Raw genomic sequence first — 41,033 nt, forward strand, 5'->3', positions numbered from 1 at the left:
GAAAAATCAAACTTTATTGTTATAGAAGTGTAAAAATAAAGTTTGATTTTTTACTTTTAATAATAAAATAGACATAATAATAATATGATATATTGATATAAGATTTTTAAGGTATATAAAGGAGCGTAGTATGAAAAGAGAAACTGAGCAGATTATTCAGTAAACATTAGAAAATGTAGTAGGTTATATTGATCAATTACCTAATGGAGAGTTTATTCCTTCATCATGGCAACCACCAAAAGGATTTAAAAATGAAAGATTTAAGGTTAATGATATACCAGTTGAGCATTTAGTGCCTAAGGAAAAAGGGACAAACAATATTATATTTCAAATCCATGGAGGTGGATATATAGTAGCATTATGTGACCCATATAGAGATACAGCAGTAAAGTATTCTCAAATGGTTGGGGGAGCAGAAGTATTTAGTGTAGATTATCGTGTTGCACCAACAAATAGATATCCAGCAGCTCTTGAAGATGCAGTAACAGTTTATAAATGTATACTAGAGCAAGGATATGATAGTAATAACATAATAATAACAGGAGATTCAGCAGGAGGTAACTTAGCATTAGCTACAACATTATATTTAAAAGATCATAATATACCATTACCAAAAGCAGTTATTGCTATTTCACCTTGGAGTAATGCAGCAAATGATTTTCCATCAGTAAAAACAAATATTGAAAAGGATGTGATACTTGGAAGATATGGTCTTAAAATGAGTAATCAGATAGATAATCCTATTTATTTCTAAGGTGCCAATTATAAAGAACCCTATTTAGAAGAAAGCAAGGCTGCTTGGCAAGAAATGAGAGAATTCCTAGAGGAAATTTTCTAAGTTATATATTATTTTATAAGTTAAGTAGCTAAATTGAAAAAATAAAAAAGTGCTGAAAACTGGATTTATCATAAGGTTTTAGCACTTTTTTTACATATCTATATTACCACAAAATTACTAAAAATTCAAGACTGGCACTTATTTATAGTAAGGAGTAAGCTGTATTAGAGGTGATAGTAATGAGTGAAAATATTATTTTAACTATTCTAAATATAAAGAAAAAACAATTAATAATGAATATAAAAAAGTGTAATGAATTGACCATAAAATTTGGTGTTTCATTATCAGATGAGGCCATAGAAAGATTAATTAATAAAAGGTTTGAAGCATTAAAAAATACTGGGAGAATTGAATTTGATGAAGGTATTTTAAAAAAGTTAATTGAAGCATTTTGTGATTCACCATATATTATGCAAAATAATTATGAAGAAACTTTAGAAGAATTGTAGGATATTTTTTATTTTTTTAAAGGAGAAGCCATGGAGCAGATATCTGATGATGAACTTATTGAATTTATGAAAAGAGATTTTGATGGTAAATGTCAAGGCTCAATAGAGTATTTAAGTGGAACCAGTTTAGAAGAACTTTGCCGTGGTACAAGATATGGTCTTAATGGTTTAGAGTAAGGCTTAATAGGAGGGTGCTATGGATCATAATAATTTATATTATGTTAAGAATACTGCTTTAAATCTAGTTCCAAGAATAGAGGCGGCAGTTAGCAATAATGATTTGCAAAATATCTTTTTAAGCTTCAGATCACAGGAAGAAGAAATTAAGGATATTTTTATAGATAATAAAAGTATGGATGATGAAAAGCTTCGTCAGTTAATAGATGAAATAAGAACTTGCTCATTTATAAAAGATAAAATAAAGATAATTCATAATGAAGTCAATAGTTTAGCAGACTTAGTTGAAATTTTAAATAATTGCATATGGCAAGATGAAGTGGAAGAACTAATAAATAATATTAGTGAAGAAGAAATAATGCTATTAAAATACTATTTAGATAATAATGGAAATGATAATCCTTCAAATACTGGGTGGGAAAATAAGTTTAAAGAGTTATTAGATAAATGATAGCTCCTTTAATTAATGAAGAATAATATGCTTTTTAGTGGTAAATATAAATATTGAGATGAATTAAATGGCTGTAAAACAAAAAAACACTAAAAAGAAAATGGCACTATTAGGTCTTAAAAAGGATAAGGATGGAGATTACAGATATATCGATCCAGATGATACAACTTCAGAATTTGTTCCTGTAAGAAATAGAAATAAGAATAAAGAAAATAAATAACAATATAAATATGAAAAAGGATGTATGAAAAGTAACCTTCATACATCCTTTATGTATTTTTAATAATTAATATTTGTCAGCAAATTTAATTTTATCTAGAGGCTTTTCTGTAGCCCGCGGCAATTGCTTCCTCTTCACTATTAAAGTTAATAAGGTATACAGAATCAGACATATTTTCATAATCTCTTTGCCCAGGGCAGTGATATATCTTTGATTTAGAATTTCCTCTAATTATAGTTTCTTCAGTAGAAGAACTATCTGCTGTATTTGATGAAGATGAATTATCAGGAGATTTTCCACTAGGTACTTCTTCACCGGCAAGTGCACTAGACCCAGTGGCATAATCTATAGTTATTCCAGGTTGTACATTATAAACAAATACGTTGAATTCAATACCTTCTCCATTATCTTCTACAGATTTTGCTTCCATTTGCACTCCAGTTGCCACAAGGTTGTTTCCTTCAAAAACAGGAGTTACTCTATATAAAACATGGTTGTTTGTTTCTTTTATATAGTCAGCAACCATATTTTCGTAAGGTAGCATTAAATTAGCATTAAAATATCTAGTTCCAGTTATTAAATTACTTTTGTTGGCATTTTCTGCTGTTAACTGAAATCCAATTAAATGTGATCTATTGTAAAGATATTTACCTTCAACTATATCATATTTAATTGATTGCCATCCACTAGGTTTAACTGAACTTATAGACTCTCTTTCTTCTGTAGGCATTAGGTCAGTACCTATATTGGCATAGGCAACACCACATCTACCTAAGCTATCCAGTGGGCTATATTCTTCAAATGAAGTAGTAGTTAAATCAGAATCAGAAAAATTCGGAATATTATTATTTAATACTATATAGTCATTTCCAGAATAAGCAGGTATATTATTAATGTCAATATTGCTTTCATTAGAATTTTCAGTTGGATTGTTTAAAACAATATTATTCTTATTAGAGCTATCTGTAACTTGTTCAATAATATTAAGAGCTTGTCCAACAACGTTAGATACTGAAGTGGATGAGCAACTAATAAGTCCACTTAAACAAAGTAGTGATCCTATTATCATGATTATTGAGTTTTTAAAATTAAGTAGTTTTTTCATTAGCAGTTCTCCTATATATTTCTCTTGTAATCTTTTCATGAGATGAACCATTGAATTCTTCAAAATCAATTAATTTCCATGAATCATCATTTACATTAATATCAAAATGTAAATCTGCAGGGTAAATTCTATTCCATTTATAAATAATTAAAATATTGATTTTATCCTCATATAGTTTTAATAACTTATCTTCTACTAAAAAGAAACCATCATTGGATAAATTAAGAAAGTCTTCAGAAACCTTGATGTTTCCAGTGTCAATATCTTTAAAAAGTTTATAGGAATAATTATTCATAAATAAATTTTTATTGTGGATAAATTGCTTTATATTTAATCGAAGTATTTTATCCTGACTTTGCCTTCTTTTATTGAAGAGCATTCCATTTTTATCATCTAGACAGACAATAATATTCATAGTAAACCTCCTGATCTTTTTATTTCTGTTAATATTATAGCAAATATTATTATAGTAAATATAAGAAATTTATTTCCATAGAAATAAATGAAACTAGTACTTATAATAGTATTTATGGTATACTTCTTAATAGACATTAATGTCAATAAATTAAAGAAATAAGTATGAAGTATAGGAGTATTATAAAATTATGAATAAGCACAGGTTATTGGCAATATTACTTACACTAGGATGTATGATAAATTTAACTGGATGCAGTAGAGATATAGTAAAAGCAGCAAGTGGTGCAAATGTCCAAGAAATGGCTGTTGAAGCTGAAAATGTTAATAAAGGTAAGAAATCAGATGGTGAGAATGATAGAATTTCACAGGAGGAGCTGGCTGATATTATATCTGAAGATGATACTTTGGAAAAAATAGTAGATCCAGCTTATGAAGAGGTGGAAAGATATTTAGATGAAGAAAGTGCATATAAGGGGTTTCAAGGCGTGGCATTGGTAGCGCAAGGCAATGAAATTAAATTTGCTAAAGCTTATGGAAATGCAGATTATGATGATAATATAGTAAATAAAGTAAATACACGTTTTGCTATAGCCTCAAATACAAAACAATTTACAGCAGTAGCTATAATGCAACTGATGGAAGATGGGAAAATAAATCTTGATGATACCATTGATAAGTATTTTCCAAAGTTTAAATATGCAAATCAGATAACAGTAAGAGAGTTATTACAAATGAGATCAGGTCTTGTAGACTATTTAAATGCAGCAGAATTATATTTTAAAGATGAGGAGAGTTTAAAAATATTAAATGATTATAGAGAAAAGGCATATTTTGATGAATATGTATCAGATTCAAGATGGACAGCAGATATAATCCTAAATAATTTATATTTAAGTGAATTACAATTTGAACCTGGACAAGCATATGATTACTGTAATACAAATTACTATCTACTTGGTTTAATAATTGAACAAGCCTCTGGAGTTTCATATGAAGATTATATAAAAGAAAATATTTTTAAGCTGAGTGCAGAGGATACAGATGCAAAAGGTCATGGCAGTGTTGAATCAGGTGAAATTGTTGTAAATCCTAAATTTACGTTTGCAGCTGGTAATATATATACTAATGTATATGATTTACTTAGATGGGAGAGAATGCTACATACAGGAAAATTACTTTCACAAGAGTCTTATAATGAAATGATAACACCTTCAGAAGATAGTGGATATGGATTTGGTTTAATAATTAGTGATGGAATTATAAGACATAGTGGTGTTATTGATGGATTTAATTCTTACACAGAATATGACTCAGCAAAGGATATTACAATAATAATTTTAGAAAACTATGATCCATCAACATCAATTCTTGAAGCTAAATATGACGGTGCCATCATACGAGGATTAATAAAATAGAAATAGAAAGCAGTTTAGATTAATAATCTAAACTGCTTTCTTTATAAAAAATTTATTTTATCATAGTTAGTATTTCATCTTCTGACATTGAAGAATCACAACGAGTTTCCCATTCTCCATTTTTGCTGACAATAAATCCAGGAACTGTTACAATGTGATATTTTTCTCTAAATGAACTTATTTCATTATCGGAAAAATTATCACTATTTACATAGTGAATTGTAGTATTTAGCTTGTTATATAAGTTACCTAACTTTTTAGCAAACTTACGGCAATACGGACATGTTTCTCTACCTATATAAACGACAGTAAGTTTTTCTGATGATAATAATTTATCAGCTTCTGTTGAAGGTATTTGCTTAAATGATTTTACGTCTTCTTTATATGTATTTTCTCCAAACATAAATTTTCCTCCTTATTTTTTTAAAATAATTATATCAAAAAAAGATAATCTATCAACTTAAATTTAAGATTAATTAATAAAAATATAAGATTAATTGTAAAATATAGGTATGTTAATAAATATTATAGGTTAATTTATTGATAATAATAAATAGAATTATGGTAATAGTTTTAAAGATGCTAAAAAATTTTGACTAAAGTAAAAAAACATATATAATAAAAGAAGTGATTTTTTTGCGAAAATAGATATGAGGTGACTTAGTTTTTATGAAGGATAAAGATAAATTACAAGAAGAGATTTTAAAGGCTGATATGAAGAGCGTTGAGAAGATATGGAAAGAGTCAGATGGAGAACAGACATTAGCAGCATTATTAGAAAAAATGACTAAAGATGAGTTAGTTAAGGTTGCTAAAAAATATGATGTTAAAGGTATTACATCTTTAAAGAAGGCTGAAGTTGTTGAAAGAATAAGAGAAGTTATCATAAAGAATGTAGATTTAATGATTAATTCATTAGAAGAAACTTCAATAAAATTCTTACAAGAATTAATAAATTATGGTGGTGTTAAAAAGTATCAATGTGATTTATTAATAAATTCAAACTTTTTAAGAAATAGAGGTATTGTATTTACAGCATCTATAAATGGAGAATTATATGTTATCTTACCAGAAGAACTAAGAGTATTATTAAAAGAAAAGATAACAAAAGATGTTATGGCCGCTTCTAGAGAAAAGAGCGACTTAATCAAGGCTATTGCAGGAAGTACATATTATTATGGGGTAGTTTCATATTCAGCCATAAGAGAAATTTTAGAATCTACATTTAATACTGAAGTTACAGATGAAAAAATAAAAGAGTTAGTATTAATTGGAGAAGAATTAGGATATGACTATGTTATAGAAGAAGATGGATTATGTCATATAGATGTTGAAAATTCAAATAAAATTGTTAAGCTTCAAAAGAAAAACAAGAAGAATATTTGTAAATTTGATAAGAAGACTTTAATAAAAGCGGGTGTTCCAGATTTTATGGAAGAACATAAAAGTGGGAAAAATTTACAAAGAACTTTAGGTGAAATGTTTATAATAGATAAAGAAATTTTAAAAGATGAGATGGATTCATTTACTATAAGTATTAAAAATGAAATGCCTATGGAAAAATCTATAAATTTATTCTTAGATGCATATGAAATTGATAATGAAGAAGAAAAGAATATTTTTGCCTATGAATTAGAACATTTAGCTAAAAGTATAAAAAGATGGTCATTAAATGGATATTCTGAAAATGAAATAACAAAGCTTGAACAAAGAGTTGTTAATGAAGTGAAGATAGGAAGAAATGATCCTTGTTTATGCGGAAGTAAAAAGAAGTATAAAAAATGTTGTGGAAGATAATACATAATATAGTACGAATATAAATTTTTATAATATGGGGATGTCGCATTAAGAATAAATAATACAATATATTGTGTTGATTTTTAATTATCAAAACAATATATTGTATATAAAATTTTTAGTGTGACATCCCCATATTTTTATTTGAAAAAAATTAAAAAAAATAAGGCGTTTTATATATTTTTTATACTATTTAAAAATATATAATATGTATTTTTCTGTAAAAAGAATAAATTACTAAGATTTTATCAAATATTATCTTACTGTACAAGAAATAAAAAGTAGCCTCATATAATATATTGAAGTTTAGAGTAAGGCTAATATTCAGTAAGGAGTGGTTAAGGTGTTGAGAGTATTTGTTTTTGCTATAGGTTTTATTATGGTTGCTTTTGCAATAAGATTTTTTATTGATGAAATTATGCTGTATAAAAATGGCGTAAGAAAGGAAGCAACTTTAATATTGATGAAACCTTATAATCATGTTGATATAAATAAATATAGAAATAAAGTATATGATGTTGGGATAGAACCTATTTTAGAAGTAGACAATGGGAATAAAAAAGTGATAATTGAATATGATGATTATGATGAATTTAAATATTTAAAAGTTGGTGATAAGGTAAAAGTTATATATCCCAAGGAAAACATAGGCGAGATAAAGAGATACTCATTTTTTAAAATATTTAAAACTAGTATAGCATTATCTTTAATAGCAGTTTTTATCATTTTTGTAGGAACAAGTTTATTATAAAGGTGGAACTTATTCCACTTTTTCTTTTATAGGAATATTATTTAATTGATTTCGAAAGGAATTTTTATTATTATTAAATATAGGAGTGACATATTTTTATGGAGAGTGAACTTATGGATAAAAATGAATCAAAATTTGTTTTAAATAGATTGTTAGTACAGTTATATGGAGATATATTGAAAATAGAAGAAAAGTCTTTGCAAGAAGGAGAGTTCTCCGATTTATCAGTTACTGAAATACATATTATAGAGGCCATTGGTATTAAAGGATGTAGGACTATGAGTGAAATTGCTTATGATTTAAGCATTACAGTAGGAACACTGACTACAGCAATTAATAAATTGATTAAGAAAGAATATGTAGAAAGAAAACGTATTGAAGAGGATAGAAGAGTGGTTCTTGTTAATCTTACAGATAGAGGAAAACTTGCTTATGATAATCATGCCAAATTTCATGCTGATATGATAGATAGGCTGATTGAAGGATTTGAAAAAAAAGAGGAACTTGTCTTGATTTCTACTTTAAGCAAATTAACAAACTTCTTTGAAGAAAAATATCATTTAATAAAAAAATAATAATTATATTTAAGGAATTAATTTTAAAAAATAAAATTAATTCCTTTTTTTTAAATAAATAAAAGCTAAGTGAAATATATATATAAATATATATTTTATTAGGGGTGGTGAATAAATGAAGAATAAATTTAAGCTGCTATCTATATTAAGTGAGGTGATATTGTTAAGTATATTATGCGGCTGCTCAGATAATAAAAAAAATACAGGAAAAGATGATGAAATTTATCAAATAGGAATAAATCAAATTGTACAGCATTCTGCCTTGGATTCAGCAAGGGAAGGATTTATTGATGGACTAAGAGAGAAAGGATATGTTGATGGAGATAATATAAAAATTGACTATGAAAATGCTCAAGGTGATGTATCCATTGCTCAAACTATAAGCAAACAATTTGTAAATAATGGTGTTGATATGATTTTTGCAATTTCCACATCTTCAGCTCAATCTGCTTATAATGCAACAAAAGAAATACCTATAGTCTTTACAGCTGTAACTGATCCTGTAGCAGCAGGAATAGCTAATAGCTTTGAAAGTTCTGGTAATAATGTTACAGGGATGTCAGATATGGTTTCTATGACAGAGCAAATTGCTTTATTGCAAGATATTATACCAAGTATAGAAAAAATAGGGGTTATCTATAATACTTCAGAAGCAAATTCAATAGTTCAAGTTGATGAATTAAAAGCTGCCGCTAAAGAAAGAAACTTAGAAGTGAAGGAAATATCAATTACCACTATCAATGAGATAAATCAAAATCTATCAGCAAATATAAAAGATATTGATGCATTGTATATTCCTACTGATAATACTGTGGCATCAGCATATGAATTAGTAGGAAGTATATGTTTAAACAATAATATACCGATGTTATGTGCTGAAGAAGCAGGAGTAAGTAAGGGCGGCTTGTGTTCTATAGGAATAGATTATTATAAGTTAGGAAAAGAAGCTGGATATAAAGCGGTGAAGGTTATTGAAGGTATGGCTCCTTCTGAGATAAAGATTGAAAAATCATCAGATATGACTGTTACTATCAATTCTGATGTAGCAAAAAAAATTAATATAGAAATACCTAAAGAAATTGAAGAAAATGCTCAAATTGTAACTGGAGGAGTGAACTAAATGAATCTTATAATTAATGCCATTGAAGAAGGTCTGCTATTTTCTATTGTTTCAATGGGAGTATATATAACATATAAGATTCTTGATTTTCCGGATCTTTCGGTGGATGGCACCTATCCATTAGGGGCAGCCATAACAGCAGTTCTTCTTGTAAATGGAGTTAATCCTTGGCTGGCAATTATAATTTCATCAGCTGGAGGGGCCATTGCAGGTGGGATAACAGCCTTTTTACATGTAAAACTTAAGATAAGTAATTTGATGTCAGGTATTCTTGTGATGATAGCTCTTTATTCTGTGAATTTAAGGGTTATGGGAAAATCTAATATGCCGCTATTTAGCACAAATACCATATTTAAGAATGCTGATTTTCAACCTATCTTTATAATAATAATCATAGTAGTTATCTGTAAGATTATTATAGATACTTTTTTAAAGACTAAAAGAGGTTTCTTACTTATGGCAGTAGGTGATAATGAGCAAGTAGTATCATCTTTAGGAATAAATAAAAATAGTGTTAAGGTACTTGGATTAATGCTTAGTAATGGATTAGTGGGAATGGCTGGAGCCATTCAAGCCCAAAAGTATGGTTATGCAGATGTAAATATGGGGCAGGGAATTGTGGTAATGGGACTAGCAACAGTTGTGATAGGACTAACTATTTTTAGTAAGATTTCATTTATGAAATGCACAACTATATCTATTCTAGGAGCAATTATCTATAAAGTAGCTATTGCTATTGCTTTAAAAATAAATTTTAATCCTAATGATTTAAAATTAATAACAGCAATAATAGTTATAATTGCCTTAGCTTCTAATAATGGAATTTTTAAATTTAAAAATAAGAAAAATAAAGAGAGAAGGCGGGGAAAGTGCTGAAAATTAAAGATGTATATAAGGTTTTTAATGTAAATACCATTAATGAAAATAGAGTATTTGATGGATTTTCTCTTCAAGTAGAAAAAGGGGAGTATGTATCAATAATTGGGTCTAATGGTGCTGGCAAGTCTACATTACTAAATTTAATAACTGGAAATTTACCAGTGGATAGTGGAAGTATAATGATTGATGGCGAAGAAGTTGTAAAGAAAGAGGAGTATTATAGATGTCGTTATATAGGGCGTGTATTTCAAAATCCGTCTGTTGGAGTGGCTCCGAATATGAATATATTAGAAAATATGTCACTAGCAGATAATAAAGGTAAACCATATGGAATAAAATTTGCCATAGATAAGAAACGTATAAATTATTATAAAGAAGAACTTAAAAGATTGAATTTAGGTTTAGAAGATAAGCTATATAATAAAGTTAACTTATTATCTGGAGGACAAAGACAAGCTTTAACTCTGATTATGGCTGTAATGTCTAATCCTAAAATATTGTTGTTAGATGAACATACAGCAGCATTAGATCCTAAAACATCCATAAAAATAATGGATATAACTAATAAAATTATAGAAGAAAAGAAGATAACAACATTAATGGTTACTCATAATATTAAGCAAGCTATAGAAAGTGGCAATAGATTGATAATGATGCATGAAGGAAAAACAATAATAGATGTTAGTAAAGAAGAGAAGGCAAAGCTAAATAGAGATAGGCTGATTGAAATGTTTGGTAAAGCTAATATGGAAGATGTGCTAAGTGATAGAAGTTTATTAAGCACATTTTAGCAATTGTTATATAAAAGAGTAGAAATAGAAGAATAGGAAAATATTCTAATTCATTTCTACTCTTTTTTGCATTATTTTATAGAAAACTAAAAAATTAAAAATGATTTAATAATAAATTAAATTACTTTTAAAGGAATATATGGTGATAATAAAAATACTAATTTAGTTAAAAAATAATCTATGTCAAAGAAAAAGGTAAAAATAAACAAAGTGTCTGAAGATGTTATCAATAGCAATAAATAAGCATTTTAAGAAAGGAGAGATTTGCATACAATAAAAAATATGAAAAAAATTAGAAAAAAAGTTTGACAAAAAATAAACGATATAATACAATAAGGATGTGGACATGTTAAAAATATAACAAAGTCCTAAAGAAAATAAGTAATTCAATATAAACTATTAATCATAGATTTAAATTCAGGAGGGATTCAAATGAAAGTTACAAATGCTCAAGAATTAACAAAAAGAATTGAACAATTAAGAGAAGCGCAAAAACAATTTGCTACTTTTTCACAAGAACAAGTAGATGAAATTTTTAGGCAAGCAGCTTTAGCAGCTAATCATAACAGAATCAAACTTGCTAAAATGGCTGTTGAAGAAACAGGAATGGGTATAGTTGAAGATAAAGTTATCAAAAATAACTTTGCTGCTGAATATATATATAATCAATATAAGAACATGAAGACTTGTGGAGTTTTAGAAGAAGATAAAACAAGCGGAATAACAAAGGTTGCAGAACCGATTGGAGTTATATCTGCAATAGTTCCAACAACAAACCCAACTTCTACAGCAATATTCAAATGTTTAATAGCTTTAAAAACTAGAAATGCAATAATCATTTCACCACACCCAAGAGCTAAAAATTCAACTATTGAAGCTGCTAGAGTAGTTTTAGAAGCTGCAGTTAAAGCAGGAGCTCCAGAAGGAATAATTGGATGGATAGATCAACCTTCAGTTGAATTATCACAAAACGTTATGAGAGAATCAGATATAATTCTTGCTACAGGTGGGCCAGCAATGGTTAAAGCTGCTTACTCATCAGGAAGACCAGCTTTAGGAGTTGGAGCAGGAAATACTCCAGCAATCATCGATGAAACAGCTCACATTAAAATGGCTGTTAACTCAATATTACTTTCTAAGACATTTGATAACGGTGTTATTTGTGCATCAGAACAATCAATCGTTGTTTTAGAACAAGTTTATGATGAAGTTAAGAAAGAATTGGCTGAAAGAGGAGCTTATATCTTAAAAGGTGAAGAAATAGATAAGGTTAGAAGGATAATCCTAAATGAAAAAGGTGGATTAAATGCTGATATGGTTGGTCAATCTGCTTATAAAATAGCTAGAATGGCAGGAGTTAACGTTCCAGAAAGTGCTAAAGTTTTAGTTGGTGAAGTAACTTCAGTTGAATTAGAAGAACCATTCTCACACGAAAAATTATCTCCAGTTTTAGCAATGTACAAAGCTACATCATTTGAAGATGCTTTAAATAAAGCTGACAGATTAATTGAATTAGGTGGTATGGGACATACATCAATACTTTACACTGATCAAGTTAAGAATAGAGATAGAGTTTTAACATTTGGTGAAAGAATGAAAACTGCTAGAACATTAATCAATATGCCAGCAGCTCAAGGTGCCATCGGAGACTTATTCAACTTTAAATTAGCTCCATCATTAACTTTAGGATGTGGATCATGGGGTGGAAACTCAGTTTCAGAAAATGTTGGTCCTAAGCACTTAATCAATGTTAAGAGCATTGCTGAAAGGAGAGAAAATATGCTTTGGTTTAGAGTTCCAGAAAAAACTTATTTCAAATACGGATGTTTACCAATAGCTTTACAAGAATTAGCTGATATGGGTAAAAAGAAAGCATTCATTGTAACTGATAGAGTATTATTCGATATGGGGTACACTAATAAAGTTACGGATGTACTAGATGCAAACGGAATCCAATACAAAATATTCTCAGATGTTGAACCAGATCCAACTTTAAGATGTGCAAGAGCTGGTGCCGCTGAAATGACTGCATTCAACCCAGACGTTATAATTTCACTTGGTGGTGGATCAGCTATGGATGCTGCTAAAATCATGTGGGTTATGTATGAGCACCCAGAAGTTAACTTCCACGATTTAGCTATGACATTCATGGATATAAGAAAGAGAATATACAAATTCCCAACTATGGGTGAAAAAGCTATGATGGTTTCAATAGCAACTTCAGCTGGTACTGGTTCAGAAGTTACTCCATTCGCAGTTATCACTGATGAAAAATCAGGAGTTAAATATCCATTAGCTGACTATGAACTAACTCCAGATATGGCTATAGTTGATGCAGAATTAATGATGACTTCTCCAAGGGGATTAACAGCTTGTGCTGGTATAGATGTATTAGTTCACGCAGTTGAAGCGTATGTTTCAATAATGGCATCTGAATACACTAATGGTTTAGCTTTAGAAGCAATCAGATTAGTATTTAAATACTTACCAGATGCTTACAATGAAGGGACAACTAATATTAAAGCAAGAGAAAAAATGGCTCACGCTTCATGTATGGCTGGTATGGCATTCTCTAATGCATTCTTAGGAATTAATCACTCAATGGCTCATAAGTTAGGTGCATTCCATCACTTACCACATGGTATGGCTAACTCATTAGTTATGACTGAAGTTATCAGATTCAACTCAGTTGATGCGCCAACTAAACAAGCAGCATTTGCTCAATACAAATACCCAAATGCAGCATGGAGATATGCTAGAATAGCTGATCACTTAGGATTAGGTGGAAATACTAACGAAGAAAAAGTTGAATTATTAATCAAGGCCATTGAAGAATTACAATCTAAAGTTAATATGCCAAAAACAATAAAAGAAGCCGGTGTAACTGAAGAGAAATTCTATGCTACATTAGATGAAATGGTAGAACAAGCATTTGATGATCAATGTACAGGTGCTAATCCAAGATACCCATTAATGAAAGAATTAAAAGAAATGTATATAAATGCATTTGATGTAAAAGCAGATGCTCAAGCAGATGCTCAAGCAGAAGCAGCTGCTACAAGCAAAAAAGCTAATAAAAAGAAGTAATTAAAAATTAAGAATCAACTCAATAATGTTTATAAATTAATGCTTTGTGTAAATACCTCTAAATAGAAAAAGTTATTTAGAGGTATTTTTTTATAAATTTTTTTAATACTTAAATACCTTGTAATCTTTTAAATATACTTGGATTCCATGTAATTCAGTACTAATACCTAAAAATACAAATATACCCATAAAAGCCATAAGAAAAATAACTATAAATTGAATAAAATTATTTTTTATATCTTTAAACATTTTTAATAATAATATTACCTTAAATTTATTAAATATAACATAATATAGTATTAAATAAGGAAGAGAAGATCATAAAGCTAGTGCAGATGGTATAGCTGAACCTATTAATTAGAGAAAAATATAATAGTAATTAATGTCAAGTATAAAAATGGTAAAGTGGTTAAAAGCCTATTATATAAGGAAAGTTAGAAATGAATATTATGGATATAAATCTTTATATATAAATTAATAGTATGTTTTGGCACATGTACCTTTTATTATTTAAGCAATAATTATAAAAATATGTTATAACTATATATGAGCAAGGGTGGTAGAAGTAAAAAGTACTTCAACTAATAAAATATTGGACAAGATATTGTCTGAAAAAATAAAAAGGAGTGGTACCAATGAAAAAAACAATAATTGCCATAATGTTATCAACATCGCTAATAGGAGGAATAGGAGCTACTATAGGAAGTAAAACTGTAGAAGCAGCTACCTTAAAAGCAAAAAGAGGATTTATTACAACTATAATAAAGGATAATGTAAAAGATTCAGAAGTATTGAATTTAAGTAGTGATTGTGGAGTATATCAAAGAAGAGTTATATTCAAAAAATATTTTGGATGTATAAATGGACAAACTATAAATATATATAAACCTATCTTTAATGGAGGAATTATAATAGGTAATGGAAGCAATTCTAATAATGAAAATGATTCTAATATAGGAAATGACAATAATAACAATACAGAGAATAAAGATGAAATAAATAATAATAATAACAATAATAATGCTTCAAATGGAGATATAAGTACAATAGTACCTCCTACGCAAACTGAAAAACCATCAACAGATAAAGATACATCAATTGATGAAAAACCATCAATTGAACAAAAACCAAATATAGAACAAAAACCAAATATAGAACAAAAACCTTCAGTAGATGAAAAGCCATCAGAAGAAATAAAACCATCACCGGAAAATAATAGCAACTTAGGTGAAGTAAATGATCAATTTATGACACAAGTTGAAAATTTAATATATGAAAAAGTAAATGAAGAAAGAACTAAGGCTGGTTTAGAAACTTTATCATATAATACTACAATGGAAAAGTATGCAAGAATTAAATCACAGGATATGGGTGATAATAATTATTTCAGCCATGAGGATTTAAGTGGTAATTTAATAACAACGCAAATGAAAAATGATGGAGTTACATATAGAGCTTGGGGAGAAAATATAGCTTATATAGGTGGAGTATCTGATGCTAATGCATTAGCAGAGCAATTTATGACAAATTGGATGAATTCACAGGGACATAGAGAAAATATATTATCATCTAAATTTTCAAGTATAGGTGTTGGTGTATATAAAATTGGCAATAAAGTATATGCAACACAAGAATTTTATAAATAAGTAAAATTTAAAAATATTTATTAAGTTTAATTTTTAAATTACGACAGTTATAAAAATGGGGTAATTTTATTACTGTAAATAGGAGTGAAGAGGTTTGAATAAGAATAAAAAAATTAATAAAGAAAAAACTTTAGCTTTAGTTTTGGCTGGAGGATTAGTTACATCAACTTTAAATGTAGTAAATACTTCAGCAGATATGATACAAGATGTTAATTTAGTAGAATCTGTGAGTACATCTACTGAATCAGTTATACCAAATCAAACATTAAATTTTGATAAAAGTAAGCCATCAGACATAACTATAACTGGAGTTAAATTTAATAGCAAAGATTTAAAATCAATATCTATTACAAATGAAAAGGGAGAGCCAATTAATTTTAAATTAAATGAAATTAATGTAGATAAAGATAGTGCAACAATTACAATACCTTCAAATGTTGTATCAAATTTAAATTTAACTGTAGGTGTACATGCTATTTCTTTACATTTTTCAGATGATTCAGCTACTATTGGAGCAGTATCGGTGAATGTAATTGATAGTAATTCAGCAGTGAACCCTCCAAAAGATGATAATACGATAGTTGTACCACCAGTTACACCGCCATCAGATGATAAAAATGATAAAGAAGATACTATCACAAAAAAACCAACAATAGAGTATCAAAAATTAACTTTTGATATGAACAACAAACAAGACTTAGTAGTAAGTAATGTTAATTTTGATAATACTAAATTAAAGTACATATATATTAATGGAAAAGAAATATCAGCAACAGAGCTGAAAATTGAAAATGATAAAATAATAATACCATCAAATGTTATATCTAATGTAATTAGTGTAGAAGGAAATTATACTATTTCATTTAAATTTTCTGAAGGAAGTTCATTAATAAATGCAGTAGACATTGAAGTTAAAGATAAAAATGTTATAGTACCACCAGTTACACCGCCATCAGATGATACGGTAACACCACCAAGTATTGATAAAGAAAATACAATTGTTATTGATAAAAATAATCTTAAGAGTATAGAAATTCCTAATTTTATTCCTAGTGGAAGCAATGTAAAATTTGTTACTATTAATGGCAAGAAATTACCTGTAAAATATATGAATATAAGAACTGCTTCTAATGAGGAAATAACTCCTGCAGTTTATGTTTATGGAGATAAATTAGTTATTCCTGTTGAAGTCTTAAAGTATGTTGGTATTGATGTTGATAAATATGATATTGAAGCTACTTTAGAAGATGGAACAACAGTTTCTAAATCAATACAATTACAAGTGATAAATTCATCGAATAAAGAAGATGATAAAGTTACTGAAAAGCCATCAGATAATAATCAAATAACAAATAAACCATCAAACAATGAGATAGCAAATGGTAATGCTAATAAAAATGATTCTATAAAACTAGAGAATAGTTCAAATAACAAACTACCTAACACTGGTGCAGCAGTAAGCAGTGGATTAATTGGTTTATTATCAACTTTAATTGGTGCTGTGTTATTAAGAAAGAAAAAATAATTGAATATAGTTATAATTTTATAATGTTAAAAGGGCTATATTGAAAGAAGTTTTGTACTAGTCAACAAAAAAGGGGAATTCTAATTTGAATTCCCCTTTTTTGAAATTTAAATAAACTAGATGGTGTTTTGAAAGATACCTTCTATGATACCAGTAACACAACCAAGAATAGAACCAGCTTGAAAAGGTGATAAATATATATAATTTTCAAGTAAACTAAATAAAACTACCGATATAAGGAGTATTATGCTGTGTAACATCATTTTAGAGTTTATAGGTCTTTTAGAAATTAATAATTTTTTTTCTTTAAGAAAAAATTTGCTGTATAGATGTAATTTTAATTTGTTGATAAAAATAAAAAAAATAAAAAAGAATACAATAAAACTTAAGAGAATTTTACAGAGAGAAATAAAAATAGTCAATGCATCACCTTAAAAATTGTTCCTATTATAATATATTAAATAAAGTGGAAATGTGTTTGATTTTTATGGTAATATATTATGAATAGATACATAAATGCGAGGTGAAAATATGAAGCCATTAGCAGATTTAGTGAGACCTACAGAATTAGATGAGGTATGTGGGCAAGAACATATATTAGGAAAAAATAAAATACTAGATAGAATTATAAAAAGTGGACATATCTCTAATATGATTTTTTATGGACCTCCTGGAACTGGCAAGACAACAGTTGCTAATATAATAGCTAAAAAGGCTGGTAAAAGATTTTATAAATTAAATGCAACCAATGCATCTTTGAAAGATATACAAGATATAACAAAGGAATTAGATACTTTTTTAGGAATAAACGGTGTTGTTTTATATTTAGATGAGATACAAAATTTCAATAAAAAGCAACAACAATCATTGTTAGAATATATTGAAGACGGAAGGATTACTCTTATAGCTTCAACTACAGAAAATCCTTATTTTTATATATTTAAAGCCATCTTAAGTAGATCAACTATTTTTGAATTTAAACCTGTAGGAGAAAAAGATATAAAGAAGGCTTTAGATAGAGCTATTACTTTAAGAAGTAAGGAATATAATGAGATTTGTATTAAAGTTACCAATGAAGCTAAAGAATATTTGGCTGCTTACTGTAATGGTGATGTAAGAAAGGCTCTTAATGGATTAGAGGTAGCTTTAAATTCCACTAAACCTAATGATGATAAAGAGATACTGATTGATTTAGAAGCTGCTAAAGATTCAACTCAAAGCAAGGTAATAGCTTTTGATATGGATGGAGATTCTCATTATGATATATTAAGTGCATTTCAAAAGTCTATTAGAGGTAGTGATGCTGATGGAGCAATTCATTATTTAGCTAGACTTATAAAAGGTGGAGATTTAATATCTATATGTAGAAGGCTACAGGTTATTGCGTCAGAAGATATAGGACTTGCTTACCCACAAGCTGCGTTTATTGTAAAGTCTTTAGTTGATTCAGCCAGGGAACTGGGGTTTCCAGAAGCTAGAATTCCTCTGGCGGAAGCTACAATACTACTAGCAACTAGTCCAAAATCAAATTCTTCATATGTTGCTATAGATAGAGCTTTAGATGATTTGGAAAATATAACTATAGATGATATTCCAATGCATTTAAAGGATGCACATTATGGAGGCGCTAGTAAACTAGGAAGAGGAATAGAGTATAAGTATCCTCACAAATATGAAAATCATTATGTAAAACAGCAATATTTACCAGATAATATTAAAAATAAAGTGTATTATGAATATGGTGATAATAAAATTGAAAAAACTATGAAAGAATACTGGAGCAGGATTAAAGGGAAATAATATTAAGATGAAGTATATTAAGCTTCATCTTTTATGGATATTTGCTGTTATATAAATAGTAACAAGTTAGATGGCTATAAAAGATTCAAAGAGATTAATGGAGTAATAACAGCTATGATGAAATCAAGCTTTTCTTTGAATTCAAAATTGCTGTCGATTTTTTTTATATCTATGTTGACAAAAGCCGAGTACTTTGCTAAGATATAAACATCAAATAAAACATAGTAAAATAGTCAGAAATAAAAAGGGGTGGAGAAATGAAACTTTCAACAAAAGGAAGATATGGAGTAAAGGCAATGGTGGATTTGGCAATTCACTATGGAGATGCACCCGTTTCTATTAAGACGATATCTAGTAGACAAAGTATATCAGAGTATTATTTAGAGCAGCTATTTTCCCCTCTAAGGAAAGCTAAGCTTATTACAAGTATTAGAGGAGCTCAAGGAGGATATGTTTTAGCAAAAGAACCTAAAGATATAAAAGTTTCTGATATTATGAATATTTTAGAAGGTCCTGTGGAGGTTGCAGATTGCATTGATAATGTATCTTGTGATAATATAGATTGTTGTGCCACAAGATTGTTATGGACAAAAATTAAAAATAGTATAGATGAAGTTATGGAATCAATAACTTTACAAGATATAGTAGATGATTATAATGAAATGAAAGATAAAAATTCACTTTTAGAATTAAAGAGGAGAGAAGAATAATGAAAACAACTTATATGGATTATTCAGCTACAACATATGTTAAACCAGAAGTTTTAGATGCAATGATGCCTTTCTTTACAGAAAAGTTTGGTAACCCATCATCATTCTATGGAATATCAAGAGAAACAAAAATGGCAGTAGATAATGCAAGAGCACAAGTGGCTAAAGCAATAAACTGTGATCCAAATGAAGTGTATTTCACAGGTGGTGGATCAGAAGCTGATAACTGGGCAATAAAAGGTATTGCCACAGCTCATATGAAAAAAGGAAATCATATAATAACAACTAAGATAGAGCATCATGCAGTATTACATACTTGTGAATTCTTAGAAAAATTTGGTTTTGAAGTAACTTACTTAGATGTTAATGAAGAAGGATTTATTGATTTAAAACAATTGGAATCAGCGATAACAGATAAAACTATTTTAGTTTCAATAATGTTTGCTAATAACGAAATAGGAACAATCCAACCAATAAAAGAAATTGGAGCAATTTGTAGAGAAAAGAAAGTATTATTCCACACTGATGCTGTTCAAGCAATGGGTTCAGTACCGGTAGATGTTAAAGAAATGAATATTGATTTATTATCCTTAGCTGGACATAAATTATATGGGCCTAAGGGAATAGGTGCTTTATATATAAGAAAAGGTGTAAGAATAGATAACTTAATTCACGGTGGTGGACAAGAAAGAGGAAGAAGAGCAGGTACAGAAAATATTCCAGGAGTAGTTGGTTTAGGAAAAGCTATCGAAATTGCAACTGAAAATATTGAAGAAAATAGAGCAAGATTAACTGTATTAAGAGATAAGTTAATTGACGGAGTCCTAGAAAGAATTCCATATGCTAGATTAAATGGACCAAGAGGAGATAAGAGATTACCAGGAAACTCTAATATAAGCTTTGAGTTTATTGAAGGAGAATCAATTCTTTTATCATTAGACTTTGAAGGGATTTGTGCATCTAGTGGTAGTGCTTGTACATCAGGTTCTTTAGATCCTTCACATGTATTATTAGCCATAGGATTACCACATGAAAAAGCACACGGTTCTTTAAGAACAACTTTAGGTGCTGCATCAACAGAAGAAGATGTGGAAAAATTATTAAATGAATTACCACCAATAATAGAAAGATTAAGAAATATGTCACCATTATGGTACGACTTTAAAAGAAAAGGAGAAAGATAATTATGATATATAGTGATAAAGTAATGGATCATTTTAAAAACCCAAGAAATGTAGGAGAAATAGACGACGCTAACGGAGTTGGAGAAGTTGGAAATGCTAAGTGCGGAGATATAATGAAAGTTTATTTAAAAGTTGAAGATAACATAATCAAAGATGTTAAGTTCCAAACTTTTGGATGTGGATCAGCTATAGCATCATCTTCAATGGCTACAGAATTAATTAAAGGAAAGACATTAGAAGAAGCATGGGAATTATCAAATAAAGCAGTTGCAGAGGCTTTAGATGGACTTCCACCAGTAAAAATGCACTGTTCAGTATTAGCAGAAGAAGCTATACATAAAGCAATCAATGACTATAGAAAAAATCAAGGGTTAAGCTTAGAAGGTTGGGAATTTGAAGAAACTGATCACGATGAATTACACGATGCAGTGCATGGACACGAATAAGATTTAAGGTGTGATTAGATGAAAAAGAAGAAAAAGGTAGTTATAGGTATGAGTGGCGGAGTTGATAGCTCCGTTGCTGCTTACCTTTTAAAGGAGCAAGGATATGATGTAATTGGTGTAACAATGCAAATATGGCAAGAAGATAAAGATTACACAGAAAGAGAAGGTGGTTGTTGTTCCCTTTCAGCAGTTGATGATGCAAGAAGAGTTGCTAATAAAATAGGAATACCTTTCTATGTAATGAATTTTAGAGATTCATTTAAAGAAAAGGTAATAGATTATTTTGTGCAAGAATACATAGATGGAAAGACACCTAATCCATGTATAGCATGTAATAAGCATTTAAAATTCGATGAGCTTTTAAGAAAAGCTAGAGGAATTGGGGCTGATTATGTTGCTACAGGTCATTATGCTAAGATAGAAGAAAGATATGGAAGACATCTTCTGATTCGTTCAGATGATGATAGAAAAGATCAAACATATGCATTGTACAACTTTACTCAAGATCAATTAGCACATACTCTAATGCCATGTGGAGAATACACAAAGGATAGAATTAGAGAAATAGCTAAGGAAATTGGCTTATCTGTATATAATAAAAAAGATAGTGAAGAAATATGTTTTATTCCAGACAATGATCATGGAAGATATATTAAAGAAGTTAGACCATTAGAAGTAGTTCCAGGAAACTTTGTTGATAAGAATGGAAATGTTCTAGGACAACATAAAGGTATAGTATATTACACTATAGGTCAAAGAAAAGGTCTAGGAATAGCTCTTGGAAGACCAGTATTCGTTACAGATATTAATCCAATGACTAATGAAATAGTTTTAGGACCAGAAACTGATATATTTAAGACAGATTTAGTTGCTAAGGATGTAAACTTTATTCCTTTTGATAAATTAGAAGGAGAAATTACAGTAGAAGCTAAAGTTAGATATTCAGGAAGGCCTGCTGAAGCTGTTATATCTCCAATGGAAGATGGTAAAGTTAAAGTAAGCTTCAAGGAAAAACAAAGAGCAATAACTAAGGGTCAATCAGTTGTATTCTATCAAGGAAACATTGTTGTTGGTGGTGGAATAATTGAAGGACTTGCATAAATTTAAAATTAACCATTAAAAAGAAACTCAAAGATTTGAGTTTCTTTTTCTATATCTATTTGATAGAATTTATTTAGTATGAGAAAAATAACAATAGATTAGAGAGTAATGATGAAAGAATTATTGGACCAATTAAAAGAATTAATTATAAATAAAGAATATAGTAAAATAAAATTGATGTTAGAGATAACAGATAAATATATTAAAGGAAAGCTTTTTGAGGAGTTTTTGGCCATGCTTTTTCAGGGGAATGGTTTTATAGCTACCATAAAAGGTGGAGCTTTTGATGGTGGAGCAGATATACTTTTATCTTATCCTAGCAATCCTAATAAGATAGTTTGGATTGTACAGGCTAAGAACTATCTTAATCCATTGAATAATAGTGATATTATTGCTGAACTTAAAAAGTTTGAGAAAAAAGCTAGCAAAGAATATAACTGTAGACAGTTTATGATAATATCGCTTAATGGATATATAGAAAATATAAGGCTATTTAATAAGATTAATATGTCTTTAGAGGATTTTAAATTCCTACAAGTTTTAATAGATAACTATAGTGAGGAGCAAAATAGGGACATACTTTTGCCAGATTTAAAGCCTCATAATAGATATACATATAAGGAAGTTAAGGCTATATTAGAAAATGAAAAAAGAGTTGCTGTTTCTAATGCAACAGGAACAGGAAAAAGTTTTATTATACTGCAAATGTTATTTGACTATTTAGATAGAAAATCTATTCTCATAGCACCAAGTAAGGAAATTATCATGCAATTAAAAAATATAGCTCCATGGTGTGTTAAAAGTTGCAAGTTTTATACATATAGCAAGTTAGCAGCTATGGATAGAAGTGGTAAGTTAAATGATATTAATGTAGAGTTGATATTATTAGATGAATTGCATAGAGCTGGTGCAGAAACTTGGGGAAAAGCTGTAAAGAAAATAATAGATAAAAATAAAGAAACTTCTATTGTAGGTTTTTCAGCTACACCTATAAGGTTTTTAGATAATAATAGGGATATGATTGAAGAGCTTCTACAGGGTAATTGTGTTACGCCACTTAGTCTTTCAGATGCCATTGTAAGAAAAGTATTGCCTAATCCAGTTTATGTTTCAGCAATTTATAATCTTGATAAAGAGATAAAAAAACGTATGGAACAAATGGAAGAAGAAATAATCACTAAAGAAGATAAAAAAATATATATAAAAGAGCTTGAAGAATATAAAAAGATATGGCAAAAGGAAAATAATATTCCAAACATAATAAAAAAGCATTTGCCTTATGGATATAACATTAAGTTTATCGTATTTTGTGAAAATAATTTTCATTTAATAAAAATGATACCAAAGGTAAATGATTGGTTTAAAAAGGCTTTTCCTATTTGTAAAAATATTAAAAGTTATACTATAACATCTCAAAGTAATAATGTAAAAAATACAATAAATGATTTTCAGGAAGATAATAATCAGCATGAAATAAAGCTACTATTTGCTATAAGTAAGTTAAATGAAGGGCTTCATTTAAAGAATATCAGTGGCATAATGATGCTTAGAAATACCAGATCACCAGTTGTGTATTATCAGCAGTTAGGAAGATGCCTCACTTCTGAAAATGTTGATAATCATCCAATAATATTTGATTTTGTAGATAATATTGATAATCTAGAATTGATTAATTTTAAACGTGATTTAATGAAAAGTGCAGAGGAAAATAATAAATACAGAGCTTCATTGGGGTTATGTGAAGAGCGAATTAATTTTGCCTTATATGAAGAGCATGAAGATGTCATAAGTAAATTTAGAAATATTGAAAAAAAGATTACTTATAATTGGTATGATAATTTTAATTATCTAGTGAAATTCTATGAAGTAAATGGTCATATAGAAGTACCTAAAGATAAAGCAAATGAGAGACTTTATAAATGGTGCGCTCTACAAAGAAGCTTATATAATAAACAAGTTCTTAATGAGGAATTTGTACAGTGTTTAGAAGCAATAGATTTTAAATGGGATTTAAGGCTTGAGAAATGGAAAGAGAATTTAAAGTCGTATCATAATATATTAGAGAGTAAATACCATAGTAATATATTATATTATGAAATAGTCAATGAGAGTTATTACATACCTATTTATCAATTTGAAGGATTATCTATGGAAGAGGAAAAAATAATCAAATGGTTTTATAGGCAGATAAATATATTTAAGAAGGATGAAATGGAAGAAAGTAAAAAGAATATTTTCATCAGTGAGTTACGGAACATTGAAAAGTATGTAGAGAATAAGTGGCTTAAATCCATATGGAAGATAAAAAGCTTTTATAACTTTATGAAAAATGAATATAAAATTGATTGTAATAAATTTAAAATTGCTCCTGAAAAAGATGAATTAAAAGAGCAAATTTGTTTAGAATTTAATAATAAGAGTATTATTGAAAATACAATTGATAAAAATTTACCTAAATCATCAGTAAGAAGCAAGGTTAATTTAAAAGAAAAGGAAGAAATGCATTTTGTTGCAGCATTTATTAAAGAAAATATGTATTTAGAGAGTATGGAAGGCTATATAGATCATTTAAACTATATTTATTATAAAAAGTTATTGGAAGTTTTAAATAATGTACCATCGTAGTAATTGAGGGTACAATAGCAGCATTTTGTGGCAATAATTCTTCATAATGAAGAAAAGGTTAAAAATAGTAAAATATATTAAAGTATACAGGCCATGAGAAAGTAAAGTAAATATTTTTTATTGCAATAACTTGAAATTTAAAGTAAAATCATTATGTTTAATAAATTTTACTTTATGTTTAAGGAGAAAAGCATGAGAGCAGTATATAGAAATCCAAAAGAATTAGCTTCAAAAATAAAAGATTTAGTAGATACTTATTTAGAAGATATGATAACTGAAGAAAAATTTGAAGAAACTATCATGGCTATGATAGAGAGAAATGAAGATAGAGTATATAAAAATGGTTTTATGCCATCTAAGTTAATCAGTGTTATAGGTGAAGAAAGAAAAGCTATAATAGACAAAGTATATGAAAAAATGAATAAATAATATTTTTGAAGAACAGAGGAATATCTGTTCTTTTTTTATAAATTTAACTATTAATTAGTATAATCATATAAATTTTAAAAATAGTTACAAAAAATATAAACAAAATTTCTTTCCTGCATAAATATATGTTATAAGGGGGATTTATTATGGGGCAGGAAAAGAAAATAAAAGACTTTAAATTTTTATGTTTAAAAAATGATTATTTTAAAATAGGTATAAGAGAAGAGAGATTGAGAAATGATATTTTGTTAGTAAAGTTTGATGATGATACCACCATCTGTAGAATGTATATGAACAATACCCATGCATATGTTCAGTTCCCTTATAATAAGACAATGTTAAATGAAATAAGGTGCAATACATGGACACTAGATAATATAGGAAGGGGTAGTGGTATCTTTCTTAAAAGCCAAAGAGATGGTAAGAGTTTTAGAGAAGTATTAAAATGGTATGACGTGAATAACAAAGGATATGATTATACAATTCATGATTCAAGAAAAGATATGATATCGAAAGAAGAATATGATAAAAAGAGGAAGCTATATATTCGCAAGCATCCATTATCCAATACAAGTTATGCAGTATAAAATAAAAAAAGCAGCACATAGCTATCTTGGATATATTAATGATACACAAATATTGTCAAACTAGTGTAAAGACGCATAATGATGCTTTTTTACGTAGGAATATTAAAAAATAGAATCCTTAGGGCAGAGTATGTCTAAGGATTTTTTGTTTATTAAAAATGTTAAGAGTATATTTAATGTTTAAAGGTTATTCTAGAATATGTATATAGCAAAGCTTGCTAAAATGTTAAAAAAATAAATCTATTTAGACATTGACTAATTATGTAAATAATAATAATATGTTAATATAAATAAAAGTTAGCAATATTATCTGCTGATGGAGGTGAATTTTCCTTTTATTATAAGGAAAAAGGATGGAGAGTATGGATTTAAAAAACGAAAGAAATTTAAGTATGTTAGTGGATTTCTATGAACTGACAATGTCTAATGGATATTATGAAAATGGATATGCTGATTCAGTGGTATATTGTGATATGTTCTTTAGAAAAAATCCTGATGGAGCAAGTTTTTCAATTGTAGCAGGTTTACAACAGTTTATAGAGTATATTAAAAACTTAAGCTTTTCAGATTCTGATATTGAATATTTAAGACAAAAGAATATATTTAATGAAGAGTTTTTGAAATACTTAAGAGATTTCAAGTTTAGTGGAGATATTTATGCAATTCCAGAAGGAACTGTAGTATTTCCTAATGAGCCACTTGTTACAGTGAGAGCAAAGGTAATGGAAGCACAATTTATTGAAACAATGCTATTATTATCAATCAATCATCAAAGTCTTATAGCTACTAAAGCCAATAGAGTTGTTACAGCAGCTAATGGCAGAGTGGTAATGGATCTTGGAGCAAGAAGAGGTCAAGGGGCAGATGCAGCTATATTAGGAGCTAGAGCGGCTATAATAGGAGGCGTGAGTGCAACAGCAACTACTATAACAGGAAAAGATTTTGGGGTAGATATAGTGGGTACAATGGCTCACTCATGGGTACAGTTCTTTGGTGATGAATATAAAGCATTTGAAGCTTATGCAAAGACTTATCCAGATAACTGTATACTTCTTGTTGATACATACAGCGTTCTTAAGTCAGGAATTCCTAATGCTATAAGGATAGCTAAAGAAATATTAGAACCAATGGGTAAAAGACTAAAAGGTATAAGACTTGATAGTGGAGATTTATCATATTTATCGAAGAAAGCGAGAAAAATGCTTGATGAAAATGGATTAAGAGATTGTAAGATACTAGCTTCTAATAGCTTAGATGAATTTATCATCAGAGATCTTGTAAGCCAAGATGCTAAGATAGATATTTATGGTGTAGGTGAAAGACTGATTACAGCCAAATCAGAACCGGTATTTGGTGGAGTTTATAAGCTGATGGCTGTAGAGGAAAATGGTGAAATAGTACCAAGAATTAAACTTTCAGAAAATGTAGAAAAGGTAACTAATCCTGGTTATAAACAAGTATGGAGATTGTTTGATAAGGAAAGTAATAAGGCAATTGCAGATGTTATTACTTTAGCAGATGAAGTGATAGATGACAGTAGAGAATATGAAATATTTGATCCTGTACATACTTGGAAGAAGAAGCTTGTAGATAATTTCTATGCTAAAAAGCTTCAAGTTCCTGTATTTATAAATGGAGAATGTGTCTATGAAAGCCCAGCAGTGTTAGATATTAAAGCTTATTGTAGAGAAAGTGTAAACAGTTTATGGGATGAGCAAAAGAGGTTTACTAATCCACAAGAGTATTATGTAGATTTATCATCAGAACTTTGGAATTTAAAAAATGAAATGATTAACAAATATAGCTAAAAGTAATTAATAATTTTGAACCTGCATGATTTTTTATGCAGGTTCAAATTGTTTTATTATATGGAAAAATTAAATTCAGATAGTTTTTTTATTATAGATAACTAATCTATGATAGTTTTCTATATACTCTGAAATTGCTTTATTTATTACATCATCTTCATTTAAGTCAGGATGCTTTTTTAAAAAAATATTTAAGGTATCGATTATAGAATCTTTTAAAACTATTTTTTTCTGTGATGAGGAAGTAGTTGGTAGTGTAGGGTTATTATTTTGATGATTTTGCTTATGATTTTGCAAATCGCAATTAATGTTTCTAGTTATTGTTTCCAGCTCAAATATTCTCATTTCTAAGGCATATAGCCTATCAGCAGGGGAAGAGGGTTGGGCCATAGAAGTTTTGGGAGATTTCAATACTTCTTTATGCTTTAAAAAGTTTTTTCCATTGAAGGTGTAATCATATTTTCCCATTAGAGATTTAATGGAACTTTTCTTTATGCCTAAAAGAGTGCTTATTTCATTTAAGCTGATTTTTTTATTTAATTCTAAAATATAATTTACTTTTTTAACTTCACTTAAACTATTAAATTTAATTTTATCCATAATTCACCTCGCAAAATAAAATAAAGTATATAAATATTATACCATAAAATGGAAAATGGATAATAATTTTGTGGATAAATTTTCTTTGTAGTATAATATAGTAATTAACAGTAATAAAAGGAGAGAAAAACATTGATAAATCCATTACTTTTAATACTCCAAAGTATTTCAGGGGGAGTGGCAGGATATATTACCAATAAATATGCTGTAAATATGCTTTTTAAGGAATACACTCCATTAAAGCTGGGAGGAGTAGTTAAGAAAAATAAAGAAAAATTTATAGATGAAATAAGTACTCTAGTAGAAAAAGATATTATTAATGGAAAGACATTAAAAGAACATATACATGGTGAAGAGTTTAAGAAACAGTTAGATGTAACTGTAGAAGAGTTTTGGAATAGCGGCCTTAAAGAAGCATTTAATGATGTGAAAATAAAAGATATTTCATATTTTGAAGAAAGTAAAAAAAGCATCATGGAGTTTACAGAAGCTAAAATGAAACTTATATCAGATAAACTATTAAAAAATATAGTAGATAATATAGAAATAACAGAAATTTTATCAGCAAAGCATATAGTTTATATAACAGATATTGTTTATGAAGAAATTTTAAAATACATAAAGTCTGATGATAAAGTTTCTATATTATTAAAGAATATTTATCATCAAAATAATAATTTGATATTAAAAGATATAATTAATGAAGATGTGAAAATAAAGATAGAATCTATCATAGAAGAACTTATTATAAATTCATTAGAAAATATATTTGATGATGAAGAAAAACTTTTAAATATACTGGGAAAGATATATGAAGCCATTGATATAGATGAAATAATCAATAGTTTATTTAAGACAATAGCTTCTAACACATTAAATGATTATTTTTCTCCAGTAGAAAAAAAACAAATATCTTCAGCTTTATTTGCTAAGGGATGCACCTTTATAAATTCAGATAAAGGTACTGATAGTTTAAAGAATATTTTAAATGAAATAATAAAAATAGCAAAAGAATTAGATTTTACATTATACGAATTATTGCCAGAAGAATCAGCTATTAACCTTTCAAGGTTTATCGAGGAAATTACCATTAAAGTTATACCAAGCATATCACAATGGATTAGATTTAATAAGAATGAAGTTAATGAAATTATTGAAGAATCTATAGATGAATCCATTGAAGGAATGGATGGTAGTATTAAAAGGATAATAGTGCAAAAAGTTAGGGAGAGTCTTTTTAGTGATATCTCAGAAAAAGCCAGTGTGGTAGATAAGATTATTTCTTATATAGATGAATATGAAATGAACGAAGAATCAGTAAAGAAGATATCACAAGAGATAATAACTTATTTAAAGAGTAATAAGGTGAAAGATATAATAGGTAAGCTTGAAGAAGCAAATATTATATCTGAAAGCAAAATAATGGCACTAAGTAAGCTTATTATGGAAAAGATTAATATTCATGGTGAAAAAATATTAAGCCTATTAGTTGAAGCAGTATTCTCTAAGAAAATTAGTTCTCTAATTAATGAAGAGAACATTGGTTTATTAAAAATAAAGGTGAAAGAGCAGCTTATTTTATTGATTTGTAATGAACGAAAAGAAATATTAAAATTCTTACAGCTAAAAGTAGTTAATATTATTAATGATAAAATTAATGAAGCAATAAATATGCCTGTGAAAAATCTTTTATCAGAAAAGGAATTTACAAAGTTATCAGAGAAAGCTAATAGGTCATTATTACATCTGCTAAAGGATAGCAAGAGAGAGATACTAGAACCTATAAATAGAATAATAATAAGCAAGGTTAGAGAGATAGATCTGATAAAGATAGCAGAGAGCGAAAAGGAACTATTAGGAAGTTCAATGATTAATTTAATAGTAACTCTTGAAGAAGAAATGATAACAAGATATTCTGAAAATACTTTAGATGAATTTATAGAGGATATATGTAATAAAGATAAATTAATATTGGTTTCAAAGGAAAAGTTATACAATTATATAGATAATAATATTGAAGAAATTCTTGATGGCAATATAAAGAATATCATTTATGATAATTTGATAAAGTTTAATGAAGATGAAATATGTGAGCTTGCTCAATCATTTATGGGAAATGAACTTAAGCCATTATCAGTATTTGGGGGCATTTTAGGGATTGTTGTTGGAGGAATTTATGGGTTGTTTTATGGAACAACCTCTATAAGTGGATTTTCAGGGAGTGTGGCTTCTACAATAATATCTTGCATTATCATGGCAATGATAGGTGTAGGCACTAATGTTATAGCTTTAAAAATGTTATTTTATCCATATAAAAGAAATAAGTTTTTAGCTAAAATACCATTTTTAAGGAAGTTTTCTTTAGGATATATTCCATCACATAAGGATACAATGGCAAGAGGAATAGGTCATGTTATTGATGAAGAACTGTTAAACGGTGAGAGAGTAAAAATGCTATTAACCTCTAAAAAAGATATGTTTAAGGGATATCTTATTAGCAGTATATCAGAAAGTAATTACAAAGTAATCATGGATGCTATAAGAGAAAAGAAAGAGATTATAGTAGATTATTTATACGATGGAATGAAAAAAAATATAGAAAATAATAAAAAGAAAATAGCATATAAATCAGTGGAAGGTATAGGAAGTATAAATGTTGGGAAAATTTTAAAGTCAAGGTATATATCTAAAATTGTCCTTGATGCTAGAAAGTTAACAGTAATTTTTTCAGAGAAAACAGCAGATTATTTGGCTAATAAAATGAAATCTGATAAAAAATGCAAAGAATTTATCAAAGAAGAACAACTTATTAAAATAAGAGAAGATATTAATAATAGCTTAAAAAAAGTTTTATTAAATAATGGTAAAAGTATATTAAATGAAGAAAAGATTCAAAAGATGATATTTAAAGGCGAAGATAAATATCAAACTATAATTAATAACAATTTAAGTGGGCTTATCTCTAGTGAAAAAATTGAGAGTTTAAGAAAATATATTAAAGATAAATCTATGTTATTGATATTCAATGAAAGCAAGAATTATCTTGAAAAGGGAGTTTCAGAATTTTTAGAAAAAGAAATTAATGGTGATAATACCATTGGAAATGTATTTGCTGGAAAGATAGCAGAATATATTGATAGTAATATACCTAAGCTAAGTAGATATATTATTAGCAAAGGTGAAAGTTATTTAAAAGCTAATAAAAGTAAATTTAGTGAAAAGGTAAGGGGAGAAATTACCTCAGGGCTTAATTTCCTTGAAAGAGGAGCTTATGTAATGTTTGGCGGAGATGATATAGTAAATAGGTGTATAGATACAATAATAGATATTAAAGTACCAATATTTTTAGATAATAAATACTTAGAAATTACATCATTAGTTCAAAGTACATTATCATATTCTATTTATCCTACACCAATAAAGAGTTTACAGCTTAAGGCAAAAGAAATAAATTATAGTAAAATATTAGATAGCATTTATATAAGCCTTAATAAATCTATCTATATAAAAGAAGAGATTGAAGAGGTTATTGATGAGTCTATCAACATAATATTAAGTGAAAATCTTAAAGAGTTTCTATTGATACTAGATTTAGATTCTTTAAAAGATATCTGTTACAAATTTAATAGAGAGTTAAATAATATTATAAAGTTAAGTAATGATAATTTAGTAAAAAATCTAGAGGCTATTGTTAAGTGCTTAGATGAAATAATAGATGAAGGGTTTATACAGTCTATTAAAGAAACATCCATAAATAAAGTAATGCTAGCATTAGAAAGAAAAGATGTAGTAGAGTGTACTGAAGCAATATTGAATATAGTTGTTAATAATGAAGAGTTTGCAACGCTTATTGAAAAAATAGCAAATGAATTTTATGAAGATGTAGTTAAAAGAGTATCCTTTAATGCTATTATTGATGAAGAGTATTCTAAAGAATGTGTAGAAGAATATATTGAAGCTGCTTTTAATAGTAAAAGCTTTAATGAAGTTAATAAGGAAATAATCAATCTAATCTGTGAAGAAATAATTAATGACGGATTCAGCTTTATAAAAGAGGATACAAAAGATGATGTTATCTGTAGAGCTATTGAAGCAGTTTTAAATGTTACATTTAATAACACTAGTAAACTTTTAAAAGCTGTAAATATAAAGCAAATAACTATGGAGCAGATAGCAATAATGGAACCTAAAGAAATACACATTATGTTTAATGGCTTTGCTGGTGATTTCTTTAAAAAATTATATTTATATGGAAGTTTTGGTGCTATCTTTGGCATTAATTTATGGTTTTCAATTGTCTGGGGAATAATAGAAGAAATTAATAATAGAAGAGTAGCGTAGAGTAATATTTGGGAACATTTTCTTTTGGTGAAGATGTTCCTTTTTATTTAAAATTATATTGACAATATTAAAGGTAAAGAGTATATTATAAATGTAAATAATAGTAAAAAGTTTATTTTGTTAGCTATTCTTGGGGAAAACTGTTTTTTTATGGTCCGTAGATTTTAGCAAGGTGTATTGCTTTGTTAGTTTACGGATTTATTTTATTTAACTTTATTATTAATGGCTTTTATAAAATAAATATATAATAGAGAAAAAAATGAAAGTAAATGTAATAACTTTTAATGACAGTGAAAAAATAATTAAAAAGAATTGATAAAAATAATTAATAGATTTATGTAAAGTATGTTATTATATATGCTGGTGAAAAAATAAAAAGGAGATGGGTAAATGACAAATGATATGACAACTGGAAATCCAGTGAAGCTGATATTGCTATTTTCAATTCCACTTTTAATAGGAAATATATTTCAGCAGTTTTATAATATGGTTGATACTATAATTGTTGGAAGATTTATAGGAGTTGAAGCATTAGCAGCAGTAGGAACAACAAGTTCTATGGTATTTTTGGTAAATGGATTTGTAATGGGGCTTACAAGTGGATTTGCAGTGCTTATTTCGCAAAAATATGGTGCTAAAGATGAAGTAGGAGTTAAGGAAGCTGTTGCTAGTTCAATTATTTTATCAATAATAGCAACTATACTTGTTACTTTTATAAGCGTACTTTCGGCAAAGCCTCTATTAACTCTTATGAATACACCTTCAAATATACTGAAGGATGCCTCAACATACATAATTATTTTATATGCAGGAAATATAGCTATTATATTCTACAATATGATGGCAGCTATATTAAGAGCTCTAGGTGATAGTAAAACGCCTTTATATTTCCTTATAGTATCTTCAGTACTTAATATAATTCTAGATTTAGTTCTTATTATAAACTTCAAAATGGGAGTTGCAGGAGCTGCTTATGCTACAGTAATATCTCAAGGGGTTTCAGCGATTTTATGTGTAATTTATACATATAAAAGATATAAAATATTAAGGCTTAAAAAAGATGATTTTAAAGTTAAGAAAAAATATTACAGAAAACATTTAAAAGTAGGTATACCTATGGCTCTACAGTTTTCGATAACATCTATAGGAATAATGACAGTACAAAGTGCTATAAATATATTTGGTTCTACAGTAATAGCTTCTTATGCAGCTTCTTCAAAAGTATTACAATTAGTTATGCAACCAGCTACTACTTTAGGTGTAACAATGGCAACTTATTGTGGACAAAATATAGGAGCAAAAAGATATGATCGTATTAAAGAAGGAGTTAAGAAATGTGTACAAATATCTATAATTACAAGCGTGATTTCAGCTATAATACTTATTTTCTTAGGAAAATACTTTGTAATGATGTTTGTTAGCAATCCAGATGCAGAGATATTATCTTATGCACAACAGGTTTTAAATATTTCAGCAATTTTCTTTATTCCACTAGGGTTAATATTTGTTTATAGAAATGCACTGCAAGGAATAGGAGATTCATTTATTCCAATGATGGCTGGAGTTTATGAACTTGTTGCTAGAGCTATTGTAGCCTTTACATTACCTAAGGTTTTAGAATTTATGGGAATATGTTTGGCAGATCCTGTTGCTTGGTTTGCAGCAGTAATTCCACTAGCTTATACTTACTATAAAAGAGAAAAAAGTTTTAAGTATGAAAGTGAAAAAATTTAATAAAATAATATGGAAAATATTTACAATGAGTGTTTATAGTAGTATAATGTTAATATAGATAAGAAAAAGGAGTCACAAAAGATGTTTTGCGACTCCTTTTTGTCTATAAACATTTAACCATATATGTGTGAAAAGGGAGGGATGCTTGGCGATGATAATATCGAATGATATAGAGTCTTTTATGAAGACTAATGGAAAGGAGGAATGCTCAAACATTAATATTGTCCGTAAAGAAACAGGAGTTTCTTGGCACCATAGTTATATAAAGAACTATGAAGCAGCCCAGAGGGAGATGATCCAATTATCTAATCTACTGAAAAGGAGATGGTAATTAAATTTATATAGATATGGTTAAATTTTAATACTTGAAAATAATAAAATGGATAGATAGGGAAAGGAGTAGAAAAAAATCTACTCCTTTTGGTTTATATTATAAATAGCATCTCCATATAATAAGAGTATAAAATGAAAAACTTAAGAAAAAAAAGGGGGGAAGAAAGATGTTAAAAGAAATCATAGAAAGTGTAAGTATAAAGGTAGTTTTAGAAATTATTTTTAAGACTTTTCTTTGTGTAGTGCTTGTAGGAGCAATTGGATATAATCGAGAAAAGAAAGGTATGGTTGTAGGAATAAGAACCCATGTACTTGTAGGTATGGTTGGGCTTTTAATTCAAATAACCTCCCTTGAATATTATCGTATTAATGGAGGAAATAATGATGTATTTAGATTGGCAGGACAATATATATCAGGCATAGGCTTTCTTGGTGCAGGTACGATACTTAAGGATAAACGAAGTGTAAAAGGTTTAACTACTGCTGCTTCAATATGTCTTGCAGCATGTATAGGGCTAGCGGTAGGATCAGGTGTATACTTAGGAGCGGTTATAATAACTGTAGTATCATACATTTTTTTAACTGATATATTTAGATTAAAAAAAATAATGTCAATAAAGAGAAATTCTTATGTTTTTATTGAAGTTGAATTAACAGGTGATACAGTTGTATCTATGGAAAAAGTAAGAGATGGTTTAAAAATTGCAGGAGTTTGCATTGTTTCAATAGAAACAAGAAAAGTGTCCATAGATAAAGCAAAAATAATCTTAAAGCTCAATGTAGATGATGAAGTAGATATTAATGATATTTTATCTGAAATTACTTATATTGATGAAGTTAGTAAAGTTGAATTTATTGGATAAAATATTTACTGGATGTATCATGCAAATATGTTAGACCTAAGGAAGTAGTAGTAAGAAATTCATTTATTGAAAGTATTTTATATGATATTTGCCAAGAATGTGATATTATATTGATTAATGCTGATCTACTAAATGCAACAAATGAATTTGTATATGGTATGGCAAGATTTAAAATATAAGAAGAAAAGGAGAAATAAAAATGAGTGAAAATAACAATGTAAGATTAGGATTAATTGAATTATATAAGAATAAGGTAAGATTTTTGAATTTTACTGATGTGGAAATTAATGAAAAACATGAAAGTAAATTCTTATCAGATGAAGAGTATGAAATATTAATAAACTTCTATAATGAATATAAAAGTGAAAATAAATAATTAAATTATAAATTATAAATGAGGAATAAGAAATGAAAATTAGAGTTCCAGAATACTTTAAGGATTTTAAATGTATAGCATCAAAATGTGAAGATACATGCTGTGCAGGATGGGGAATAGTAATAGATGATGTTACATATGACCGTTATAAAAATGTGCAAGGTAAATTTGGAGAAAGACTAAGAAGTGAAATAGTTCATGAAGCAGGAGAAAATATATTTGTACTTAAAGGAAATAATTGTCCATTTTTAAATAAAGAAAAGACTTGTGATATATATATAAATATTGGTGAAGAAAACCTGTGTTATACATGTCAGCAATACCCTAGATATACAGAAGAGTTTGGTTCTCTAAGAGAAATAGGAATATCACTTTCGTGTCCGGAAGCAGCTAGAATAATGCTTAATAATGATAAAAAAGTAACCTTTGAATTAAGTGAAAATGAAGAAGTAGTGAGTTCATATAATGATATAAACGCACAGCTTTTTATAGAATTACTTCAAAGCAGAAATATAGTTATGGATATGCTACAGGACAGGGATATTGATTTAAGAAAAAGAGTTGCTTTGGCACTTTTATTTGTTGATGAAATTCAAGAAAAAATAGATGAAAGTGAAATTAAGGAAATAAAGTATGTAAGAGAAAAGTATTCAGATAAGTTCTTTCTAGAAGAACTGTTAGAAAAATTGGAAGAATACAAAGATAATGAAGGTATAAAATACGATAATATACAGGAGTACTTCAATGTCTTTAGAGATTTAAAGCATATAACACCCAATGATCCCTTAGGTCTTAATGATGCCTTAAGATATTTTTGGCAAGCTGATGAAGATGAGGAATTATATATATTAAAACATAAGCAATTTGTAGAGTATTATGAAGATAAAATATATAAATTTGAAAATATCTTAGTTTACTTTGTCTTTAGATACTTTATGAAAGCTGTCTTTGATTATGATGCATTGGCTAAAATAAAGACTGCCATTATAAGTTATATGATGATAAGGGAATTAGCAGTGGTGAGATATATAGAAAATAATGAGTTCACTGATGAAGACATGGTAGATATAGCTCATACATACTCTAAAGATATTGAACATTTAGAAGAAAATATAGAAGCTTTAGCAGAACTTTTTGAAACGAATGAAGTTTTTGATATAGAAGAAATGGTAATGGCTTTAATGAATTAAAATTTACTTAAGTACTTGCTTTTGGCAAGTACTTATTTTTTGATAAAAACAATATATTTAAATATGTGTATAAAAAAAGAGAAAATTAAGATAAGTATTGACATGTTATAGAAATAGGTATATACTAATAATATAGTAAATGAAAATGATTATCAATGTTAAGGAAGAGGATGATTAAAGATGCCTTTATCAATGGTTAAGAAAGGTGAAGCTAATATAATAAAAAAAATTGGTGGTAAAGAGGACACTAAAAAATTTTTAGGTAATATAGGGTTTGTTGTAGGTGCTGCAGTTACAGTTATATCTGAAATAAAAGGTAACATGATTGTGGAAGTTAAGAATTCAAGAGTAGCAATTGGTAAGGATATGGCTAATAAAATTATAGTATAAATTTAAAGATAGAAGGGATAAATATGACAAGTTTAAGAGATATAGCGTGTGGAAATACTGTAAAAGTTAAAAGAATAGTTGGTGCAGGACCAGTAAAGAGACGTATTATGGATATGGGAATTACAAAAGGTATAGATATATATATAAGAAAGGTAGCACCTTTAGGAGATCCTATTGAAGTTACAGTAAGGGGATATGAACTGTCACTTCGTAAAGCAGATGCAGAAATGATTGAAGTTGAATAATTTTTATAAATAATTAATGATAATTATTTTAGTTGTTAATTGAAATATTTTGAAATAGTTATATATTAGAAAGAAGTGATTGATAAAATGACAATAAAAATTGCATTGGCTGGTAATCCTAATTGTGGTAAAACAACACTCTTTAATAGTTTGACAGGTTCTAATCAATTTGTAGGTAATTGGCCAGGGGTAACTGTAGAAAAAAAAGAAGGAAAATTAAAAGGGGATAAAGATGTTAGTATAATAGATTTACCAGGTATTTATTCATTATCTCCATATACTTTAGAAGAAGTTGTAACAAGAAATTATTTAATTAAAGAACGGCCTAATGTAATTTTAAATATTATAGATGGAACTAATCTTGAGAGAAATTTATATTTAACTACACAACTAATGGAACTTGGTATTCCTGTGGTGGTAGCAGTAAATATGATGGATATTATAGAAAAAAACGGAGACAAGCTGAATACGAAGAATTTATCTAAGGAGCTTGGATGTACAGTAGTTGAAATTTCAGCGTTAAAGGGAACAGGTGTTATGGAAGCAGCTAATAAAGCTGTAGAAGTTGCTAAAAGTGGTGTACTTCAAATTCCAAAACATAAATTTGCAGGATGCGTTGAACATGCATTAGCACATATTGAAGAGGCAGTGATTCATAATTTGCCAGAAGAGCAGCAACGTTGGTATGCCATTAAGATATTTGAGCGTGATGAAAAAGTTATTGAACAATTAAAAATAGCAGAAAAAATAGCTACTCATGTGGAAGAAGATATTAAAAGATGTGAAGATGAAATGGATGATGATGCAGAAAGTATAATTACTAATGAAAGATATGTATATATTTCATCTATTATAGAAGATTGTTTTGTAAGAAGGAATAAAGGTGGACATACTGTTTCAGATAAGATTGATGAAATAGTAACTAATAGATGGTTAGCACTTCCTATTTTTGCAGTAGTAATGTTTATAGTTTATTATGTTTCAGTTACAACAGTAGGTTCAATTTTAACAGATTGGACAAATGATACGTTGTTTGGTGAATGGATTATTCCAGCAGTACAAAATGGCTTAGATGCTATAAGTTGTGCACCGTGGCTATCAGGACTTATAGTTGATGGTATTATTAGTGGGGTAGGAGCAGTACTGGGTTTTGTACCGCAAATGCTTGTATTATTTGCTTTCTTAGCTTTCCTTGAGTCTTGTGGATATATGGCGAGAATAGCTTTTATCATGGATAGAATCTTCCGTAAGTTTGGACTTTCTGGAAAATCATTTATTCCAATGCTTATTGGAACAGGATGTGGAGTTCCAGGAATAATGGCTTCTAGAACAATTGAAAATGATAGAGATCGTAAAATGACCATTATGACTACAACATTTATTCCATGTAGTGCTAAGCTACCTATTATTGCTTTAATTGCAGGAGCATTATTTAATGGAGCCTCATGGGTAGCACCAAGTGCTTATTTTATAGGAGTAGTAGCAATTATTTGTTCAGGAATAATATTGAAGAAAACAAAAATCTTTGTTGGAGAACCAGCTCCATTTGTTATTGAATTACCAGCATATCATATGCCAACAGTTTCGAATATATTAAGAAGTATGTGGGAACGTGGTTCATCGTTTATTAAAAAAGCTGGAACAGTAATTTTACTTTCTACAATATTTATTTGGTTTTCTGAAAATTTTGGTTTTGCTGATGGTGGATTTGGTATGGTAGATAATATGAATGATAGTATTTTAGCAGCTATAGGGGGTATTTTAGCACCGCTATTTAAACCTTTAGGTTGGGGAGATTGGAAAGCTACTGTATCAGCAATTACAGGACTTATTGCTAAAGAAAATGTAGTTGGAACTTTTGGTATTCTTTATGGATTTGGTGAAGTTGCAGAAAATGGATCAGAAATTTGGGGTAGCTTGGCAGGTAGTATGACAGCATTGGCAGCATATTCATTCTTAATATTTAATCTTTTATGTGCACCATGTTTTGCAGCTATGGGAGCTATTAAGAGAGAAATGAATAATGCTAAATGGTTTTGGTTTGCCATTGGTTATCAAACATTGTTAGCATATTGTGCATCATTATGTGTTTACCAAATAGGTATGTTATTTACTGATGGAATATTTGGTATAGGTACAGTAGCAGCAATTATTATAATAGCTATATTCTTATATTTGTTCTTTAGACCATATAAAGAAAGTGAAAATTTAACTGTAAATTTAAAGGCATAGTAAATCTTTAAATATAATATGGAGGGATTCATATGGGAACTGTTATAGTAGGAATTGCCTTACTAGTAGTAGTAAGCTTAATTGTTAGAAAAATGATTAAAGATAAAAAACAAGGTAAATCCATTCAATGTGGTTGTGATTGCAAACATTGTGGTGGACATTGTCATTAATTAATAAAGCCTCAGCAAATGCCGAGGCTTTTTCTTATGCACTAAATAATATATAATAAATTAAAACTACAAAGGAGAATTAGATTATGATTGATGTAGTAGCTGCTGTAATAGTGAAGGATAATAAGTTTTTAATAACAAGAAGAGCGCCTAAGTTAAAGCTTGAAGGAATGTGGGAATTTCCAGGTGGAAAAGTAGAGCAAGGGGAAACGCCAGAAGAAGCTCTAAAAAGAGAACTGGTGGAAGAATTAAAAATTGAAACTGAAATAGGTAATTACATAGAGACAAGTATCTATGAATATCCTAATGTAACAGTAAAGCTTATGGCGTATTTTGCCACAGTGATTTCAGGAGAAATAAAGCTAAGTGTCCATGATGAAGCAAAATGGATAAGTATATCTGAAGTAGAAAACTTTAAATTTGCACCGGCAGATATACCTTTTATAGAAAAATTAAAGGAAGTTTTATGATAAAGTAATAAGAAAGAGGTTATTAAAGAAATTAGTAAAGCACCTATAAATAGGTGCTTTTTTTAAAGTACAGGAAAGTATAAAATTTTCGATGGCTGAAAGTTAGATGTTATCTAGCTTTCAGCCTTTAAATATGTTAAATTTATTAATTATAAA

Annotated in this window: 37 protein-coding genes and 1 pseudogene; 34 read left to right on the forward strand and 4 right to left on the reverse strand. The window is 28.3% G+C overall.

Going from position 1 to position 41,033, the window contains the following annotated elements; translation table 11 throughout:
- The first annotated feature begins 292 nt into the window (after positions 1-292).
- The 4 genes and pseudogenes from BHW04_RS02735 to BHW04_RS02750 all read left to right on the forward strand — a co-directional run bounded on the left by BHW04_RS02735 (position 293) and on the right by BHW04_RS02750 (position 2,135).
- Positions 293-754 carry an alpha/beta hydrolase fold domain-containing protein gene (locus tag BHW04_RS02735; RefSeq protein ID WP_302698791.1) on the forward strand — a complete coding sequence of 154 codons (462 nt, stop codon included), beginning with the start codon at positions 293-295 and terminating at the stop codon, positions 752-754.
- Between the two features lie 317 nt (positions 755-1,071).
- Positions 1,072-1,464, forward strand: a pseudogene (locus BHW04_RS02740) (DUF6323 family protein).
- A gap of 19 nt (positions 1,465-1,483) precedes the next feature.
- Complete coding sequence (locus tag BHW04_RS02745; RefSeq protein ID WP_302698792.1) at positions 1,484-1,915, forward strand: hypothetical protein; 432 nt, start codon at positions 1,484-1,486, stop codon at positions 1,913-1,915.
- A 67-nt stretch (positions 1,916-1,982) separates the two neighbouring features.
- Positions 1,983-2,135: a hypothetical protein gene (locus BHW04_RS02750; protein ID WP_291662120.1), complete on the forward strand. Its 153-nt coding sequence runs from the start codon at positions 1,983-1,985 to the stop codon at positions 2,133-2,135.
- Positions 2,136-2,226: 91 nt separating this feature from the next.
- On the opposite strand, the gene BHW04_RS02755 is transcribed toward BHW04_RS02750, so the two are convergent.
- Positions 2,227-3,240, reverse strand: coding sequence for a DNA/RNA non-specific endonuclease (locus BHW04_RS02755; protein WP_302698793.1), 1,014 nt, complete (start codon positions 3,238-3,240; stop codon positions 2,227-2,229).
- Positions 3,224-3,655: a ribonuclease Z gene (locus BHW04_RS02760; protein ID WP_302632824.1), complete on the reverse strand. Its 432-nt coding sequence runs from the start codon at positions 3,653-3,655 to the stop codon at positions 3,224-3,226. Before BHW04_RS02760 ends, BHW04_RS02755 begins: the two co-directional genes overlap by 17 nt.
- Before the next feature lie 190 nt (positions 3,656-3,845).
- Here BHW04_RS02760 and BHW04_RS02765 point away from each other — a divergent pair, with 190 nt between their 5' ends.
- Positions 3,846-5,072 carry a serine hydrolase domain-containing protein gene (locus tag BHW04_RS02765; protein WP_302698795.1) on the forward strand — a complete coding sequence of 409 codons (1,227 nt, stop codon included), beginning with the start codon at positions 3,846-3,848 and terminating at the stop codon, positions 5,070-5,072.
- Between the two features lie 52 nt (positions 5,073-5,124).
- On the opposite strand, the gene BHW04_RS02770 is transcribed toward BHW04_RS02765, so the two are convergent.
- Positions 5,125-5,475 carry a thioredoxin domain-containing protein gene (locus tag BHW04_RS02770; RefSeq protein WP_302623574.1) on the reverse strand — a complete coding sequence of 117 codons (351 nt, stop codon included), beginning with the start codon at positions 5,473-5,475 and terminating at the stop codon, positions 5,125-5,127.
- 266 nt (positions 5,476-5,741) lie between these two features.
- On the opposite strand from BHW04_RS02770, the gene BHW04_RS02775 reads away from it, so the two are divergent.
- From BHW04_RS02775 to BHW04_RS02860, 18 genes are all read left to right on the forward strand, one after another.
- On the forward strand, positions 5,742-6,869 hold the full coding sequence (locus BHW04_RS02775) for an SEC-C metal-binding domain-containing protein (RefSeq protein ID WP_302698797.1): 1,128 nt from the start codon (positions 5,742-5,744) through the stop codon (positions 6,867-6,869).
- A 343-nt stretch (positions 6,870-7,212) separates the two neighbouring features.
- Complete coding sequence (locus BHW04_RS02780) at positions 7,213-7,620, forward strand: hypothetical protein (protein WP_022211348.1); 408 nt, start codon at positions 7,213-7,215, stop codon at positions 7,618-7,620.
- 113 nt (positions 7,621-7,733) lie between these two features.
- Positions 7,734-8,195, forward strand: a complete 462-nt coding sequence (locus BHW04_RS02785; protein ID WP_022211349.1) for a MarR family winged helix-turn-helix transcriptional regulator — start codon at positions 7,734-7,736, stop codon at positions 8,193-8,195.
- A gap of 115 nt (positions 8,196-8,310) precedes the next feature.
- Positions 8,311-9,315: an ABC transporter substrate-binding protein gene (locus BHW04_RS02790; protein ID WP_302698799.1), complete on the forward strand. Its 1,005-nt coding sequence runs from the start codon at positions 8,311-8,313 to the stop codon at positions 9,313-9,315.
- Entirely contained in the window at positions 9,316-10,191 is an 876-nt protein-coding gene (locus BHW04_RS02795; protein WP_302698800.1) for an ABC transporter permease, read from the forward strand.
- Positions 10,185-10,985, forward strand: a complete 801-nt coding sequence (locus tag BHW04_RS02800) for an ABC transporter ATP-binding protein (protein ID WP_022211352.1) — start codon at positions 10,185-10,187, stop codon at positions 10,983-10,985. Before BHW04_RS02795 ends, BHW04_RS02800 begins: the two co-directional genes overlap by 7 nt.
- Positions 10,986-11,417: 432 nt before the next feature.
- Positions 11,418-14,072: a bifunctional acetaldehyde-CoA/alcohol dehydrogenase gene (gene adhE, locus BHW04_RS02805; protein ID WP_302698802.1), complete on the forward strand. Its 2,655-nt coding sequence runs from the start codon at positions 11,418-11,420 to the stop codon at positions 14,070-14,072.
- Between the two features lie 635 nt (positions 14,073-14,707).
- Complete coding sequence (locus BHW04_RS02810; protein WP_302698804.1) at positions 14,708-15,718, forward strand: CAP domain-containing protein; 1,011 nt, start codon at positions 14,708-14,710, stop codon at positions 15,716-15,718.
- Between the two features lie 94 nt (positions 15,719-15,812).
- Entirely contained in the window at positions 15,813-17,243 is a 1,431-nt protein-coding gene (locus tag BHW04_RS02815) for an LPXTG cell wall anchor domain-containing protein (RefSeq protein ID WP_302698805.1), read from the forward strand.
- A gap of 531 nt (positions 17,244-17,774) precedes the next feature.
- On the forward strand, positions 17,775-19,043 hold the full coding sequence (locus BHW04_RS02820; RefSeq protein WP_186834824.1) for a replication-associated recombination protein A: 1,269 nt from the start codon (positions 17,775-17,777) through the stop codon (positions 19,041-19,043).
- A gap of 257 nt (positions 19,044-19,300) precedes the next feature.
- Positions 19,301-19,753, forward strand: a complete 453-nt coding sequence (locus tag BHW04_RS02825; protein WP_022211357.1) for an RrF2 family transcriptional regulator — start codon at positions 19,301-19,303, stop codon at positions 19,751-19,753.
- Positions 19,753-20,937 (forward strand): cysteine desulfurase NifS, encoded by a 1,185-nt coding sequence (gene nifS / locus BHW04_RS02830; RefSeq protein WP_302698808.1) that lies wholly within the window; start codon positions 19,753-19,755, stop codon positions 20,935-20,937. Before BHW04_RS02825 ends, nifS begins: the two co-directional genes overlap by 1 nt.
- Before the next feature lie 2 nt (positions 20,938-20,939).
- Positions 20,940-21,383 (forward strand): Fe-S cluster assembly scaffold protein NifU, encoded by a 444-nt coding sequence (nifU, locus tag BHW04_RS02835; RefSeq protein ID WP_022211359.1) that lies wholly within the window; start codon positions 20,940-20,942, stop codon positions 21,381-21,383.
- A gap of 18 nt (positions 21,384-21,401) precedes the next feature.
- Positions 21,402-22,484, forward strand: coding sequence for a tRNA 2-thiouridine(34) synthase MnmA (gene mnmA, locus BHW04_RS02840; protein ID WP_302698809.1), 1,083 nt, complete (start codon positions 21,402-21,404; stop codon positions 22,482-22,484).
- A gap of 111 nt (positions 22,485-22,595) precedes the next feature.
- The gene (locus BHW04_RS02845) at positions 22,596-25,109 is read left to right on the forward strand and encodes a DEAD/DEAH box helicase family protein (RefSeq protein ID WP_302698810.1); all 2,514 of its coding nucleotides are present in this window, start codon (positions 22,596-22,598) and stop codon (positions 25,107-25,109) included.
- Positions 25,110-25,301: 192 nt separating this feature from the next.
- Entirely contained in the window at positions 25,302-25,538 is a 237-nt protein-coding gene (locus BHW04_RS02850; RefSeq protein ID WP_022211362.1) for a TIGR04540 family protein, read from the forward strand.
- 146 nt (positions 25,539-25,684) lie between these two features.
- A complete protein-coding gene (locus BHW04_RS02855) occupies positions 25,685-26,125 on the forward strand; it encodes a hypothetical protein (RefSeq protein WP_022211363.1) in 441 nt (146 codons plus the stop codon).
- A 353-nt stretch (positions 26,126-26,478) separates the two neighbouring features.
- Positions 26,479-27,933, forward strand: a complete 1,455-nt coding sequence (locus BHW04_RS02860) for a nicotinate phosphoribosyltransferase (protein ID WP_302698813.1) — start codon at positions 26,479-26,481, stop codon at positions 27,931-27,933.
- A gap of 75 nt (positions 27,934-28,008) precedes the next feature.
- On the opposite strand, the gene BHW04_RS02865 is transcribed toward BHW04_RS02860, so the two are convergent.
- Entirely contained in the window at positions 28,009-28,533 is a 525-nt protein-coding gene (locus BHW04_RS02865) for a hypothetical protein (protein ID WP_302698814.1), read from the reverse strand.
- A gap of 132 nt (positions 28,534-28,665) precedes the next feature.
- On the opposite strand from BHW04_RS02865, the gene BHW04_RS02870 reads away from it, so the two are divergent.
- The 11 genes from BHW04_RS02870 (at position 28,666) to mutT (ending at position 40,877) form a co-directional block, all read left to right on the forward strand.
- Positions 28,666-32,874, forward strand: a complete 4,209-nt coding sequence (locus tag BHW04_RS02870) for a DUF445 family protein (protein ID WP_302698816.1) — start codon at positions 28,666-28,668, stop codon at positions 32,872-32,874.
- 390 nt (positions 32,875-33,264) lie between these two features.
- Positions 33,265-34,608: an MATE family efflux transporter gene (locus BHW04_RS02875; protein ID WP_302698817.1), complete on the forward strand. Its 1,344-nt coding sequence runs from the start codon at positions 33,265-33,267 to the stop codon at positions 34,606-34,608.
- 500 nt (positions 34,609-35,108) lie between these two features.
- On the forward strand, positions 35,109-35,804 hold the full coding sequence (locus BHW04_RS02880; RefSeq protein ID WP_302698819.1) for an MgtC/SapB family protein: 696 nt from the start codon (positions 35,109-35,111) through the stop codon (positions 35,802-35,804).
- Between the two features lie 8 nt (positions 35,805-35,812).
- Positions 35,813-35,983, forward strand: a complete 171-nt coding sequence (locus BHW04_RS12280; protein ID WP_374047289.1) for a DUF6930 domain-containing protein — start codon at positions 35,813-35,815, stop codon at positions 35,981-35,983.
- A 20-nt stretch (positions 35,984-36,003) separates the two neighbouring features.
- Entirely contained in the window at positions 36,004-36,180 is a 177-nt protein-coding gene (locus BHW04_RS02885) for a hypothetical protein (RefSeq protein ID WP_022166739.1), read from the forward strand.
- Positions 36,181-36,212: 32 nt separating this feature from the next.
- Positions 36,213-37,370: a flagellin lysine-N-methylase gene (gene fliB, locus BHW04_RS02890; RefSeq protein WP_022211369.1), complete on the forward strand. Its 1,158-nt coding sequence runs from the start codon at positions 36,213-36,215 to the stop codon at positions 37,368-37,370.
- A gap of 180 nt (positions 37,371-37,550) precedes the next feature.
- Complete coding sequence (locus BHW04_RS02895) at positions 37,551-37,760, forward strand: FeoA family protein (RefSeq protein ID WP_022211370.1); 210 nt, start codon at positions 37,551-37,553, stop codon at positions 37,758-37,760.
- A 23-nt stretch (positions 37,761-37,783) separates the two neighbouring features.
- Entirely contained in the window at positions 37,784-38,005 is a 222-nt protein-coding gene (locus tag BHW04_RS02900; RefSeq protein ID WP_022211371.1) for a FeoA family protein, read from the forward strand.
- 87 nt (positions 38,006-38,092) lie between these two features.
- Complete coding sequence (gene feoB, locus BHW04_RS02905; protein WP_302698822.1) at positions 38,093-40,237, forward strand: ferrous iron transport protein B; 2,145 nt, start codon at positions 38,093-38,095, stop codon at positions 40,235-40,237.
- 32 nt (positions 40,238-40,269) lie between these two features.
- On the forward strand, positions 40,270-40,407 hold the full coding sequence (locus tag BHW04_RS02910; protein ID WP_022211373.1) for a FeoB-associated Cys-rich membrane protein: 138 nt from the start codon (positions 40,270-40,272) through the stop codon (positions 40,405-40,407).
- Positions 40,408-40,493: 86 nt separating this feature from the next.
- Complete coding sequence (gene mutT / locus BHW04_RS02915; protein WP_022166745.1) at positions 40,494-40,877, forward strand: 8-oxo-dGTP diphosphatase MutT; 384 nt, start codon at positions 40,494-40,496, stop codon at positions 40,875-40,877.
- The last annotated feature ends 156 nt before the right edge of the window (positions 40,878-41,033 follow it).

This window comes from Clostridium sp. 29_15, assembly GCF_001916075.1.
In the GTDB taxonomy this organism is placed as follows: Bacteria; Bacillota; Clostridia; order Clostridiales; family Clostridiaceae; genus Clostridium; species Clostridium lentum.

Excerpts from the sequence above, each read along its gene's own strand:
- BHW04_RS02745 (WP_302698792.1), top strand. The coding sequence starts at position 1,484 with ATGGATCATAATAATTTATATTATGTTAAGAATACTGCTTTAAATCTA.
- BHW04_RS02750 (WP_291662120.1), top strand. The coding sequence starts at position 1,983 with ATGGCTGTAAAACAAAAAAACACTAAAAAGAAAATGGCACTATTAGGT.
- BHW04_RS02755 (WP_302698793.1), bottom strand. The coding sequence starts at position 3,240 with ATGAAAAAACTACTTAATTTTAAAAACTCAATAATCATGATAATAGGA.
- BHW04_RS02760 (WP_302632824.1), bottom strand. The coding sequence starts at position 3,655 with ATGAATATTATTGTCTGTCTAGATGATAAAAATGGAATGCTCTTCAAT.
- BHW04_RS02765 (WP_302698795.1), top strand. The coding sequence starts at position 3,846 with ATGAATAAGCACAGGTTATTGGCAATATTACTTACACTAGGATGTATG.
- BHW04_RS02770 (WP_302623574.1), bottom strand. The coding sequence starts at position 5,475 with ATGTTTGGAGAAAATACATATAAAGAAGACGTAAAATCATTTAAGCAA.
- BHW04_RS02775 (WP_302698797.1), top strand. The coding sequence starts at position 5,742 with ATGAAGGATAAAGATAAATTACAAGAAGAGATTTTAAAGGCTGATATG.
- BHW04_RS02785 (WP_022211349.1), top strand. The coding sequence starts at position 7,734 with ATGGATAAAAATGAATCAAAATTTGTTTTAAATAGATTGTTAGTACAG.
- BHW04_RS02790 (WP_302698799.1), top strand. The coding sequence starts at position 8,311 with ATGAAGAATAAATTTAAGCTGCTATCTATATTAAGTGAGGTGATATTG.
- BHW04_RS02795 (WP_302698800.1), top strand. The coding sequence starts at position 9,316 with ATGAATCTTATAATTAATGCCATTGAAGAAGGTCTGCTATTTTCTATT.
- adhE (WP_302698802.1), top strand. The coding sequence starts at position 11,418 with ATGAAAGTTACAAATGCTCAAGAATTAACAAAAAGAATTGAACAATTA.
- BHW04_RS02810 (WP_302698804.1), top strand. The coding sequence starts at position 14,708 with ATGAAAAAAACAATAATTGCCATAATGTTATCAACATCGCTAATAGGA.
- BHW04_RS02820 (WP_186834824.1), top strand. The coding sequence starts at position 17,775 with ATGAAGCCATTAGCAGATTTAGTGAGACCTACAGAATTAGATGAGGTA.
- BHW04_RS02825 (WP_022211357.1), top strand. The coding sequence starts at position 19,301 with ATGAAACTTTCAACAAAAGGAAGATATGGAGTAAAGGCAATGGTGGAT.
- nifS (WP_302698808.1), top strand. The coding sequence starts at position 19,753 with ATGAAAACAACTTATATGGATTATTCAGCTACAACATATGTTAAACCA.
- nifU (WP_022211359.1), top strand. The coding sequence starts at position 20,940 with ATGATATATAGTGATAAAGTAATGGATCATTTTAAAAACCCAAGAAAT.
- mnmA (WP_302698809.1), top strand. The coding sequence starts at position 21,402 with ATGAAAAAGAAGAAAAAGGTAGTTATAGGTATGAGTGGCGGAGTTGAT.
- BHW04_RS02845 (WP_302698810.1), top strand. The coding sequence starts at position 22,596 with ATGAAAGAATTATTGGACCAATTAAAAGAATTAATTATAAATAAAGAA.
- BHW04_RS02850 (WP_022211362.1), top strand. The coding sequence starts at position 25,302 with ATGAGAGCAGTATATAGAAATCCAAAAGAATTAGCTTCAAAAATAAAA.
- BHW04_RS02855 (WP_022211363.1), top strand. The coding sequence starts at position 25,685 with ATGGGGCAGGAAAAGAAAATAAAAGACTTTAAATTTTTATGTTTAAAA.
- BHW04_RS02860 (WP_302698813.1), top strand. The coding sequence starts at position 26,479 with ATGGAGAGTATGGATTTAAAAAACGAAAGAAATTTAAGTATGTTAGTG.
- BHW04_RS02865 (WP_302698814.1), bottom strand. The coding sequence starts at position 28,533 with ATGGATAAAATTAAATTTAATAGTTTAAGTGAAGTTAAAAAAGTAAAT.
- BHW04_RS02875 (WP_302698817.1), top strand. The coding sequence starts at position 33,265 with ATGACAAATGATATGACAACTGGAAATCCAGTGAAGCTGATATTGCTA.
- BHW04_RS02880 (WP_302698819.1), top strand. The coding sequence starts at position 35,109 with ATGTTAAAAGAAATCATAGAAAGTGTAAGTATAAAGGTAGTTTTAGAA.
- BHW04_RS02885 (WP_022166739.1), top strand. The coding sequence starts at position 36,004 with ATGAGTGAAAATAACAATGTAAGATTAGGATTAATTGAATTATATAAG.
- fliB (WP_022211369.1), top strand. The coding sequence starts at position 36,213 with ATGAAAATTAGAGTTCCAGAATACTTTAAGGATTTTAAATGTATAGCA.
- BHW04_RS02895 (WP_022211370.1), top strand. The coding sequence starts at position 37,551 with ATGCCTTTATCAATGGTTAAGAAAGGTGAAGCTAATATAATAAAAAAA.
- BHW04_RS02900 (WP_022211371.1), top strand. The coding sequence starts at position 37,784 with ATGACAAGTTTAAGAGATATAGCGTGTGGAAATACTGTAAAAGTTAAA.
- feoB (WP_302698822.1), top strand. The coding sequence starts at position 38,093 with ATGACAATAAAAATTGCATTGGCTGGTAATCCTAATTGTGGTAAAACA.
- BHW04_RS02910 (WP_022211373.1), top strand. The coding sequence starts at position 40,270 with ATGGGAACTGTTATAGTAGGAATTGCCTTACTAGTAGTAGTAAGCTTA.
- mutT (WP_022166745.1), top strand. The coding sequence starts at position 40,494 with ATGATTGATGTAGTAGCTGCTGTAATAGTGAAGGATAATAAGTTTTTA.